The organism is Pseudomonas sp. Irchel 3A18 (genome assembly GCF_900187465.1).
Taxonomy (GTDB): Bacteria; Pseudomonadota; Gammaproteobacteria; order Pseudomonadales; family Pseudomonadaceae; genus Aquipseudomonas; species Aquipseudomonas cichorii.
The window spans coordinates 170,451-228,121 of the sequence record NZ_FYDI01000002.1 but is presented as its reverse complement, the minus strand read 5'-3'; the positions used below and the strand labels follow the sequence as shown (position 1 = coordinate 228,121).

Annotated in this window: 47 protein-coding genes (1 of these 47 only partly in view); 30 read left to right on the top strand and 17 right to left on the bottom strand. The window is 58.2% G+C overall.

Annotation, left to right across the window (positions count from 1 at the left end):
* Positions 1 to 314: 314 nt before the first annotated feature.
* The 4 genes from CKW23_RS04040 to CKW23_RS04025 form a co-directional block, all read right to left on the bottom strand.
* Complete coding sequence (locus tag CKW23_RS04040; RefSeq protein WP_256590397.1) at positions 315 to 1,691, bottom strand: RNA-directed DNA polymerase; 1,377 nt, start codon at positions 1,689 to 1,691, stop codon at positions 315 to 317.
* A complete protein-coding gene (locus CKW23_RS04035; protein WP_095067067.1) occupies positions 1,676 to 2,218 on the bottom strand; it encodes an SLATT domain-containing protein in 543 nt (180 codons plus the stop codon). Before CKW23_RS04035 ends, CKW23_RS04040 begins: the two co-directional genes overlap by 16 nt.
* Positions 2,219 to 2,815: 597 nt before the next feature.
* Entirely contained in the window at positions 2,816 to 4,762 is a 1,947-nt protein-coding gene (locus CKW23_RS04030; RefSeq protein WP_095067066.1) for a bifunctional diguanylate cyclase/phosphodiesterase, read from the bottom strand.
* A 341-nt stretch (positions 4,763 to 5,103) separates the two neighbouring features.
* A complete protein-coding gene (locus tag CKW23_RS04025; protein WP_025258861.1) occupies positions 5,104 to 5,481 on the bottom strand; it encodes a helix-turn-helix domain-containing protein in 378 nt (125 codons plus the stop codon).
* A gap of 101 nt (positions 5,482 to 5,582) precedes the next feature.
* Between CKW23_RS04025 and CKW23_RS04020 the strand changes: the two genes are divergently transcribed.
* Both CKW23_RS04020 and CKW23_RS04015 read left to right on the top strand, forming a co-directional pair.
* The gene (locus CKW23_RS04020; protein WP_025258862.1) at positions 5,583 to 6,707 is read left to right on the top strand and encodes an NADH:flavin oxidoreductase; all 1,125 of its coding nucleotides are present in this window, start codon (positions 5,583 to 5,585) and stop codon (positions 6,705 to 6,707) included.
* A gap of 195 nt (positions 6,708 to 6,902) precedes the next feature.
* The gene (locus CKW23_RS04015) at positions 6,903 to 8,723 is read left to right on the top strand and encodes an amidohydrolase (protein ID WP_025258863.1); all 1,821 of its coding nucleotides are present in this window, start codon (positions 6,903 to 6,905) and stop codon (positions 8,721 to 8,723) included.
* A gap of 71 nt (positions 8,724 to 8,794) precedes the next feature.
* Here the strand turns inward: CKW23_RS04015 and CKW23_RS04010 are convergent, their stop codons facing one another.
* The 4 genes from CKW23_RS04010 to CKW23_RS03995 all read right to left on the bottom strand — a co-directional run bounded on the left by CKW23_RS04010 (position 8,795) and on the right by CKW23_RS03995 (position 15,931).
* Positions 8,795 to 11,215 carry a TonB-dependent receptor gene (locus tag CKW23_RS04010; protein WP_095067065.1) on the bottom strand — a complete coding sequence of 807 codons (2,421 nt, stop codon included), beginning with the start codon at positions 11,213 to 11,215 and terminating at the stop codon, positions 8,795 to 8,797.
* A gap of 112 nt (positions 11,216 to 11,327) precedes the next feature.
* A complete protein-coding gene (locus CKW23_RS04005) occupies positions 11,328 to 12,293 on the bottom strand; it encodes a FecR domain-containing protein (protein ID WP_025258865.1) in 966 nt (321 codons plus the stop codon).
* A gap of 47 nt (positions 12,294 to 12,340) precedes the next feature.
* A complete protein-coding gene (locus CKW23_RS04000) occupies positions 12,341 to 12,838 on the bottom strand; it encodes an RNA polymerase sigma factor (protein ID WP_025258866.1) in 498 nt (165 codons plus the stop codon).
* 201 nt (positions 12,839 to 13,039) lie between these two features.
* Positions 13,040 to 15,931, bottom strand: a complete 2,892-nt coding sequence (locus CKW23_RS03995; RefSeq protein ID WP_143498886.1) for a membrane-targeted effector domain-containing toxin — start codon at positions 15,929 to 15,931, stop codon at positions 13,040 to 13,042.
* Between the two features lie 177 nt (positions 15,932 to 16,108).
* Here CKW23_RS03995 and CKW23_RS03990 point away from each other — a divergent pair, with 177 nt between their 5' ends.
* Both CKW23_RS03990 and tadA read left to right on the top strand, forming a co-directional pair.
* The gene (locus CKW23_RS03990) at positions 16,109 to 17,482 is read left to right on the top strand and encodes a multicopper oxidase family protein (RefSeq protein ID WP_025258868.1); all 1,374 of its coding nucleotides are present in this window, start codon (positions 16,109 to 16,111) and stop codon (positions 17,480 to 17,482) included.
* The gene (tadA, locus tag CKW23_RS03985; protein ID WP_025258869.1) at positions 17,482 to 17,970 is read left to right on the top strand and encodes a tRNA adenosine(34) deaminase TadA; all 489 of its coding nucleotides are present in this window, start codon (positions 17,482 to 17,484) and stop codon (positions 17,968 to 17,970) included. Before CKW23_RS03990 ends, tadA begins: the two co-directional genes overlap by 1 nt.
* A gap of 6 nt (positions 17,971 to 17,976) precedes the next feature.
* Here the strand turns inward: tadA and mltF are convergent, their stop codons facing one another.
* A complete protein-coding gene (gene mltF, locus CKW23_RS03980; protein WP_074569039.1) occupies positions 17,977 to 19,461 on the bottom strand; it encodes a membrane-bound lytic murein transglycosylase MltF in 1,485 nt (494 codons plus the stop codon).
* A gap of 213 nt (positions 19,462 to 19,674) precedes the next feature.
* Here mltF and purL point away from each other — a divergent pair, with 213 nt between their 5' ends.
* Both purL and CKW23_RS03970 read left to right on the top strand, forming a co-directional pair.
* On the top strand, positions 19,675 to 23,571 hold the full coding sequence (purL, locus tag CKW23_RS03975; RefSeq protein ID WP_095067063.1) for a phosphoribosylformylglycinamidine synthase: 3,897 nt from the start codon (positions 19,675 to 19,677) through the stop codon (positions 23,569 to 23,571).
* Between the two features lie 6 nt (positions 23,572 to 23,577).
* Positions 23,578 to 23,889 (top strand): YqfO family protein, encoded by a 312-nt coding sequence (locus CKW23_RS03970; RefSeq protein ID WP_095067062.1) that lies wholly within the window; start codon positions 23,578 to 23,580, stop codon positions 23,887 to 23,889.
* Positions 23,890 to 23,959: 70 nt separating this feature from the next.
* On the opposite strand, the gene CKW23_RS03965 is transcribed toward CKW23_RS03970, so the two are convergent.
* Together CKW23_RS03965 and CKW23_RS03960 are read right to left on the bottom strand one after the other, a co-directional pair.
* Entirely contained in the window at positions 23,960 to 24,523 is a 564-nt protein-coding gene (locus CKW23_RS03965) for a murein L,D-transpeptidase family protein (protein ID WP_025258873.1), read from the bottom strand.
* Positions 24,524 to 24,559: 36 nt separating this feature from the next.
* Positions 24,560 to 25,111 carry an NUDIX hydrolase gene (locus CKW23_RS03960; protein WP_025258874.1) on the bottom strand — a complete coding sequence of 184 codons (552 nt, stop codon included), beginning with the start codon at positions 25,109 to 25,111 and terminating at the stop codon, positions 24,560 to 24,562.
* Positions 25,112 to 25,261: 150 nt separating this feature from the next.
* Here CKW23_RS03960 and CKW23_RS03955 point away from each other — a divergent pair, with 150 nt between their 5' ends.
* The 5 genes from CKW23_RS03955 (at position 25,262) to purT (ending at position 28,512) form a co-directional block, all read left to right on the top strand.
* Positions 25,262 to 25,858, top strand: coding sequence for a CoA pyrophosphatase (locus CKW23_RS03955; RefSeq protein WP_095067061.1), 597 nt, complete (start codon positions 25,262 to 25,264; stop codon positions 25,856 to 25,858).
* Positions 25,859 to 25,915: 57 nt separating this feature from the next.
* On the top strand, positions 25,916 to 26,440 hold the full coding sequence (locus tag CKW23_RS03950; RefSeq protein WP_095067060.1) for a gamma carbonic anhydrase family protein: 525 nt from the start codon (positions 25,916 to 25,918) through the stop codon (positions 26,438 to 26,440).
* Complete coding sequence (locus CKW23_RS03945) at positions 26,440 to 26,655, top strand: DUF1289 domain-containing protein (protein ID WP_025258877.1); 216 nt, start codon at positions 26,440 to 26,442, stop codon at positions 26,653 to 26,655. Before CKW23_RS03950 ends, CKW23_RS03945 begins: the two co-directional genes overlap by 1 nt.
* Positions 26,656 to 26,760: 105 nt before the next feature.
* A complete protein-coding gene (locus CKW23_RS03940) occupies positions 26,761 to 27,228 on the top strand; it encodes a VUT family protein (protein ID WP_025258878.1) in 468 nt (155 codons plus the stop codon).
* Positions 27,229 to 27,330: 102 nt separating this feature from the next.
* Positions 27,331 to 28,512, top strand: a complete 1,182-nt coding sequence (purT, locus tag CKW23_RS03935) for a formate-dependent phosphoribosylglycinamide formyltransferase (RefSeq protein ID WP_095067059.1) — start codon at positions 27,331 to 27,333, stop codon at positions 28,510 to 28,512.
* A gap of 66 nt (positions 28,513 to 28,578) precedes the next feature.
* Here purT and CKW23_RS03930 read toward each other — a convergent pair whose 3' ends face one another.
* The 3 genes from CKW23_RS03930 to CKW23_RS03920 form a co-directional block, all read right to left on the bottom strand.
* Complete coding sequence (locus tag CKW23_RS03930) at positions 28,579 to 29,889, bottom strand: MFS transporter (protein WP_025258880.1); 1,311 nt, start codon at positions 29,887 to 29,889, stop codon at positions 28,579 to 28,581.
* A gap of 286 nt (positions 29,890 to 30,175) precedes the next feature.
* Positions 30,176 to 31,420 carry a transporter associated domain-containing protein gene (locus CKW23_RS03925; protein WP_025258881.1) on the bottom strand — a complete coding sequence of 415 codons (1,245 nt, stop codon included), beginning with the start codon at positions 31,418 to 31,420 and terminating at the stop codon, positions 30,176 to 30,178.
* 12 nt (positions 31,421 to 31,432) lie between these two features.
* Positions 31,433 to 32,245, bottom strand: a complete 813-nt coding sequence (locus tag CKW23_RS03920; protein ID WP_025258882.1) for an inner membrane protein YpjD — start codon at positions 32,243 to 32,245, stop codon at positions 31,433 to 31,435.
* 209 nt (positions 32,246 to 32,454) lie between these two features.
* Between CKW23_RS03920 and ffh the strand changes: the two genes are divergently transcribed.
* From ffh to CKW23_RS03865, 11 genes are all read left to right on the top strand, one after another.
* The gene (gene ffh, locus CKW23_RS03915) at positions 32,455 to 33,831 is read left to right on the top strand and encodes a signal recognition particle protein (protein WP_025258883.1); all 1,377 of its coding nucleotides are present in this window, start codon (positions 32,455 to 32,457) and stop codon (positions 33,829 to 33,831) included.
* Positions 33,832 to 34,079: 248 nt separating this feature from the next.
* On the top strand, positions 34,080 to 34,337 hold the full coding sequence (gene rpsP, locus CKW23_RS03910; RefSeq protein ID WP_095067058.1) for a 30S ribosomal protein S16: 258 nt from the start codon (positions 34,080 to 34,082) through the stop codon (positions 34,335 to 34,337).
* 5 nt (positions 34,338 to 34,342) lie between these two features.
* Complete coding sequence (rimM, locus tag CKW23_RS03905) at positions 34,343 to 34,882, top strand: ribosome maturation factor RimM (protein WP_025258885.1); 540 nt, start codon at positions 34,343 to 34,345, stop codon at positions 34,880 to 34,882.
* Positions 34,883 to 34,887: 5 nt separating this feature from the next.
* Positions 34,888 to 35,640: a tRNA (guanosine(37)-N1)-methyltransferase TrmD gene (gene trmD / locus CKW23_RS03900; protein WP_025258886.1), complete on the top strand. Its 753-nt coding sequence runs from the start codon at positions 34,888 to 34,890 to the stop codon at positions 35,638 to 35,640.
* A gap of 44 nt (positions 35,641 to 35,684) precedes the next feature.
* Entirely contained in the window at positions 35,685 to 36,035 is a 351-nt protein-coding gene (rplS, locus tag CKW23_RS03895; protein WP_025258887.1) for a 50S ribosomal protein L19, read from the top strand.
* 102 nt (positions 36,036 to 36,137) lie between these two features.
* Positions 36,138 to 37,034: a site-specific tyrosine recombinase XerD gene (gene xerD / locus CKW23_RS03890; RefSeq protein ID WP_025258888.1), complete on the top strand. Its 897-nt coding sequence runs from the start codon at positions 36,138 to 36,140 to the stop codon at positions 37,032 to 37,034.
* 132 nt (positions 37,035 to 37,166) lie between these two features.
* Complete coding sequence (gene dsbC / locus CKW23_RS03885; RefSeq protein ID WP_095067057.1) at positions 37,167 to 37,907, top strand: bifunctional protein-disulfide isomerase/oxidoreductase DsbC; 741 nt, start codon at positions 37,167 to 37,169, stop codon at positions 37,905 to 37,907.
* Positions 37,908 to 38,056: 149 nt separating this feature from the next.
* A complete protein-coding gene (locus CKW23_RS03880; protein ID WP_025258890.1) occupies positions 38,057 to 39,361 on the top strand; it encodes a homoserine dehydrogenase in 1,305 nt (434 codons plus the stop codon).
* A gap of 107 nt (positions 39,362 to 39,468) precedes the next feature.
* A complete protein-coding gene (gene thrC, locus CKW23_RS03875) occupies positions 39,469 to 40,878 on the top strand; it encodes a threonine synthase (RefSeq protein WP_025258891.1) in 1,410 nt (469 codons plus the stop codon).
* 210 nt (positions 40,879 to 41,088) lie between these two features.
* On the top strand, positions 41,089 to 44,613 hold the full coding sequence (locus tag CKW23_RS03870) for an ATP-binding protein (protein WP_256590409.1): 3,525 nt from the start codon (positions 41,089 to 41,091) through the stop codon (positions 44,611 to 44,613).
* A gap of 86 nt (positions 44,614 to 44,699) precedes the next feature.
* Positions 44,700 to 45,977 carry an EAL domain-containing protein gene (locus CKW23_RS03865; RefSeq protein ID WP_095067055.1) on the top strand — a complete coding sequence of 426 codons (1,278 nt, stop codon included), beginning with the start codon at positions 44,700 to 44,702 and terminating at the stop codon, positions 45,975 to 45,977.
* On the opposite strand, the gene CKW23_RS03860 is transcribed toward CKW23_RS03865, so the two are convergent.
* Positions 45,950 to 46,612, bottom strand: a complete 663-nt coding sequence (locus tag CKW23_RS03860; protein WP_025258894.1) for a response regulator transcription factor — start codon at positions 46,610 to 46,612, stop codon at positions 45,950 to 45,952. The genes CKW23_RS03865 and CKW23_RS03860 overlap by 28 nt on opposite strands.
* A gap of 283 nt (positions 46,613 to 46,895) precedes the next feature.
* Between CKW23_RS03860 and CKW23_RS03855 the strand changes: the two genes are divergently transcribed.
* Positions 46,896 to 47,174 carry a DUF3509 domain-containing protein gene (locus tag CKW23_RS03855; RefSeq protein ID WP_025258895.1) on the top strand — a complete coding sequence of 93 codons (279 nt, stop codon included), beginning with the start codon at positions 46,896 to 46,898 and terminating at the stop codon, positions 47,172 to 47,174.
* Positions 47,175 to 47,360: 186 nt separating this feature from the next.
* Here the strand turns inward: CKW23_RS03855 and CKW23_RS03850 are convergent, their stop codons facing one another.
* A complete protein-coding gene (locus CKW23_RS03850; RefSeq protein ID WP_025258896.1) occupies positions 47,361 to 48,197 on the bottom strand; it encodes a TIGR02285 family protein in 837 nt (278 codons plus the stop codon).
* Positions 48,198 to 48,493: 296 nt separating this feature from the next.
* Here CKW23_RS03850 and CKW23_RS03845 point away from each other — a divergent pair, with 296 nt between their 5' ends.
* The 3 genes from CKW23_RS03845 to CKW23_RS03835 all read left to right on the top strand — a co-directional run bounded on the left by CKW23_RS03845 (position 48,494) and on the right by CKW23_RS03835 (position 52,010).
* Positions 48,494 to 49,036 carry a YaeQ family protein gene (locus CKW23_RS03845; RefSeq protein WP_025258897.1) on the top strand — a complete coding sequence of 181 codons (543 nt, stop codon included), beginning with the start codon at positions 48,494 to 48,496 and terminating at the stop codon, positions 49,034 to 49,036.
* Positions 49,037 to 49,096: 60 nt separating this feature from the next.
* Positions 49,097 to 50,812, top strand: a complete 1,716-nt coding sequence (gene recJ / locus CKW23_RS03840; RefSeq protein ID WP_025258898.1) for a single-stranded-DNA-specific exonuclease RecJ — start codon at positions 49,097 to 49,099, stop codon at positions 50,810 to 50,812.
* Between the two features lie 91 nt (positions 50,813 to 50,903).
* On the top strand, positions 50,904 to 52,010 hold the full coding sequence (locus CKW23_RS03835; RefSeq protein ID WP_025258899.1) for an NADH:flavin oxidoreductase/NADH oxidase: 1,107 nt from the start codon (positions 50,904 to 50,906) through the stop codon (positions 52,008 to 52,010).
* Here the strand turns inward: CKW23_RS03835 and CKW23_RS03830 are convergent, their stop codons facing one another.
* Positions 52,011 to 54,128, bottom strand: a complete 2,118-nt coding sequence (locus CKW23_RS03830) for a PAS domain-containing sensor histidine kinase (RefSeq protein ID WP_025258900.1) — start codon at positions 54,126 to 54,128, stop codon at positions 52,011 to 52,013.
* 284 nt (positions 54,129 to 54,412) lie between these two features.
* Here CKW23_RS03830 and CKW23_RS03825 point away from each other — a divergent pair, with 284 nt between their 5' ends.
* From CKW23_RS03825 to CKW23_RS03810, 4 genes are all read left to right on the top strand, one after another.
* Positions 54,413 to 55,153: a tellurite resistance TerB family protein gene (locus tag CKW23_RS03825; RefSeq protein WP_025258901.1), complete on the top strand. Its 741-nt coding sequence runs from the start codon at positions 54,413 to 54,415 to the stop codon at positions 55,151 to 55,153.
* A gap of 259 nt (positions 55,154 to 55,412) precedes the next feature.
* A complete protein-coding gene (locus CKW23_RS03820) occupies positions 55,413 to 57,035 on the top strand; it encodes a methyl-accepting chemotaxis protein (RefSeq protein ID WP_095067053.1) in 1,623 nt (540 codons plus the stop codon).
* 9 nt (positions 57,036 to 57,044) lie between these two features.
* Positions 57,045 to 57,581, top strand: a complete 537-nt coding sequence (locus CKW23_RS03815) for a chemotaxis protein CheW (RefSeq protein WP_095067052.1) — start codon at positions 57,045 to 57,047, stop codon at positions 57,579 to 57,581.
* Positions 57,578 to 57,671 carry the beginning of a protein-glutamate O-methyltransferase CheR gene (locus tag CKW23_RS03810; protein WP_095067051.1) on the top strand. The gene runs 1,193 nt beyond the window's last position, so 94 of the gene's 1,287 nt are visible here — the first part of the coding sequence; it begins with the start codon at positions 57,578 to 57,580; its stop codon lies beyond the right edge, outside the window. Before CKW23_RS03815 ends, CKW23_RS03810 begins: the two co-directional genes overlap by 4 nt.

The window sequence follows — 57,671 nt, the reverse complement described above, 5'->3', positions numbered from 1 at the left end:
TGATTTTCATCTTAACCCATCCTTGAGCAATCCAGTTACTCCTTACAGCTCAACCGCCTCAATCTCCGGCGATTTCCTAAAGTACGGCTGAAGCCATTGGACCAACTGTCTCAAACCGAAGCCTGACTAGGTCAAATTGCAGACTACGCTGAATTCATATCAGAACGCCATATCTACTCCTTTTTTTGGCGACTAGCGGCTCGAGCGCGGCTTTTGCACATTGGCTGGAGGTCTTGCGAAAGGGGGCATCATCGGTTTTGCATCGTTTATAATCGTTCAAAAGGCGATCTCATACAGGGGCGGGACAGTCTGCGCTATGACGCATGGGCGATGTCTTCTTCAAGCTCCCGAATGGCCTTGGTTACTTTGATCACAAAAAGCCTCTCAACATGGTGGTCAGGAAGCTGCCAGGCTTCATCGCCGATCCAGATAGCCAAGAGCGCTCGCTTCTGGCCGATGTCACGATCATCTAGATTCGGGATATAGGTATGGCCGCCAGCGCTTCCACGTCTCAGCTCATAGAACGTCTTGATGAGCGACTTTGTCTGAATGTGACCCTCTAGGGCGAACCGCTGGGTGAGCTTGCGTATGGTGTGGTTGACTGACCGGAGCTGCGTCGTCGAGGTGATCTGGGAGAAATACGATGCCCAGCCTCTGCGTTTGTAACCGAAGTAGCACCCGGTGATTCGGAGATTTACCTTCCATTCACAGTACGCCCTGGCCCGCTGCAAGTCCCTGGGGGAATGTGCGGTCGCTACCCTGTGCCTGTAGGCGGTGAAGATCTTCGCGATAGAGGACTCAAATCGAAGAATGCTCTCGTGGCGAATGATGATCTCGCCGCCTTCTACCTGATACCCCAGAAAGCTGAAGGGCTCCGTGAGCGGTGCAACTTTGGACTTCGAGCCGGGGCCAAAGTCATGGGGGTTGAGCCCCAATTTCTTCAAGGCAGCGATCAGCTCATCTGCTACTGCTTTGGCTTGGCCCTCCGGTGCAAGGATCAGAATGTCATCGACGTAGCGTTTGTACCAAATGCCAGTGTGGGCCTTGAACACAGAGTCAATGTTCTGTAGAGCAATCTCGGCCAATAGGTTGGAGATCGCCAAGCCTTGAGGTACGCCGATTGTTGAGTCAGGTGTATCTTTTTTACCCTTGGATTCGGGGACGGTTGGTGTGGTTATCGCAGCCTCGATCAGGCTTCTGAGTTCTCGTTTTCTTACTTTCTTCCAGATAGTCGTTCTGATCAAAGAATGCGGGATCGAAGGATAGAAATTCTTCAGATCGATTTTCGCGTATTCCGCATATTTTCCTGATGCCACGCCCGCTCTTAAATCATTTATGACCTCCTGAGGCAATGAGAGCTTTGCCGAGGGGTAAACCTCGGCAAGGCAGTCACACAAAGCTCGCAGAACGATCCTGTCCCTGGCCGTCGGGATAGAGATCTGTCTTGGCTGGGAGGTCGCACCTTTAAGGATCAGCTTTTCCTTGTAGGCGGTGAAGCGGTAATTTCCTTGGTGAACCTTTCGGATGATTAGGTCAAGCTCCTCGTTCAACCGAGCATCCAGCTGTGCCGGCCGGGTACGATCAAGCCCAATCGCACCAGATGGCTTGATTTTGTCGGTATAGATCTGAAGCAAAGGCTTGCGAGCGAAGTGTTTCTTGAAGCCTCTAGCGGCGCTCACTTGATAGCCCAAGCATATAGTCCTACGGCCATTGGCAGTGCATAAAGCAAGCTAGTGAGCAAAAGGCGTAGACCGAGCCAGTAGATGGCAGAGATACTCTCGAACCTCGTTGGTTTTCTGCTGGAGAGGCCACCGGCAAAAACTCGAGCGATCCGATCATCGACCTCGTTATGGTTTTCGGACTCGGCCAAAAGATCGTCATATCGATTGGTCTGAACCGGAGTAGGTGGCGTGCTGGCAGATAGCTCGTTATACAACTTCTGCAGTTGCAGGTAGTTGCTGCGCATTGCCATGGCTCTCCCTCTGAAGTCGCGATTGGTCACGGCGAGGGAAACCCCGAGCAAGGCTACAGACAGGACTGTTGCCATCACGTCGGTATCGGGACCAAGAACATGCTCGTAGCGAACGGCAAGCACGGCAAGGATCGTGCTGAGAATGGCGTACCATACGAGTAGCATTTGTGAATGGAAGTCCAGCCACTCCAAGCGTTTATGCGCTTGGATTCGCGCCTTGTACGTAAACCAGACCTTGTCCTTCACTCACATTTCTCCATGAAAATTGGGGAAGAAGGCAGGGGGATTTGAGTACATTTGAACATCCCTAAGGGGATCGGTGAGCGTATGCCCAACGGTCGAAACCGTTCATTATCAGAACCACCCTCACTTGCGCGAGAGGAAAAACCTGCCTCTTCCTTAGTGATTCTACATTGACACTATTAGCCCTGGAAAGAAGAGTCTGTCTGAATAGCTTTAGCGGTCAACCAGATATCTGGTAGCTGGTATAGCTACGCCTGGCTTTAGGTCGTGATGTGCCGTAGAGGCTGCTCTGCCGACGATGGGGCTGCTGAAGCTGATTAGGCGATCAAGCTCGAACTTAGGGTCAGTAATCAGAATCTTGGAATGGTATTTCCCATGGTATAGTTATGTGGTTGTTATGTAAGTAACTGAATTATATGAATTTTTAATTCTGTATAATAATAGAGTGGGAATGATTGGATGTCCGGCATTGTCCGGCACGATCTAGCAAGAAATGCCCTGGAGCCCGCGTAATTGCGGGCTTTTGGTTTTTTGGGTCTGGCAAATTCGGGTAGCAGGGGGGAGGCACGAGCGCGAGTGGTGCCTTGCCCCATCAGCAAATTAAACCACCTGCACCCTGGCCAGTTGCTCGCCTTCAAGCCAGGCGCTGATGTCGCTGGCGCGCATGGGTTTGGAGAACAGGTAGCCTTGGGCCCAGGCGCAGCCGAGGTTTTTCAGGGCGTCGAGTTCTGCGGCGGTTTCCACGCCTTCGACGATGCATTCCAGCTGCATGTCCTGGCACAGGGCAATCAGTGACTTGACGATCTTGAAGCTGGCCGGGTCGAGGTTGATGTTGGTGACGAAGGTGCGGTCCACCTTCAGTTTGGTCAGCGACAGCGCGTGGATCTGGCTCAGGCTGGAATAGCCGGTGCCGAAGTCGTCGAGGGAAATGCCGCAGCCCAGTTCGCGAAACCGGCTGATCGCTCGCTGGGTCTGCGGCAGGTCCTGGATGACCGCGGTTTCGGTGATTTCCAGATCGAGACAGGCCGGGTCGAAACGGCTGCTTTTGATCAGCTCGACGATCTGCTGGGCGGCGTCCTCCGAACCACAGTCGTGGGCGGACAGGTTGAATGACAGGCGGATACCCTCAGGCCAGCTCGCGGCCGTGTCCAGCGCCTTGCTCAGCAACGGCACTGTGAGGCGATTGACCATGCCGACGCGCTCGGCAATCGGGATGAACTCACTGGGCGGTACGTTACCCAACTCCGGACTTTCCCAGCGTGCCAGGGCCTCGAACGCGACGGTTTGCTGGCTGTGAACATCCACGATGGGCTGGAACACCACGTGAAACTCATCATCCAGATCGGCCCTGCGCAGGGCTTGTTCGGTCAGCCCTTCGCGATTGAGCTGCTGGCGATGGGCTGCGCTGAACAGGCAGACCGTGCCGGGGCGGTGGCGCTTGCTCTGATACAGGGCATAGTCGGCGTATTCATACACTTGCGTGGCGTCGGATGCCTGATCCGGGAAGGTCGCGATGCCCAGTGACGCACTGATCTGGATAGGGATATCCACCAGCAGGAACGGCTCGCGCATGCTGGCGCAGATTTTCTCGCCAAACGTCCGCAACTGGTCGTCGCTCATGGCCTGAGTGATGATCAGGCCAAACTCGTCGCCTCCCAGCCGGGCCAAGTGTACATCTTCGTCGAGCAGCCCGGTCAGGCGCTGGCCAACCTGACAGAGCAGTTTGTCACCAATGCTATGGCCATAAAGATCGTTGACCGGCTTGAAGCCATCCAGGTCGATCAGTCCCACGGCCAGGCGAATCTCCTGCTCGCGGGCGCGGGACAGCAGCGTATCGAGGCGGGAAAAGAACTGCCGCCGATTGGCCAGTCCGGTCAGGCTGTCCTGATTGGCCAGATGAAGGTTTTCCTCGCTGAGTTTTGCCGTCTGCGCCTGCATGTTCACCAGCCGGGTGAAGTCGGCGTACTGCGCCTTGAGAATGATCAGCATGGCGATGGACACCAGCAGGACGTCAATCGCAGTGGCAATAAAAGTAATGATATTGGTGGACGCGAAGAACACCACGAACGCGGTGTTGACCACTGCTGTGGTGGCCAGGGCTGCTGGCAGCAGGTGCATCATGCAAAAAATGCAGCCAATGACGGTGATCGCCATATAAAAGGCGACATGCGCCTGGGCATAGCTGTCGCCATAGGGAAACAGCGCCAGCGACCAGGCGGTGAACGCTACGGCGACAAACGGCGCGAGCATATTGGTACGCTTCAGCGCCGCCAGCATCTGCTCCGGGGTGCGTGTCCGCCCGCGCGTGCGCATCCATTCCGCGGCACGAATCACTCCGAACAACGTCATGATCAACGGGCAATACACCACCAGCCAGCGCGGCGCGACCGCAAAGTGGGTGCCCGCCAGCATCAGGGTGTTGATCAGCAGGATGAAATACATCATGGGCAATTGGCGAGACAGCGCGATGTATTGCGCCTTGACCAGCCCAGGATTGTCCTTGGGCACAGACATCAACGCTCGCACGCCGAGCAGTGTTTTCTTCATCAGACGACGCTCTGAAAATACAACCAGATAAATAACCGAACGGATTATCCTTTCCAGACCGGATCGAGCAGGGCTAGAAACTGCTCTCATGGGATCGTGTCGGCCAATCCTCTGGTTTCTACAATTTTTACGACTAGTGGCACTTTGATTTCGTTCCGTCGAGCGGTCGTAATAGTTGTAAGCGAGGCAGGCACCGTCGAACGGCATCGACAATTAATGGCCAATGGGCTGTCATCCGCGACGATTGGCGCTTTTCCGGAGGTGAGACGGTTTTTTAACTTTTGGCTTAAGACGGTGTTTATAGGTCAAAAACTTCAATCTCAACAATACATGGGCCCCCCCTAAATCTCCCTCCCAGCCGCACTATCAAACTGTAACCTGGCCTCTTCAACCTCCGGCAATTTCACCAGTGTCCATTTGTGCAGCTCACGAAATGGCTGTTGCAGGCTTTGGCCCAGCGGGGTGATTTCGTATTGCACTGCCACGGGCGACAGCGAAATGACGTGCCGAGAGACCAGTCCATTGCGTTCCAGTCGTCTCAGGCATTGTGTCAGTGCCTTTTGTGTTACGCCTTCCAGTCGGCGTTTGATGGCATTGAAGCGGTGTGGCTCTTCATCCAGAACAGCCAGAACCATCATGGACCACTTGTCTGCGATCTGATCAAACAGTGCGCGGCTGGGGCAGTCCGACGAAAAACATTGTGGCTGTATTTCGAGCATCAGGTTTCCTCAGGTATACCTAGGCGATTCAAGGTGCCTAATTGACATTTAGTTTACAAAATATACTTATATGCCTTCCGAAATCAATGGATTCAACTTCGATGTCAAACCTTGATACCAGCGTTTTATTCCGTCCTTTTTCCATCGGCTCTCTGGAATTGAAAAACAGGATTGTCATGGCCCCGATGACGCGCCTCTTCGCTCCGGAGGGCATACCGGGTGAGGCGAGTGCTGCCTATTATCGCCGTCGGGTGGAGGGGGGCGTTGGGTTGGTTCTGTCGGAAGGCACGGTCATTGATCGCCCGGCGTCACGTAATGAGGCCAGCATTCCTTTTTTCCATGGTGACGCGGCGTTGGCCGGATGGAAGAACGTGATCGATTCGGTTCAAGGTGCTGGTGGTCGCATGGGGCCGCAACTCTGGCACACCGGTGCAGTACGTAGCGACAGGGGCTGGGAGCCGGATGCGCCCGTTGAAAGCCCGTCTGGCCTCAATACGCCAAGTGATCCGCGCGGTATAGCGATGAGCGAAGAGGATATTGCCGATACGGTGGCTGCGTATGCCAAGGCCGCTGCAAATGCCAAACGCCTGGGCTTCGACACCGTCGAGATTCATGGTGCCCATGGTTACCTGATCGACCAGTTCTTCTGGGCGGGCACCAATCAGCGCACCGACCGTTATGGCGGCCCGACTATCAAAGAGCGCTCACGCTTTGCCAGCGAGATCGTTGCTGCCGTTCGTGATGCGGTCGGCCCCGAATTCCCGATCATCATGCGCGTCAGCCAGTGGAAGCAGCAGGATTTTGGCGTGCGTGTCGCCGAGACACCGGCGTTGATGGAAGACTGGCTGCTTCCGCTGGTCGAGGCCGGTGTCGACGTTCTGCACTGTTCGCAACGCCGCTTCTGGGAGCCTGAGTTCCCCGAGATCGATGGCGAAAACGGATTGAACTGCGCGGGCTGGGCCAAGAAGGTGACCGGGGCCGCGAGCATCAGTGTGGGTTCGGTTGGTCTGGACAACGATGTAACCAATGCCTTTGCCGGCAAGGGTTCGGCCCCTGCGCTTGCGAGTCTGGACCGACTTGTCGAGCGCATGGAGCGCGACGAATTTGACCTGATCGCTGTAGGTCGCGTGCTGCTGAGTGACCCGGACTGGGCGTCGAAGGTAGAAAGTGGAGAACTCGCAACGTTGGGCGGATTCAACCCCGCTTCTTTAGCCGAGTTGGTTTAAGCGTCTTGTGATGCAGCTCCCGTGTTACGGGAGTTGCTCTGCAATCGTTCGATACTCGTGAATAGGAAATGTCGGCATGCTCAAGCTCGCTTGAATACGGGCTTTTTTTCACCCCGAATTATCTGGAAAGTCCCTGTGCTGGCACGTTAATCTCAGCCACCACCCTCACACAGTAATCCCCTGAAAGGAATCACCATGTCTGAACGCCTCCAGTTCGGTTGTGCATGTTGTACTCCCCATATGTTGCCGACTTATCAGCACGATCATGAAAAATGGCAAGCCTTGCTCGCGCAGCAGCAGGGGAGCAGAGAGTTGCCGCAGGCCGTAATTTTTCATGGTGGGCACATCTATCCGGACCCCCAAAATCCCGAGCGGTTAGTGGAGGCCATCGGCATTGCCCAAGGCAAGGTGATTGCAATTGGCAGTTATGCTTTTGTGTCCGCCGAAATGGCTCAGTACAGTCCTCTCGAACGGCTGCTCACGGCCGACGAGACCCTGCTGCCCGGTCTGATCGATCCGCATGCGCACCTTGTGTCGAGTGCGCTCATGACCACCTGGGCGGATTTATCGCCGTTTACCGGGCAGAACCTGAACACGGATTACGACAAGCAGTACATAGAGACTCAGCTTCGGGCTGCCATTGATAAGGTTCCGGCGGATGGATGGGTGACGGGGTACGGCGTCGATCCGTCGTTGATGACGGTCTGGGAGGATATTGGAGCCAGTTTCCTCGACCCTATCAGTACCAAGGTCAAGATTTTCCTGCTCAACGCATCCGGGCATATCAGTTATGCCAACACGCCTGCACTGAAAGCGGCCGGGCTCGACAAGGAATTCTCGGCAGGGGTTCTGACCGAGCAGCAATCCCAGCTTATGATCAAGGCCATGCCGAGATTCAACCAGGAGCAGATCCTTACCGGTCTGGCGAAAGTGTTCCGGCAAGCGAACGAGCGTGGTATCACGACCGTGTTTGATGCGAGCGTCGGGCTGATTGCGGGGACTATTGAAGTCGACATCATGAGAGGGCTGGCGCAGACCTCGGCTATGACTGTCCGAGTGGGTGGAGCCCTGTACGGCAACAGCAACGACCTGATGACCTGGATCAACTGTTACAAGCCCGAGTTGTCGAGCGATGGGGACAGCCTGTTCACCTTGCGTGCAATCAAGCTGATCGCCGATGGCTCAAACCAGGGTCTGACCGGGCTGCAGAGTCAGCCATACGAGTGTTGCGAAACGCATTCGGTGCCCGGTGTCGGCGCTTACGGTCTGTTCAACTACGATCCGGTACGAAAACTGGCGGAGGTAATGGCTACGGTGAGCAGCGCAGGCTGGCCGATTTTGACCCATGCCAACGGCGACGAAGGCATCGCCAACGTGCTGGCTGCCTATCAGATGGCTCTCAGCAAGGTGCCGCCTCCGCCAGTACCCAAGCGGCCTTTCCCGACTGAGCCGGCCTGGGCCGGGCAGCGCCACCGGATCGAACACGCTTCATTGCTTCACGATGATGCCATCGGCCTGATGAAGCGGATGGCGATCTCGCCAAGTTTTCTGATCGGTCACGTCGGCTACTGGGGCAAGGCGTTCAGGGACACGATTCTCGGTGCCGAGCGTGCGCTGCTGCTGGACCGCTGTGCCTCTGCGTTGAAAGCGGGTCTGCGGATCAGCCTGCATAGCGACCATTTTGTCACGCCACTTGGTCCTCTGCGCTGCATGGAGCAGGCTATCGGGCGCGTGATGGAGGCTTTGACGGATGAGCGGGACGAGGACAAAAGGGTTCTGAACAAGGATGAACGCCTTGACGTGAATCAGGCTCTACGCGCTGTGACTATCGACGCGGCCTGGCAATGCCATCTCGATCATCAGATCGGCTCGCTGCTAACGGGTAAGCAGGCCGACCTAGTGATCCTGGAGAAGAACCCATTGCAGTTGCCGGAATCTTACAGCGCCGGCATGCGCGACATTGAGGTGCGTGAAACCTGGGTGAACGGAATCAAGGTGTTTGCCGCCGGCCAGTAATGCCGTGGCGCCAATTACCGAGCGACCAAAAGAAAGCCCCTGAACTCAGGGGCTTTCCTGCATCTGGCAGATCAATACTTCCACGTCACCGAAGCCGTCAAATTCCGTGGTGCGCCATAGTTGGTAGACCCTGCCGACTGATACAGCGACAGCAAGTATTTACGGTCGGTGATGTTGTTCATGTTGAGCGATGTGTTCCAGTGTTCGTCGATGTCGTAGCTGGCCATCAGGTCCACCAGGGCGTAGGCCTCCTGGCTGACATTACTGTTGGTGTCCAGCTCGGTTGAGCTTTGCCATTGAAGGCGGGTGCCGACTTTGGCTTTGGGCAGGCCGGGCAGGCGATAAGTCAGGCTGCCGCGTAAGGTATGAGTGGGGATGTACTTGCGAGCTTCCTCGCCATCGTCGTCTTCGATCCGCACAAAGTTATAGCCGCCAGCCAGTTCGAGGCCGGTCAGCACTTCGCCGGAGGCTCCCAGTTCGATGCCCCTGCTTTTTACGTTGGTGCCGCGATAAACGTATTGGCCTCCCACGATTTCCCCGGTGAGTTCGGCGACGTTTTGCTGGTCTGTCTTGAATACTGCAGCGGTCACGGTCAGCCGTTCATCAAGCAGACGACCTTTCACACCGGCTTCCATGCTTTTGCCTTCAAGTGGCAGGATCACTCCACCGCTGGTGCTACGCACGTATTGGGGTTTGAAGATTTCTGTCCAACTGGTGTAAAGGCTCCACTGTGGCGTGAGGTCATACACCAGGCCGGTGTAGGGCGTGACCTTGCCGTGTACTCGTGTATTGTGCGGCGATCCGTAGCCCGCACCTTCACCGTCGGCGCTGAGCATGCGTGCCCCGGCGATCCAGTGCAGTTCATCGACAAGGCTGAATCGCGCCCCGGCGAACAGGCTTTTCTGGCGGTCGGTGAACCGTTGGGTATTGAGGTCGTCGGTGTAGTTCAGTGCCGGTTGCACCACGTTACCGGCCAATGCATCGGAGAGGCTGACAAGCTGGTTGCCCGATGCGTCTCTGTAGTGCCCGCGCTCGTCATGATGAGTGCGCCCGTAATTGGCACCCACGGTCAATTCGTGTTCCCGACCAAAGAGTTTGAAAGGGCCAGACAGTCGCGCTTCCCCCGTCACCTGATGTTCCGTGCTGGTGGTGCGGTTGATGTAGGCGTAGGCATCGGTGGCGGTTGCCGGGATGGCGTACAGCATTTTGGTATCGGAGTCCTGGCTCATCCCGGCCAGGGTCAGGGTGCTCTCCCAGCCGTTGTCGAAGGCGTGGGTCAGCTCGATGAAGGCCCGTTGGGTATGGACGTCCCAGTAGGTCCAGGGCTGGCCGACGCTGGAACTGCGGCTGCTGTAGTGAATACGGTTGCCCGCGTAATCGGCGATAGGCAAGGCTCCCCAGGTACTGCCATTGGAGTAGCTGTTCTGTTGGGTAAAGCCCACGGTCAGGGTGTCGGCATCGGACAGGTCAAATGCCAGCAAACCCGCTGCCACGTTGACTTCGTTGCTGTACTGATCGAGGTAGGAGTTGCCTTTGTCATGGGAGGTGATGAAGCGTCCACGAACCTTGCCGCTGTCGGTCAGAGGGCCAGACAGATCCACACCCAGTCGGCGGTTGTCCCATGAGCCGATGCTGCTGTCGACTCTGGCCTGAAACGTGTCGGTAGGCCGTTTGCGCACGAGGTTGACGGTGGCCGACGGATCACCGGTACCGCTCATGAGCCCGTTTGCGCCATGCAGCACGTCAACCTGCTCGAACTCGGTCATGTCCTGATCGCCCACCAGCACACCGCCCGAGAAGGGCAGGCTCATGCCGTCGTATTCGAAGTTTTCGATCTTGAAGCCGCGGGAGGTAAAGGCCGTGCGATCGGTTTCAAACTGTTCGACGGTGACTGACGGCGCATTGCGTAGCGCCTCTTTCACGCTGTTGAGTTTGAAGTCGTCCATTTGCTCGCGGGTGACCACGGTGATCGCCTGTGGCGTGTCCTTGTCGCTCAGGCCCAGGCGTGTAGTGCTGGAAACCGGCCTGCCTTGGTAGCCCTGGCTCAGGCCACCGTCTTGCATGGCCTGATACTGAATCCGGGTCGGGCCAAGGATGACTTCGTTGCCAGCGCTGTTACGGTCTGTCGGGACAAGGTAAACCGTGACCGCGTCAGTGCGAGAGAAGCTGTACCCACTGCCTTGCAGTAGTTTCACCAAGGCTTCTTCGGCTGAGTAACTGCCGATGACTGCACTGCTGCGCAGGCTGGCATCCAGGTCGCCATCGAGCAGCACGTTCTGCCCGGATTGTCGGCTGAAGCTCAGCAGGGCCTGACGCAGTTGTTGCGCAGGGATATTGAGCGACAGTTTTTCTACCGTGCTTGCAGCGGCCTGACCTGGAGCTCCATGAGCCTGAACGGTTCCGACGAGTAAGGTGCAGGCGAGCGCTGCACTCAGGGCATTACGCTGCCAGCGGGTATCGTTTTTCAGGCACGGGGTGGATTTTTTGGCCATTCAGGTCGCTTCCTGTGAAGTATGCGCGGATATGCGAGTAGCAATCAGTCCCGTTAAGACGGATGAGCAATTGCGATTCCTGACGGTGTCTTGAATTATTTATGCGCAAGTTTCAGGCGGGGTAGATCAGCGTGACCAGATCGGTATAGCGAGCCGTGCGCACCGACAGAGCCCTGGAAAGGACATCCAGCATCTGATCGGGTCGGTTCAGGTTGAGGATCAGGCTGACCCTGCGTGCAGCGAGGCGCTTGTCCATAATGAAGATTTTCCCTTCTCGCCATCGCTGCAACTCATCGACAACGGTGAACAGCGGGGTGTCGAAGAATGCCAGGCGACCATTGCGCCAGGCGAGAATCTGCTCCAGTTCCGCGTGCTGAATGGCACCGGTCTGGTTGGCACTGAAGCGCAGGGAAAGGCCTTCTTCAAGGTCCGTCTGCTGAGTGGCGGTGACGACGCGCACGGTTTTGCGACTGACAGCCACACGTGCGGTTGCCTGATCGCATGTCAGGCAGAATTCGCTGTCATTGGCGATCACCACGCCTTCTTCAGTGCTGACCCGGAACTCGCCGGCAGCGGCGGGCACCACGTTGAAAAACGCTTCGCCTTGAAGCAGCGTCACTGAGCGTCGGGTCGCGGAGAAGTCCAGGTTCAGGGCAGTGTTGCCAGCAAGGTCGACTGTCGATCCATCCGGCAGGCTCACCTTGCGCCGCTCGCCCACGGCAGTGCGCTCGTCGGCAAACGGTGATCCTGACCCCTTGAGCCAGAAGGACGTTGCGCCCGCCGTGACCGCCACGGCGCTGGCGGCGATCCCGAGCCCGACAAAACGGCGTCGCGATAGTTGAGGGCGAGCGGCGGGGCGCGCAGGTTGCAGCAGGAGTGCCGAGGCGTCCCACAGACTTTCCAGTTCGGCATAGGCCTGTGCATGCCGAGGGTCAGCCGCGATCCACCTGGCCAGATCCTCGCGCTCAGCCTCTGTCGGTGATCCTCCCTGTACCAAGGCAAACCAGGCGCTGGCCTGATGACTGATGTCATCATCCTGATGTACAGGCGAGTCGTGGATCGGCGGTTCGGGATTCATGGGGTAATCGATTCGGCTGGAATGAGTACTGGCGGGCGATTGTACATTCACCGGGACATGCCGAGCTTCAATAAATCCAGAGCCTTGACCATGCGGCTGTAGGCGGTCTTCGGGGAGATTCCGAGGCGTTCGCCAATCTCGGCATAGGTCATGCCTTCGACCCGCACCATCAGGAACACTTCGCGGCAAGGTTCAGGCATGCCTTGAATCACGTCGTTCAGGGTTGCCAGTTGCTGGTTGGCAATGGCCGCCTGTTCGAGCGTCGGGGTTCTTTGCCCCAGGCTGACCATCTCCTGCTGTTCCAGAGGCTCGCCTTTGCGGTGTTCCTGGCGACGGGTGTGATCGATAAACAGGTTGCGGGCGCTGGAAAACAGGTACGCACGGAAGTTTTCTATGCGCGTACGGCCCATCTGTTCTGAGAGGCGAATGAAGGTGTCTTGAGTCAGGTCCGCAGCGGTCTCTTTGCAACGCAAGCGGCGATCCAGGTATTCCTGGATTTCTGCGCGATGGGCGAGATAGAGCGCCTTGAGATCTGAACCGGACATAAAGCCACCTTGGCTGGCATGCAAGCGAGCGCGGGAAAATATCACAAACGAGAATCGTTTGTGTTGGGGCTTGGTGTCAAAGTGCACTTCTGGCCGATAGAGATGATGAGTGGCGATCAGGATTGAGTCATGGCAACTCCAAAAGAGCGGATGTAACCCTCAGCGTTCTATCCGCCCTTTGTGCATTTACCTCAGGGGCTTTCAGGTCACATCCTTCATCCCCATCAATTTCAGCGCATCGATCAGTTGCCCCAGGTTGTCAAAGCGGCGCCCACTGATTGCCTGCCATCTGGGGCGTTCGATAAAGAATTTGCCGCGGCTGGTCTTGATGGCCGTTCGCACGATAGCGCCATCGGAGGCGCGGTGAATCAATAGCGGGCTGCCTGTATTTCTATTGATGACAAACATTCCCGGAATGATCAGGCGACTTTCTATCGTTGGTTGTGGATACACCTTGTTGATTGCCATCTGCATTCTGAAATCGCTTTTGACGAAAGTGGGCAGTCTGCCGATCTCGCCATTCATGACCCGGCCCGGGTCAATCGAAAAGCCTTCAGGCTGACCCAGGCTGACGTCCTCGGCTCTTATGCCTATGACCCCTTCCAGTTCGCTGATGCCGGGCACCCCTTCATAGGTATTGGCGTGAGCATTGCCGACCAGCGCCAGCCATTTGCCTTTAGGGCCAAGGTTCGGTGCATCGGCCTGGAGGGTGGTGTGGGCGAAGTAGTTCATCATTTTGATACGCAGCAGCCCATCGGGATCATTCATGCCGACAAGTCGATAACTGGCCATGCAGTCGAGGGGCTGAATCCGTATGTGGTTTTCATTGGCGGCATTCACCAGTTCGAGAAAGGTGTACTGCCCCATGGGGTCTGTGTGATGACCTGTGTCCAGGTTTCGCAGGTAGGTTTTCAGATTGCCCGGCATGTTCCCCGATTCGGCAAACGTTTTCAGGTCCTGCAAATGGAAGTCGTTGAGCAGATGCTCCATATACAGCGTTCTGACATTAAGTTTTCTCAACAGGCGCATGTTATCGATCAGGAATTTCTTGCTGCCTAATTCGGCGTGGCTTTCCCCGATAACCAGGCCAGGGGCATTGGCCAGGATTTTCTGCAGTGTGGATTTGCAGGTGTCGGTGGCTTCAAGCCGTGGCATCTCAGGTCTTTGCGGCAATTTTGTCTGCTTGAAGAACTGGAATGCATCCGTACGCAATTGCTCTCTCAAGGCCCTGAAATCAATGTAAGGGTCTGTCCATGAATGAGGCCTGGCCCAATCCCCCTGCAAGACCTTGCGGTCTCCACCATTGGCTGCAACGACGAGCTCCTGCTTCATGCTTTCGGGGACGTCGTAGGCGCTGGCCCTGATTGGGTAATTGACTCGCGATGACTTCAGGCTTGATGCCATGGGGCCTCCGCCTCTAAGGCCATGGGGCTTGAGCGTTTCCCACTGGCCGGCCGCATTGATGCGTATCGGGACATTGCGGTAGAACGAGAAAGGAGTGTTCGGGTCGATAATGGCCCAGCCGTTCATCTCGTTAATGAAGCGAACGCGGTAAACCTCGCCCTTGATCGAAACGTAGGTGCTGCCGTCAATCAATTGATAAATACCCTGCATCCGGCCACTTTGTGCCACGGGAGAACCGACGAGTTTTACGGTGGTCTTGAAGTGCTCGGGCAGTTGCGAAGCCTCTTGCGGTATGACTTCTGAAGCCTCCGTGATCGCAGGACCAATGCCGGGCTCGACGTCAGACGTAACAGGCAGCGTTGTTTCGTGATCGATAACCGGAGGTTCTGCTTCTGGAAAGCCGCTGATCAGGAAGAGGCTATTGAACAGCACGTCCACGGCGCTGGTGATTGCCCCGATGACACCTGCCTTGCGCTCGGCAGTGGTGTGGCCGTTGACCGCCTGATCGATATTCAGCCCCATGTCCGCCAGCCCTGCACCGACCACAGCCAGCGCAACAGGCCAGTCAATAGCCGCCAGTGGGCCGATGACATGGGAGAACGCATTGAGATAGCCGATCCACATCTGCTTGCGCAGGTCCGCATTGGAGCGCATGGACAGATTGGCATCGGCATTCATGCGTTTTCGTGCGCTGTCCCGAAGCCAGGTGAAGGCATCCATGCCCAGATCACGGTCATTCTGGTTGATCAATGAGGCGTTGGCGGCGGGCAGCAGGTCCATCAGGTGATTGAGGCCCACGTCGTTGCTGATTTCATGGCGCATTGAAAGCGAAAAGTGCGAAAGGAATCGCGCCCGGTCGGCGACTTTCGCTGTTTCGCTGACGAGCCAGGCTTTCACCTGCTCCTGTGTATCGAAAGCACGAATCGGGGTGATTTCCCCGGGGATGTAGATGATTTGCCGGCCCTGGGGTGTCACGATGCGCAGGATATCGCTGGCTTCATGGCCGCCTATATCAAAGGCCGTGACGCGCATTCCGGCGGGTGCGCTGGTTGTCGCGGTCAGCATCGACAACTGAATCGGCGCATGAACATTGCTCGCAACCGCCTGAATGAGCGACTGAAAGTCCTGGGCGGACAAATGACCGCTGTGTCGATCCTCCAGTGCCTTGGACAGAAAGTTGGCTTTGCTGAGGGTGCGAAAATCCTCTGCGCACTGCTGCCAGAAGCTGGCAAGTCTTGTCTTGTACTGCGCGCTGAAATCTAAGGCCCACAAGTCGTTCATGACATCTGAAACGAGCATTTTCACTTCAGTGTGTTCATCGTAGGTACCGGCCTGCAGCCCGGCTGTGTAAAAGCCGCTCATTGTCTGCAGTTCATCTGCATAGTCCTGATCCTCGGCGTTGAATCGGTGAAGGATCAGTTGCGGCAGGGTCATTGACTCGATTGGCGAGCCATAATGCTGCCACCCATTGAAGGTGGTGTTGCTGCTCACCGCTGTGGGGAAGCGGTACCAGTAGACAGTGTCCGGAGAGAGCGTCAGGCCGGTGTGTTTGCGCAGGATATCCCTTGCTTTTTCCAGTGCCTGTTGCCGCATGTCGGGACAGCTTTCAGTCACACGCCGAGCGATGATTTTCAGTGTCATCTGGTCTTGGGAAAAGGGCGGCGCGGTTGTTGTGTGGTTCTGGCTCACAGGATTTACCTCGTGTGTGGAATCCCCCAAGCGTGTCGTTAATCCTCAGAGCGCAAGCACTAAATAGTTAGTGCGATCTTGCCGCCCTTATCTTTCCCCAAATGCAGGTGTATCGTATTCGCCCCTCGCATCTGCTCTCAGGTGCATCCCGCAGTCGTTCTTGAGGTGTTTGCCCTTATGTCCTTTACCCGTCGACAAATTCTCGGAGGTCTGGCCGGTCTTGCCGTAGTGGGTCTGGGCGCAGGTGGTGCATCGCGTTACTGGCTGGGGCGCAGCGGGCCGGGCGAAGGGCATGACTTCGAACTGATTGCTGCGCCGCTGGATGTCGAACTGGTGCCTGGTTACAAGACGCCGGCCTGGGCGTTCGGCGGCTCTGCGCCGGGCACCGAATTGCGGGTGCGTCAGGGCGAGTGGCTGCGGTTGCGCTTTATCAATCAGTTGCCGGTGGAAACCACCATTCACTGGCATGGCATCCGTTTGCCGCTGGAAATGGACGGCGTGCCTTACGTTTCGCAACTGCCGGTCAAGCCGGGCGAGTATTTCGACTACAAGTTTCGGGTCACCGACGCGGGCAGTTTCTGGTATCACCCCCATGTAAGCAGCAGTGAAGAACTGGGGCGCGGGCTGGTGGGGCCGCTGATTGTCGAAGAGCGTGAGCCGACGGGGTTTCTGCATGAACGTACGGTCAGCCTGAAAAGCTGGCATGTGGACGAGCAGGGCGCATTCACTGACTTCAGCGTGACCCGCGAGGCGGCCCGTGAAGGGACTGCCGGGCGGTTGCAGACCATCAATGGCGTTCCCCTGGGCGTGATCGATTTGCCTGCCGGGCAGATCACGCGGGTACGTTTGCTCAATCTGGACAACACCTGGACGTACCGCCTCAACCTGCCCGATGCCGAGGCGATGATCTATGCCCTGGATGGCAACCCGATAGAGCCGCGTCCGATGGGCGAGGATTACTGGCTCGGGCCGGGAATGCGGATCTGTCTGGCGATCAAGGCACCGCCTGCCGGTGAGGAAATCTCGCTGCGCAATGGGCCGGTGCGCCTGGGCACTTTCCGCTCGGTGGCGAATAACGACGCGCCGGGCCAATGGCCAGCCGCCTTGCCGCCCAACCCGATCCCCGAACCGGATCTGGAGAATGCCGAAAAGATCAATTTCAACTTCGAGTGGGTCGGCTCCATGTCGGTCAACACCGATAATGGCAAGCCGCCAAGCCTCTGGCAGATCAATGGCGAGGCCTGGGACATCACCGACAAGACCTGTGCAGACCGGCCCATCGCCAAATTGCAGTTGGGTAAGAGTTACATCTTCGAGCTGAAGAACATGACTCAGTACCAGCACCCGATCCATTTGCATGGCATGAGTTTCAAGGTGATCGGCTCCAATCGGCGCAAGATCATTCCGTATTTCACCGATACCTTTCTGCTGGGCCGAAATGAGCGGGCGCGGGTGGCGTTGGTCGCGGATAATCCCGGCGTGTGGATGTTCCACTGCCATGTGATCGATCACATGGAAACCGGGCTCATGGCAGCAATAGAGGTTTCTTGATGCGGCAGCCGCAAATCATCGATCGCAGTCGCGATCAGGACTTCATGCGCGAAGCGCTGGCACTGGCCGCACAGGGCGCGCTACTGGGCGAAGTGCCGGTGGGCGCTGTGCTGGTACAGGATGGCCAGATCATCGGTCGCGGTTACAACTGCCCGATCAGCGGCAGCGATCCGAGTGCCCATGCCGAAATGGTCGCCATTCGCGATGCGGCCAAAGCGGTGAGCAACTACCGTCTGCCGGGCAGTACGCTGTACGTGACGCTGGAGCCCTGCAGCATGTGTGCGGGCCTGATCGTGCATTCTCGTGTGGCTCGCGTGGTTTATGGCGCGCTGGAGCCCAAGGCCGGGATTGTGCAGAGCCAGGGGCAGTTTTTCACTCAGGGGTTTCTCAACCATCGCGTGCTGTTCGAGGGGGGAGTGCTGGGGGAGGAGTGCGGGACGATGTTGAGCGAATTCTTCAGGATGCGTCGGGCTGCCAGCAAGGCTTAAGCCTGTTCAGAGCGCCGGGTTCTCCTGGGGGGCATCCGGTTGTGGCGTTGAGGCGGGTTTGGTCTTGTCTACGGCAGGGACGTGCAGATTGCCTTCAGCCACCTGATTGCCTTCCAGCTGTGGCTGCGTCACCCACGTCAGAATGTCGTAGTAACGACGAATGTTGGCGACGAAGTGCACCGGCTCGCCGCCTCGGGCATAGCCATAGCGGGTCTTGCTGTACCACTTCTTCTGGGAGAGGCGGGGCAGCATCTTTTTCACGTCCAGCCACTTGTTGGGGTCCAGCCCCTCGTTTTCGGCCAGTTTGCGTGCATCTTCCAGGTGCCCGCTGCCGACGTTATAGGACGCCAGCGCCAGCCAGGTCCGATCCGGCTCTTGTATCTTCTCGTCCAGTTGATCCTTTACGTAGGCAAAGTACTTGGCTCCGCCCTGAATGCTTTGCTTGGCGTCGAGCCGGTTGGTAACGCCCATGGCTTGTGCGGTGTTCTGGGTCAGCATCATCAGGCCGCGAACCCCGGTCTTGGAGGTGACGGTGGGTTGCCACAGTGATTCCTGATAACCGATAGCGGCCAGCAGCCTCCAGTCGACCTGTTCCTTCTTGGCCGAGGCCTGGAAGTGTTTTTCGTATTTGGGCAGGCGTTCCTGCAGGTGCTGGGCAAAGGTGTAGGCACCCACATAGCCCAATACATCGACGTGGCCGTAGTAGCGGTCCTTGAGTCGTTGCAGGGTGCCGTTCTTTTCAACCTTGTCCAGGTAGGCGTTGATTTCGTTCAACAGGCTGTTGTCTTCACCCGGCGCCACGGCCCAGCGCTGTTCCCGGGCTTCACCCAGATCGAAGGCTACGCGTACGTTGGGGAAGTAGACCTGGTTCATGGCAAGTTCGTTGGAGTCCACCAGCGTCAGGTCGATCTGGCCTTCATCGACCATGCGAAGCAGGTCGACCACTTCCACCGCGTCCGATTCTTCATATTCGAGGCCGGGGTTCTGGGCCTTGAGGGCGGCCAGTTGTTCGGCATGGCTGCTGCCCTTGAGCACCATGATGCGCTTGCCCGTCAGATCGCCTGCGTCGGTCGGTCGTGACTGGCCGTTGCGGTAGACCACCTGGGGTGTGACTTCAAGGTACGGATGAGAGAAACGCGCCTGCTGCTTGCGCTCCTGGGTGTCGATCAGGCCGGCAGCCGCCAGAACCGGGCCCCCTGGCTTGTTGATCTGCTCGAACAGATCGTCGAGGTTATCGGCCGTTTCGATCTTGAGTTCTACCCCCAGATCCTCGGCAAAACGCTTGACCAGCTCGTACTCGAAGCCGGTTTCACCGTTGCGATCCTGGAAATAAGTGGCGGGGCTGTTACGGGTTACAACGCGCAGGACGCCATCCTCCTTGACTCGCTCCAGTGTGCTGGGTTTATCCACACAGGCGCTGAGCATCAGGAAGAGTCCGGTTGCGACGAGCCATTTGGCGCAACGAGGGCGGAAATCTGCTAGGGAGAACATCGGTGCAGTATACGCAAAGCACCGGTGCCGCCATATCTCGACAGCAAGGCCCGCGTCTGATAGGCGATGGCTTTTTGGCAAAAAAGAAGGTGTTTTCTGCAAAGAAACGACATTCGGGCGTATTCCTTGTCGCCGTTTTGGGTGCTCAAAGGGTCGGTTTAGGCTAGAATGCGTGGCCTCAAAGCACACCCCCTTCCCGAGGCTGTCCCGAAGATGTTGATCCTGCGCGGTGCTCCTGCCCTTTCTGCCTTCCGCCACAGCAAATTACTAGAACAACTGAAACAAAAAGTTTCAGCTGTCAGTGGCTTGTACGCTGAATTCGCTCACTTCGCTGAAATCACTGGCGCTCTGTCCAGTGAAGAGCAGCAGGTTCTCGACCGCCTTCTGAAATACGGCCCGAGTGTGCCGGTTCAAGAGCCGAACGGTCGTCTGTTCCTGGTGCTGCCACGTTTCGGCACGATTTCGCCGTGGTCGAGCAAGGCCAGCGATATTGCCCGTAATTGTGGCCTGGCAAAGATCCAGCGTCTGGAACGCGGTATCGCCTTCTATGTAGAGGGCCAGTTCAGCGATGTCGAGGCTCAGGCCATTGCCGACAGCCTGCATGACCGCATGACCCAACTGGTTCTGGGCAACCACGAGCAGGCCGCCGGTCTGTTCAGCCATGCCGAACCCAAGCCGCTGACTGCCGTGGATATACTCGGTGGCGGTCGCGCAGCACTGGAAAAAGCCAACGTCGACCTGGGCCTGGCCCTGGCTGAAGACGAAATCGATTATCTGGTCACCAGCTTCAACGGTCTGGGGCGCAACCCTCACGACATCGAACTGATGATGTTCGCCCAGGCCAACTCCGAGCACTGCCGTCACAAGATCTTCAACGCCAGTTGGGATATCGACGGCGAAAGCCAGGAAAAAAGCCTGTTCGGCATGATCAAGAACACCTACCAGATGCACAGCGAAGGCGTTCTGTCCGCTTACAAGGACAATGCTTCGGTGATCGTCGGTAATGTTGCCGGTCGTTTCTTCCCGGATCCTGAAACCCGTCAGTACGGTGCGGTGCAGGAGCCTGTTCACATTCTGATGAAGGTCGAGACTCACAACCACCCGACTGCGATTGCTCCGTTCCCTGGCGCATCGACCGGTTCCGGCGGCGAGATTCGCGACGAAGGTGCAACTGGCCGTGGTGCCAAGCCAAAGGCCGGCCTGACCGGTTTCACCGTATCGAACCTGCAGATCCCCGGTTTCGTGCAGCCATGGGAAGTGCCTTACGGCAAGCCCGAGCGCATCGTGACTGCGCTGGACATCATGATTGAAGGCCCGCTGGGTGGCGCGGCGTTCAACAACGAATTCGGTCGTCCGGCCCTGACCGGTTACTTCCGTACCTTCGAGCAGTCGATCACGACTCCCCACGGTGACGAAGTTCGCGGTTACCACAAGCCGATCATGCTGGCTGGCGGTATGGGCAACATCCGCGAAGATCACGTCCAGAAGGGCGAAATCACGGTCGGCGCCAAGCTGATCGTGCTGGGTGGCCCGGCCATGCTGATCGGCCTGGGTGGCGGCGCAGCTTCCTCCATGGCCACCGGCACCAGCTCCGCCGATCTGGATTTTGCTTCCGTTCAGCGTGAAAACCCTGAAATGGAGCGTCGTTGCCAGGAAGTCATCGACCGTTGCTGGCAACTGGGTGACAAGAACCCGATCAGCTTCATCCACGACGTGGGTGCCGGTGGTCTGTCCAACGCTTTCCCCGAGCTGGTCAACGATGGCGGTCGTGGCGGTCGTTTCGAACTGCGTAACGTGCCTAACGACGAGCCGGGCATGGCCCCGCTGGAAATCTGGAGCAACGAGTCTCAGGAACGTTACGTCCTGGCCGTTTCTGCCGAAGATTTCGAGCGTTTCAAGGCGATCTGTGAGCGCGAGCGTTGCCCGTTCGCGGTCGTGGGTGAAGCCACTGCCGAGCCTCAACTGACCGTTACCGACAGCCACTTCGGCAACAATCCTGTGGACATGCCGCTGGAAGTACTGTTGGGCAAGGCGCCGCGCATGCACCGTTCGGTCGAGCGCGAAGCTGAGCTGGGCGACGACTTCGATCCGAGCACGCTGAACATTGACGAAAGCGTGGAGCGTGTTCTGCGTCACCCGGCAGTAGCCAGCAAGAACTTCCTGATCACCATCGGCGACCGCAGCATCACCGGCCTGGTGGCTCGCGATCAGATGGTCGGCCCATGGCAAGTGCCAGTGGCTGACTGCGCCGTGACGGCAACCAGCTTCGACGTCAACACTGGCGAAGCCATGGCAATGGGCGAGCGCACTCCGCTGGCTCTGCTGGACGCTCCGGCTTCCGGTCGCATGGCCATTGGTGAAACCCTCACCAACATCGCCGCTTCGCGTATTGAAAAGCTGTCCGACATCAAACTGTCGGCCAACTGGATGTCGGCTGCTGGCCATCCGGGTGAAGACGCGCGTCTGTACGACACCGTCAAGGCGGTGGGCATGGAACTGTGTCCTGAGCTGGGCCTGACCATTCCGGTGGGCAAGGACTCCATGTCCATGAAAACCCGCTGGAGCGATGACGGCACCGAGAAGAGCGTGACCTCGCCGCTGTCGCTGATCGTGACCGGCTTCGCGCCTGTCAGCGATATCCGCAAGACCCTCACTCCAGAGCTGCGCATGGACAAGGGCGAAACCGACCTGATCCTGATCGACCTGGGTCGTGGCCAGAACCGTATGGGCGCTTCGATTCTTGCCCAGGTTTACGGCAAGCTCGGCAGCTCCGCGCCGGACGTCGATGACGCTGAAGACCTCAAGGCCTTCTTTGCCGTTATCCAGGGTCTGAATGCTGATGGCCACCTGTTGGCTTACCACGACCGTTCCGATGGTGGCCTGCTGACCACCGTGTTGGAAATGGCGTTCGCCGGTCATTGCGGTCTGAACCTGTACCTCGACAGCCTGGCTGAAACCTCGGCCGAACTGGCTTCGATCTTGTTCAACGAAGAGCTGGGTGCGGTCATCCAGGTTCGTCAGGATGCAACCCCGCTGGTGCTGGCCCAGTTCAGCGCTGCCGGCCTTGAAGACTGCGTTTCGGTCATCGGCAAGCCGGTGAACAACGATGAAGTGGTCATCAGCTTCGCGGGCGAGTCGGTATTCACTGGCCAGCGCCGTCTGCTGCAGCGTCAGTGGGCTGAAACCAGCTACCAGATCCAGCGTCTGCGTGATAACGCCGAATGCGCCGATCAGGAATTCGATGCACTGCTGGAAGAAGACAACCCTGGCCTGACCGTCAAGCTGGGCTTCGACGTCAACGATGACATCGCAGCGCCTTACATCAAGAAAGGTGTCCGTCCTCAGGTTGCGGTTCTGCGCGAGCAGGGCGTCAACGGTCAGGTCGAGATGGCGGCTGCGTTCGATCGCGCCGGTTTCAATGCCATCGACGTGCACATGAGCGACATCCTGGCCGGTCGTGTGGACTTGAACGACTTCAAGGGCATGGTTGCGTGCGGCGGCTTCTCCTACGGCGACGTACTGGGTGCCGGTGAAGGCTGGGCCAAGTCAGCGCTGTTCAACAGCCGTGCCCGCGATGCGTTCCAGGGTTTCTTCGAACGTACCGACAGCTTCACCCTGGGTGTGTGCAACGGTTGCCAGATGTTGTCCAACCTGCACGAGCTGATTCCGGGCAGCGAGTTCTGGCCGCACTTCGTGCGTAACCGTTCCGAGCAGTTCGAAGCGCGTGTCGCCATGGTCCAGATTCAGGAGTCGCCATCGATCTTCCTGCAGGGCATGGCCGGTTCACGTATGCCGATCGCCATCGCTCACGGTGAAGGTCATGCCGAGTTCGCCCACGACGACGCCCTGCTCGAAGCCGATATCTCCGGCACCGTTGCGCTGCGTTATGTGGACAACCATGGCAAGGTGACCGAAACCTATCCGGCCAACCCGAACGGCTCGCCGCGCGGTATTGGCGGCATGACCACCCGTGACGGTCGCGTCACCATCATGATGCCGCACCCTGAGCGTGTATTCCGTGCCGTGCAGAACTCCTGGCGTCCGGAAGAGTGGAACGAAGACGGCGCCTGGATGCGCATGTTCCGCAACGCTCGCGTCTGGGTTAACTAAACCCCGATGTACAAGCTTGCCTTCTTCGTGCCCGCAAGCCATGTGGAGCAGGTCAAGAACGCCGTATTCGCCGCTGGTGCAGGGCGAATCGGCGCTTACGATCACTGTTCATGGGAAGTGCTCGGCCAAGGCCAGTTCCGCCCGCTGGATGGCAGTCAGCCATTTATCGGGCAGGGTGGCATGGTCGAAACGGTCGAGGAATGGAAAGTCGAGATGGTCGTGGCTGATGAGTTCATTCATCAGGCAGTGATGGCTCTTAAGCAGAGCCATCCATACGAAACGCCAGCTTATGAAGTCTGGCGGCTGGAAGCGTTTTAGAAACACCCGTAAAAAGATTTTTTAAAATGCAGTGGGAGCGAATGAATTCGCTCCTGCCTCACCTGTAAGGCTACGGCCGAATCTCGATCATCGTGCCGTCCTTCACCAGATCCCAGACCTCGCGCATATCGTTGTTCTTCAGCGCGATGCAGCCATTGGTCCAGTCCAGGGTATGGAAATACCACTCCGGATATTCTTCGTCCACAGGCGTGCCATGCAGCATGATCATGCTGCCGGGCTTGACGCCTTCACGGCGTGCGCGTGCCGCATCTGAAATGTTCGGGTAGGAAATGTGCATCGACAGATTGTAATTGTTGCTGGGCTTGCGCCAGTCGATCCAGTAGAAACCTTCCGGCGTGCGCTGGTCACCTTCCTGCAGCTTGGTGCCCTTGGGGTTTCTGCCCAGGGAAATGCGATAGGTCTTTAGCGCTTCGCCGCCGCTGATCAATTGCAGCTGACGTGCGGATTTGAGCACCAGCACCTTGTCGATTTTCTTGTCAGCAAGGCTCTGGGTATTGATGACCTTGTGATCGATGATTTTCTGTTCGCTGCCCTTGGGCACGATGGTCTGGGTAAAGGCCGCCTGCGACAGCGGAACGAACGACATGCAGAAGAAAGCGAACAGCCAACGCATTGCGGTATCCCTGAAGGCACCTGAGTGCCGGATTGTTTATGTGTCCTGGATCGGGCGCGAAGCTGGCAGGGCGCTGGTGTGTACCGGGTAAACCTGCTGGCGTCTGTCCGCGAAGAAGTATTCTAGGGTACGCCTGACTGTCATGAAAGCCAGGTCCTGCCATGGAATGTCGGCTTCGTCGAATAATTGCACCTCAAGGCTTTCGACCCCGGCGGCGAATTCTGGAGTGGCCAGTTCGGCGCGGTAGAACACATGCACCTGATTGATGTGCGGCACGTCGATCAGCGCATACAGATGCAGGTCGGTCAGCGTGGCGCAGGCTTCCTCGATGGTTTCGCGTCGCGCCGCCTGCTCGATGGTTTCGCCGTTCTCCATGAAACCGGCCGGCAAGGTCCAGAAACCCAGGCGCGGTTCAATGGCGCGGCGGCACAGCAAGACCTTTTCACCTTGTGTCACAAGGCAGCCAGCCACGATATTCGGGTTCTGATAATGGATGGTGTGGCAATGCTCGCATACATGGCGCAGGCGGCTATCGCCTTCGGGAATGCGCAAGATGACCGGGTTACCGCACTGGCTGCAGAATTTCATGGGTTCGTTCGATCCGTTAAAGCAGACACTATCCTGGCTTGCGGCAGGGCGGATCTGCAAGTTTCGCGATTGTATGACCGTCCTGCAAGGGGTTGGGCAGTTCGTCGCTTTGGTGCATGATGCCAAGAGTGCAACAGATCGAGATTTCCCATGCTGGATGAGCTACTTCTGCGTGTCAGCAGTCATACGCCAGATATTCTTGAGTCGGATCGAAGTTTCCCCGAGGCGGCGGTGTTGGTGCCGGTCACGCGCAGTGACGAGCCCGAGTTGATCCTGACCTTGCGTGCCAGCGGGCTTTCCACCCACGGTGGGGAGGTGGCGTTTCCGGGCGGGCGACGCGATCCGGAAGATCCCGATCTGGTATTCACGGCCCTGCGCGAGGCGGAGGAAGAAATCGGCCTGCCGCCCGGCCTTGTCGAGATTGTCGGTCCTCTCAGCCCGCTGATCTCCAAACATGGGATCAAGGTCACGCCTTATGTCGGCGTGATTCCCGATTTTGTCGAATACCGCCCCAACGATGCCGAAATCGCTGCCGTATTCAGTGTGCCGTTGGAGTTCTTCCGCCAGGACACGCGTGAGCACACGCACCGGATCGATTATGACGGTCGCAGTTGGTACGTACCGAGCTATCGTTACGGCGGATACAAGATCTGGGGGCTGACGGCGATCATGATCGTCGAGCTGGTCAATGTGCTGTATGACGCGAAAATCAGCCTGCACCATCCGCCCGAGCGATCCACCACCTGAGCCGTCATTCATAACGAACTGCACCCGTGAGTGCGGTCATCAGCCTGAGGAAACACCATGAAATATCGCCTGGGAGACTCCCGTGTCCAGACCGATCCACACAGCTGGGTCGCGCCCAATGCGGTCCTGATCGGCAAGGTCAAGCTGGAGGCCGGCGCGAGCGTCTGGTTCAATGCCGTGCTGCGGGGCGATAACGAATTGATCCATATCGGCGAAAACAGCAACGTGCAGGATGGCACGGTGATGCACACCGACATGGGCTCGCCGCTGAACATCGGCAAAGGTGTCACCATTGGTCATAACGTCATGCTGCACGGTTGCAGCGTTGACGATTACAGCCTGATCGGCATCAACTCGGTGATTCTCAACGGCGCAAAGATCGGCAAATACTGCATCATCGGCGCCAACTCGCTGATCGGCGAAGGCAAGGTCATCCCCGATGGCTCTCTGGTGATGGGGTCGCCGGGCAAGGTGGTACGCGAGCTCACCGACGTGCAGAAGAAAATGCTTGAAGCCAGCGCCGCGCATTATGTCCACAATGCCCAGCGTTACGCCCGCGACCTGGCCGTGCAGGAAGATTGATGAGCACTGAATCCATTCCGGAAAAACCCGTCCGCTCGCCCTGCGTCAGCATCTGTGCGCTGGACGAAGATGATATCTGCACTGGCTGTCAGCGAACGGTCGCCGAGATCACTGGCTGGAGCCGCATGAGCAATGACGAGCGGCGGGCGGTGCTGGGCTTGTGCCATGAGCGGGCCAAGGCGAGCGGGGTGGTGTGGGCTGTTTTTCGCGAATGAATTCGCTTTTGTCAGCCCTGTCGCCGGCAAGCCGCCTCCCGCATGCGTAGCGAATTCCTCATTCTGCTACCATTGCAACCCCGTTTTTCCCAAGACACCTTTCCCATGCTGTTTCTGATCGCCTACATCAGCAGTGTCGTGCTGATCAACTTCGCCTTTTCCACGGCGCCACATCTGGACATCATCTGGTCAGCGTGGGGCGGGCTGGTGTTTGTGCTGCGCGATATGGTGCAGACCCGTTTCGGCCACGGCGCGATTCTGGCCATGCTGGTGGCATTGCTGCTGTCTTATGTCACCAGCGAGCCGGCCATCGCGCTGGCCAGCGCCACGGCGTTCGCGGTTTCCGAGTGCATCGACTGGCTGGTGTTCAGCATCACCAGGCGCCCGTTGCATGACCGGCTGTGGATCAGTTCGGCCCTGAGTATTCCGCTGGACACCTTTATCTTTTTCGGCCTGATCGATGCCTTGACGGCGCCGGTCATCCTGACAGCCCTGGGCTCCAAGTTCGCGGGCGTGACGGCTGTCTGGCTGATCATGGCCTGGCGTATCCGCAAGAACGCTTGTCCGGGTTGAGCCCCTATTTGCAGGGCTTCGTGGTAAATTGCGCGCCTTTCTTCAAAGCGGTCGCTCGCATACGGCGGGTTACCATCGATATCTGCTTCACGAGGACCTGAGATGACTCAAATCGGAACTCCACTGTCGCCTACCGCGAATCGCGTATTGTTCTGCGGCAGTGGCGAGCTGGGCAAGGAAGTAGTGATCGAGCTGCAACGCCTGGGCGTCGAAGTGATCGCTGTTGACCGTTATGCCGATGCGCCTGCCATGCAGGTCGCCCATCGCAGCCATGTGATCAACATGCTGGACGGTGCTGCGCTGCGTGCGGTGGTTGAGGCCGAGAAGCCGCACTTCATCGTTCCGGAAATCGAAGCCATCGCGACCGCTACCCTGGTCGAGCTTGAGTCCGAAGGTTTCACCGTCATCCCGACGGCCCGTGCTGCGCAACTGACCATGAACCGTGAAGGCATTCGTCGTCTGGCTGCCGAAGAACTCAAGCTGCCGACGTCGCCGTACCACTTTGCCGATACCTTCGAGGACTACAGCAACGCGGTCCTGGACCTGGGCTTCCCTTGCGTGGTCAAGCCGGTCATGAGTTCGTCGGGCAAGGGTCAGAGCCTGCTCAAGACCGCCGATGATATCCAGAAGGCCTGGGACTACGCGCAGGAAGGCGGTCGTGCCGGCAAGGGCCGCGTGATCGTGGAAGGTTTTATCGATTTCGATTACGAAATCACACTACTGACCGTACGCCATGTGGGCGGCACCACGTTCTGTGCGCCGGTTGGTCATCGCCAGGAGAAGGGCGACTATCAGGAGTCCTGGCAGCCACAGGCCATGAGCCCGGTTGCACTGGCCGAGTCCGAGCGCGTTGCCAAGGCGGTGACCGAGGCGTTGGGCGGTCGCGGTATCTTTGGTGTCGAGTTGTTCATCAAGGGTGATCAGGTATGGTTCAGCGAAGTGTCGCCGCGCCCGCATGACACTGGTCTGGTAACCCTGATTTCCCAGGACCTGTCTCAGTTCGCACTGCATGCCCGCGCTATTCTGGGCCTGCCTGTACCGTTGATCCGTCAGTTCGGGCCATCGGCTTCGTCGGTGATTCTGGTTGAAGGTCAGTCCACACAAACCGCTTTCGCCAACCTGGGTGCTGCACTGGCCGAGCCGGATACGGCTTTGCGTCTGTTTGGCAAGCCTGAAGTCAACGGCCAGCGACGCATGGGCGTAGCCCTGGCCCGTGATGAGTCCATCGAAGCCGCCCGCGCCAAGGCGACCCGTGCTTCGGCGGCGGTAAACGTCATCCTGTAACTGCTCTGTGTGGGAGCGAATTCATTCGCGAAGACTTCGCGAATAAATTCGCTCCTACTGCTTTCTTCAGAGTTCTCTGTCTCTCGTCTCTTTCAGGCACAGCACAGCCAGCAGGCTGATCAGTGCTGCTGCCGACACATACCCGCCAACCCAGCTCAAGCCGCCCATCGCCACCAGTTTCTGTGCAAAGAACGGGGCGACGGATGCGCCGACGATTCCGCCCAGGTTATAGGCTGCCGATGCGCCGGTGTAACGTACCTGGGTCGGGAACAGTTCCGGCAACAGTGCGCCCATGGGGGCGAAGGTCACGCCCATCAGGAACAGCTCGATACACAGGAACAGCGCAACACCCCAGGTCGTGCCGTGGGTGAGCAGCGGTTCCATGAGAAAGCCCGAGAGAATCGCCAGTACACCGCCGACAATCAGCACCGGCTTGCGCCCGAAGCGATCGCTTGCCCAGGCCGAAAGAGGCGTGGCCGCCGCCATGAACAGCACCGCAAAGCACAGCAGGCCCAGAAAGGTTTCCCGGCTATAGCCCAGGGTCGACACCCCATAACTCAGGGAGAAGACCGTCGAGATATAGAACAGCGCGTAGCACACGACCATTGAGGCGGCACCCAGCAGCATCGGTTTCCAGTGCTGGCTGAAGGTTTCCACGATCGGCATCTTGACCCGTTCATGGCGTGCGACGGCTTTGGCGAAGACCGGTGTTTCTTCCAGTTTCAGGCGTACATACAGGCCGACCATGACCAGCGCGGCGCTGAGCAGGAAGGGAATCCGCCAGCCCCACGAGCGGAATTGCTCGTCGCTGAGTGTCAGCGCCAGTGCCAGAAACAGGCCGTTGGCTGCCAGAAAACCAATGGATGGCCCCAGTTGCGGGAACATGCCGAACCAGGCTCGTTTGCCTTTGGGCGCATTTTCAGTCGCCAGCAGCGCGGCGCCACCCCATTCGCCGCCAAGCCCCAGGCCCTGGCCGAAGCGTAGCAGGCAGAGAATGATCGGTGCCCAGGCTCCGATGGTCGCGTAGCCGGGCAGCACGCCAATCAAGGTGGTGCAGACACCCATCAGCAGTAATGAGGCGACCAGCGTCGACTTGCGTCCGATACGGTCGCCGAAATGGCCGAACAGTGCCGACCCCAGCGGACGAGCGAGGAAGGCGATGCCGAAGGTCAGAAATGACGACAGCATCTGGGCGGTGCCGGAGGTCTGCGGAAAAAACACCGGGCCGATCACCAGTGCCGCAGCCGTGGCGTAGACGTAAAAGTCGTAGAACTCGATGGCGGTGCCAATGAAACTGGCGGTTGCAACGCGGGTTGGCGAGTTGGTGGGGGGTGTTTGGGTGTCGTCGTTTTCGCTGAGAGTAGCGGTGCTGGTCATGCGGATATCCCTGACAGTCATCTTGCCTGCGGTGCGTGGCGCGCAGCGGCAAATGTTCATTCTTGTGATTGTGGGCGCAGCGCTGATCAGATTGGCCCGGTTGGGCTGGAGGGCAATGGCAGCGCTCGTGGATGGGAGCGTGTCATGAAAGGTGCGAGTCGTTCAGGCTGAATGACTGGCCGTCTGCGCTGGGTGCGGGTAGCACGCGCTACGGCTGGCTGGGTAAGCGAAGCAATTATAGGAAGGGCTTCGCTTGCGAAACAAGTGGCAACATCTTGCGGGCTGTTTACTTGAAAACCAGGCTTGGAGCGTTTTGCCACATCAAGACCCGCTTCACGCGATTGTCCTCGGTTTCCAGGATTTCCAGCCGGTAAGGGCCGATTTTCAGGCAGACCGGACCTTCGGGGATGGTTTCCAGGGCTTCGGTGACCAGACCGTTCAGGGTCTTGGGGCCGTCGGAAGGCAGATGCCAGCCCAGGCTCTTGTTCAGTTCGCGAATCGACGCAGCGCCTTCCACTTCAAGGCGACCGTCCGCCTGACGGGTGACGTGGGGATTGTTGAGGCTTTGTTCGTTCTCGAATTCGCCGACGATCTCTTCGAGGATGTCTTCCAGGCTGACGATGCCGAGTACTTCGCCATACTCGTCCACCACCACACCGAGCCGACGCTGCTGCTTGTGGAAGTTCAGCAGTTGCAACTGCAGTGGCGTGCTTTCGGGCACGAAGTAAGGTTCGTAGCAGACAGCCAGTAATTGTTCCTTGGTCAGCTCGGCCTTGGGCAGCAGGTGGCTGATCTGGCGGGTGTTGAGGACGCCCTGCACCTGATTGATGTCATTGTGATAGACCGGCAGGCGAGTGTGTCGGGAAATGATCAGGCGTTCGATGATCTGTTCGATGGGGTCGTCGAGGTTGACGCCGTCCACTTCGTTGCGTGGTATCAGAATGTCATTGACCGTGATGCTGTCCAGGGCGTGGATGCCCGACAGCACATTGGCCCGTGGATGATGTTCCTGTACGCCGTCATGACCGGATTTCTGGGAGGTATCATCCAGATCATGATCCAGGCCTGTCACCTTGCGAACGCCGAAAAGGCGCAACAGGTATTTGGCAATCGTGCTGAAAACGCAGGCCAGCGGCCAGACGATCTTCATTGGAATGCGCAGTGTCCCGTTGCCCAGCAATAGCGTGGCGACAGGGTAGCGGGCAGCAAGACGACGCGGGATAAGTTCGGCAAAGACCAGCATGGCTGCGGCGGTGATGAGCCACGCGATAGTCGGGCCGTTATATAGCCAGCTATTGACGGCGACCAGTGTGGCGATGACGGTGATCAGGGTTTTGATCAGCGTATTGCTCAGGATCAGGCTGTTGAGCTCGAAAGCCAGTTCGGGAAAGGCCGCGGCTTCGTTGGGGCGCTTGCCGACGCGCAAGGTCTTGAGCAGATGATGAGCGGTCTCGACTGCGGTCAGCAGACCGGACCAGAGCATCAGCAGGGTCAGCACACCCAGAAGTGGGCCGAGGGGCAGATTATCCATGATCGACGCCCGTCAGATATGCAGAATGAATTCACGTACCAGCTTGCTGCCGAAATAGGCCAGCATCAGCAGGCAGAAGCCGCCCAGAGTCCAGCGAATGGCTTTGTGCCCGCGCCAGCCGAGACGGTTGCGCCCCCACAGCAGAACGCTGAACACCACCCAGGCCAGGCAGGCGAGCAGGGTCTTGTGTACCAGATGCTGGGCAAACAGGTTCTCAACGAACACCCAGCCGGAAATCAGCGACAGCGACAGCAGGGTCCAGCCGGCCCAGAGGAAGCCGAACAGCAGGCTTTCCATGGTTTGCAGTGGCGGGAAGTTCTTGATCAGCCCGGAAGGATGCTTGTTCTTGAGCTGGTGATCCTGCAGCAGCAACAGCAGCGCCTGGAAGACCGCGATGGTGAACATGCCGTACGCCAGGATGGAAAGCAGGATGTGGCTGAGAATGCCCGGCTCTTCAATGATCGGCTGTACGGTGCCGCTCGGGGCGTATTGGGCCAGCAGGGCGGTGATCATGCCCAGCGGGAACAGCAGCACCAGCAGGTTTTCCACGGGAATTCGCGTGGTGGCGATCAGGGTCAGGGCGATGACTGACACGGCGATCAGACTGGCTGAGTTGAAGAAGTCCAGCCCCAGGCCTGCCGGGCGCATCAGTTGGGAATAAAGGCCGATGGCATGGGCAATGACGGCCAGGGTGCCGAGCAGTACAAGCAGCCGCTTGTCGGGTTTGGCGGTCTGGTTCAGGCGTACGCCCTGATAGACGGTCGCAGCGGCATAGAGGCTGGCGGCGGCGAGGCTTGAAAGCAGACTGGGTGTTAGAGGGAACATAGATCCTGAAGGACGAGCCCGAAAGACGCTGAGTTTGGCATAGAACCGACATTTCACGAAAGACTACATAAGCAGTCAGCGTGGTGTCAGTTCCGCAGAGTCTTCGCTATAATCCGCGACCTGCTCAAGCCGAAGGCTCGCCGAGCGCCATTTTATTGCGGGCCGGGCCGCATCAACCGGGGTTCGACCAGAGCCTGAAAGGATCGCGCATGTTTGAAAACCTTACCGACCGCCTCTCGCAGACGCTGCGCCACGTAACTGGCAAGGCCAAGCTGACCGAGGACAACATCAAAGATACCCTGCGCGAAGTGCGCATGGCTTTGCTCGAAGCCGATGTCGCCCTGCCGGTGGTCAAGGACTTCGTCAATAGCGTCAAGGAGCGTGCCGTCGGCACCGAGGTGTCGCGCAGCCTGACACCGGGTCAGGCGTTCGTGAAGATCGTTCAGGCCGAACTCGAAAGCCTGATGGGTGCGGCCAACGAAGACCTGGTGCTTAACGTCACGCCTCCGGCGGTCGTGTTGATGGCCGGTTTGCAGGGGGCGGGTAAAACCACCACTGCTGGCAAACTTGCTCGCTTCCTTAAAGAGCGCAAGAAGAAAACCGTGATGGTCGTGTCGGTGGACGTCTATCGTCCTGCGGCCATCAAGCAGCTTGAAACCCTGGCCAATGATATCGGCGTGACTTTCTTCGCTTCCGATATCAGCCAGAAGCCTGTGGATATAGCTCAGGCTGCCATCCGCGAAGCCAGACTCAAGTTCATCGATGTCGTGATCGTCGACACCGCCGGTCGCCTGCACGTCGATGCCGAGATGATGACCGAGATCCAGGCGTTGCATGCCGAGGTGAAGCCGGCTGAAACCCTGTTCGTGGTCGATGCCATGACCGGTCAGGATGCGGCCAACACCGCCAAGGCGTTCGGCGATGCGCTGCCGCTGACCGGTGTGGTTCTTACCAAGGTCGATGGCGATGCTCGCGGCGGTGCTGCATTGTCGGTGCGTGCGATTACCGGCAAGCCGATCAAGTTCATCGGTATGGGGGAGAAGAGCGAAGCTCTGGAGCCGTTCCACCCGGATCGTATCGCGTCGCGAATTCTCGGCATGGGCGACGTCCTCAGCCTTATCGAGCAGGCCGAGCAGACTCTGGATAAAGAGAAAGCCGACAAACTGGCCAAGAAGCTCAAGAAGGGCAAGGGCTTCGACCTCGAAGATTTCCGCGATCAGTTGCAACAGATGAAGAGTATGGGCGGCCTTGGCGGCCTCATGGACAAACTGCCCAGTATCGGTGGCATGAACATTTCTCAGATGGGCAATGCCCAGGGCGTGGCCGAGAAGCAGTTCAAGCAGATGGAAGCCATCATCAACTCGATGACGCCGGCCGAGCGTCGTGACCCGGATCTGATCAGCGGTTCGCGCAAACGCCGTATCGCCATCGGTTCGGGTACTCAGGTTCAGGACATCGGGCGTCTGATCAAGCAGCACAAGCAGATGCAGAAGATGATGAAGAAATTCTCCGCCAAGGGCGGTATGGCAAAAATGATGCGCGGCATGGGTGGAATGTTCCCTGGCGGCGGCATGCCAAAAATGTGATTGCGTCGCGCGCAAGAGGCTTTGCGCGCATTCAATTCTGGAGGCCTGGCCTCCAGCAATCCCGCGTCATGCGGGACTCAACCTGCTGTCTCACGACAGTTTCATTGCAAATCTGGATGGCACGCCGGCCTGCGCCGGAAAAAGTCATTTGCAAAAGTCGGGATATTCCTTAGAATATGCGGCCTTTCGGGCACCCATGCCCGCTGTGCATCTTAGATTTGCAGCACCGACTACAGGAACGATGTTCAATGCTAACCATCCGTCTTGCCCTTGGCGGCTCCAAAAAGCGCCCGTTTTACCACCTGACCGTAACCGACAGCCGCAACGCTCGTGACGGTTCTCACAAAGAACAAATCGGTTTCTTCAACCCGATTGCTCGTGGTCAGGAAGTTCGTCTGTCCGTCAACGAAGAACGCCTGAACTACTGGCTGGGCGTTGGCGCTCAGACTTCCGAGCGCGTTGCCCAGTTGATCAAAGAGCACAACAAGGCTAAGGCCGTGGCCTGAAACCTATGAATGCGACGCCTGCATCTGCCGACGATCTGATCGTCATAGGCAAGATTTTCTCGGTTCATGGCGTTCGCGGCGAAGTGAAGGTTTATTCCTTTACGGATCCGATTGATAACCTGCTGGACTACACGACCTGGACGCTGCGGCGCGAAGGGCGGGTGGAAAAACAGGTCGAGCTGGTCAGCGGACGCTTGCAAGGCAAGTTCCTGGTCGCAAAGCTCAAGGGTCTCGATGATCGCGACGAAGCTCGTCTTCTGTCCGGTTGCGAAATCTGCGTGCAGCGTAGCCTGTTCCCTGATCTGGACGATGGCGAGTACTACTGGTACCAGCTTGAAGGCCTGAAGGTCATCGACACGCTCGGGCAATTGCTCGGCAAGATCGATCACCTGCTTGAAACCGGCTCGAACGATGTAATGGTGGTCAAGCCCTGCGCGGGCAGTCTGGATGATCGCGAGCGTCTGTTGCCCTATACGGAGCAATGCGTGCTGGCAATCGACCTTGACGCCGGCGAGATGAAGGTGGATTGGGATGCGGACTTCTGAATGCCATGGCTAGCCTACGCATAGAAGTCATCAGTTTGTTCCCGGAGATGTTTTCCGCCATCAGCGAATACGGCATTACCAGCCGTGCGGTGAAACAGGGGCTCTTGCAGCTCACTTGTTGGAATCCGCGGGACTACACCACTGATCGTCATCACACTGTGGATGATCGCCCATTTGGCGGTGGTCCGGGCATGGTGATGAAGATCAAGCCTCTTGAGGATGCTCTGGTTCAGGCCAGGCAGGCTGCAGGAGATGCGGCGAAGGTAATTTACCTGTCGCCACAAGGCCGCAAGCTGAATCAGTCTGCGGTGCGCGAACTGGCGCAGGAGGAAGCGATTATCCTCATCGCCGGTCGTTATGAAGGCATTGACGAGCGTTTTATTGATGCTCATGTCGATGAAGAGTGGTCGATTGGCGACTATGTATTGTCCGGTGGCGAGCTACCGGCAATGGTGCTGATCGACGCGGTTACGCGACTGCTGCCTGGAGCTTTAGGGCATGTGGACTCCGCGGAGGAAGATTCCTTCACGGACGGTCTGCTGGATTGCCCGCACTACACCCGACCTGAGGTGTATGCGGATCAGCGTGTTCCCGACGTGTTGCTAAGTGGCAATCACGCGCACATCCGGCGTTGGCGTTTACAGCAGTCCCTTGGGCGGACCTATGAACGACGCGCCGATCTTCTGGAAAGCCGCTCGCTTTCTGGAGAAGAGAAGAAGCTGCTGGCGGAATACATCCGCGAGCGGGACGATAGTTAACGTATCGATGGTCGATCCAGACGGATTACCTTAGGAGCACCAGCATGACTAACAAAATCATTCTTGCCCTCGAAGCAGAGCAGATGACCAAAGAAATCCCTACCTTTGCCCCAGGCGATACCATCGTCGTTCAGGTGAAAGTAAAGGAAGGCGATCGCGCGCGTCTGCAAGCGTTTGAAGGCGTTGTAATCGCCAAGCGTAACCGTGGCGTGAACAGTGCTTTCACTGTTCGTAAAATCTCCAACGGTGTTGGCGTTGAGCGTACTTTCCAGACCTACAGCCCGCAAATCGACAGCCTGGCTGTGAAACGTCGCGGCGACGTTCGCAAGGCCAAACTGTACTACCTGCGTGACCTGTCCGGTAAAGCAGCTCGCATCAAAGAAAAACTGTCCTGATACAGTCTTTCGATGCATAAAAAAGCAGCCTTCGGGCTGCTTTTTTGTTGTGTGTCGTTTAATCATGCAACTCATCTGTCGCCACACGGCTTACGAGTGAAAATGTCTGCTATCGACCACCCACTGATCGACCGTTTTCTGGATGCGCTCTGGCTGGAAAAAGGTTTGTCCGATAACACCCGTGACTCTTATCGCAGTGATCTGGCCCTGTTCAATGGCTGGCTGCAGGAGCGCAACGTTGATCTGATCGAAGCCGGGCGTGATGTGATTCTCGATCACCTGTCCTGGCGAATGGATCAGGGTTACAAGCCCCGTTCGACGGCCCGCTTTCTGTCCGGAGCCCGTGGTTTCTATCGCTACCTGCTGCGTGAGCGGCTGATCGCTGTCGATCCGACCTTGCTGATCGATATGCCGCAACTGGGCAAGCCACTGCCCAAATCCCTGTCCGAAGCCGATGTGGAAGCCCTGCTGGCGGCGCCTGATCTGAGCGAGCCGATCGGTGAGCGTGACCGGGCGATGCTGGAGGTGCTTTATGCCTGTGGCCTGCGGGTCACTGAGCTCATCAGCCTGACTCTGGAGCAGGTCAATCTGCGTCAGGGTGTCCTGAGAATCATGGGCAAGGGCAGTAAGGAAAGGTTGGTGCCCATGGGAGAAGAGGCTATTGTCTGGGTCGAACGGTACATGCGCGGTGCTCGTGACGAGCTGCTGGGCGGACGTCCCAGTGATGTTCTGTTTCCCAGCCTGCGTGGTGAGCAAATGACGCGGCAGACCTTCTGGCATCGCATCAAGCATCAGGCAGCGGTCGCGGGTATCAGCAAGTCACTGTCGCCCCATACCTTGCGTCATGCCTTTGCCACTCATTTGCTCAATCATGGTGCCGACTTGCGGGTCGTCCAGATGTTGCTGGGTCACAGTGATCTGTCCACGACACAGATTTATACCCATGTTGCCCGGGCTCGCTTGCAAGAGATGCATGCCAGGCACCATCCACGGGGCTGATCCTGATTTAAGTTGTGTTTGTCCGGGTCGGTGTTACAGGCCTTATGTGATAGGCTTTGGCGGTTTCACAGACTGAAGTCGGCGTCAGTGTTTTTCAGCGCCGCCGGTCTGTCCGCCGTTATAGGAGTTTTCATGCGCTTGCCTCATATTTTTGCTGCCGCCATTGTTGCCCTGGCCGGCTCTTTCAGTGCCTTTGCCGTGGCCGATGCAGTACCCGATCAAGCCATTCGCAAGACGCTGGAATCGCTTCAACTGGAGTTGCCTGTAGAAAGCATTGCAGCCAGCCCGCTCAATGGCCTCTATGAAGTCAAGCTCAAGGGCGGCCGCGTTCTTTATGCCAGTGCCGACGGCCAGTTCGTGGTGCAGGGTTACCTGTTCCAGATCCAGGACGGCAAGCCGGTCAACCTGACCGAGAAGACCGAGCGTCAGGCGATCTCGAAGACCATCAATGGCGTTCCAGCCGCCGAGATGGTGGTTTATCCGGCCATTGGCGAAACCAAGTCGCACATCACCGTTTTCACCGACACCACCTGCCCTTATTGCCACAAGCTGCATGAGGAAGTAGGGCAGTTGAACAAGATGGGGATCGAGGTTCGCTACCTGGCTTTCCCGCGTCAGGGTCTGGGCTCGCCGGGCGACCAGCAACTGCAGGCGGTCTGGTGCTCCAAGGATCGCAAGGAAGCCATGGACCGCATGGTCGATGGCAAGGACATCAAGGCGCCGAAGTGCGAGAACCCGGTGACCAAACAATTTGCAATGGGCCAGTCGATTGGCGTGAACGGTACGCCGGCCATTGTTCTGGCTGATGGCCAGCTGATTCCTGGTTATCAGCCGGCTGCCCAGATTGCCAAGCTGGCGCTGGGTGCCAAATAATCCTGCATCGTCACAGTCTGGTCAGGAAAGCCTCATGGGCATGGGGTGACGCCTTGGCGTCACCCCGCTAAAAAATTGGAGTCGCATGGTGACATGCGGCTGTTTTCCACGGCCGACTTCGGTGCGGCCGTTTTTCGGGGAGTTCATCAGTGAAACCGGTCAAAGTAGGCATCTGTGGGCTGGGTACTGTCGGTGGCGGTACCTTTAACGTACTTCAGCGTAACGCCGAGGAGATTGCCCGCCGTGCCGGGCGTGGAATCGAAGTTGCGCAAATTGCGGTTCGTACACCAAACCCCAACTGCCAGATTACCGGTACACCCACCACCAGCGACGTATTCGCCGTGGCGGAAAATCCTGAAATCGATATCGTCGTCGAGCTGATCGGTGGCTACACCGTCGCCCGTGAGCTGGTGCTCAAGGCCATCGAAAACGGCAAGCACGTGGTGACCGCCAACAAGGCGCTGATCGCGGTACATGGCAATGAAATCTTCGCCAAGGCCCGTGAAAAGGGCGTGATCGTGGCCTTCGAAGCCGCTGTTGCGGGCGGTATCCCGGTCATCAAGGCCATCCGTGAAGGCCTGTCGGCAAACCGTATCAACTGGGTTGCCGGGATCATCAACGGCACCGGTAACTTCATCCTCACCGAAATGCGCGAGAAAGGCCGTACTTTCCCGGACGTCCTGGCTGAAGCCCAGGCCCTGGGTTACGCCGAAGCCGATCCGACCTTCGACGTGGAAGGCATCGACGCAGCCCACAAGCTGACGATTCTGGCTTCCATTGCATTCGGTATCCCGTTGCAGTTCGACAAGGCCTACACCGAAGGCATCACCAAGCTGACCACTGCCGACGTGAACTACGCCGAAGCCCTGGGCTATCGCATCAAGCACCTGGGCGTTGCCCGCAGCACGGAGCAGGGTATCGAGCTGCGGGTTCACCCGACGCTGATCCCGGCCGATCGCCTGATTGCCAACGTCAATGGCGTGATGAACGCTGTCATGGTCAATGGCGATGCTTCGGGTTCGACCCTGTTCTACGGTGCTGGTGCCGGCATGGAGCCAACGGCTTCTTCCGTGGTGGCGGATCTGGTGGACGTCGTGCGTGCCATGACTTCCGACCCTGAAAATCGCGTACCTCACCTGGCGTTCCAGCCCGATTCGCTGTCCGCTCACCCGATCCTGCCGATCGAGGCGTGCGAAAGTGCCTATTATCTGCGCATCCAGGCCAAGGACCATCCGGGCGTGCTGGCGCAGGTTGCAAGCATCCTGTCCGAACGTGGCATCAATATTGAATCGATCATGCAGAAGGAAGTCGAAGAACAGGACGGCCTGGTTCCGATGATTCTGCTGACGCACCGCGTACGCGAGCAGCGCATGAACGATGCGATCACGGCGCTTGAAGCCTTGCAGGATGTGGTAGGCCCCGTTGTGCGGATTCGTGTCGAACATCTGAATTAATTGATAGCGGCAAGCGACAAGCTGCAAGCTGCAAGTCAGAAGCCCGTGTGCTCTTGCTTGAAGCGTGTAGCTTGAAACTTGCAGCTCAAACCAAAGGTTTGAAAAAAATGCGCTACATCAGTACCCGCGGCCAGGCGCCAGCGTTGAATTTTGAAGATGTGTTGCTTGCAGGTCTCGCCAGCGATGGCGGCCTGTACGTGCCGGAAAACCTGCCACGTTTCACTCAGGAAGAAATCGCTTCCTGGGCTGGCCTGCCGTATCACGAGCTGGCTTTCCGGGTCATGCGTCCTTTCGTGGATGGCTGCATCCCGGATGCCGACTTCAAGAAGATCCTCGAAGAAACCTACGGCGTATTCGCCCACAGTTCGGTTGCGCCGCTGCGCCAGCTGGGCGGCAACGAGTGGGTACTTGAGCTGTTCCACGGCCCGACCCTGGCGTTCAAGGACTTCGCCCTGCAATTGCTCGGCCGTCTGCTGGATTACGTGCTGGCCAAGCGTGGCGAGCGAGTGGTCATCATCGGTGCCACTTCCGGTGATACCGGCTCTGCGGCGATTGAAGGCTGCCGTCGTTGCGACAACGTCGATATCTTCATCCTGCACCCCAACAAGCGTGTTTCGGACGTTCAGCGCCGCCAGATGACCACCATCTTCGGCGACAACATCCACAACATCGCCATCGAAGGCAACTTCGACGACTGCCAGGAAATGGTCAAGGCCAGCTTCGCTGACCAGGGCTTCCTCAAGGGCACCCGTCTGGTAGCGGTCAACTCGATCAACTGGGCGCGGATCATGGCCCAGATCGTCTACTACTTCCACGCGGCCCTGCAGTTGGGCGGCCCGGCACGTTCGGTATCGTTCTCGGTGCCTACCGGCAACTTCGGCGACATCTTCGCCGGTTACCTGGCACGCAACATGGGGCTGCCGGTCAATCAACTGATCGTCGCGACCAACCGCAACGACATCCTGCACCGCTTCATGAGCGGCAATCAGTACGTCAAGGAAACCCTGCACGCCACGCTGTCGCCTTCGATGGACATCATGGTGTCGTCGAACTTCGAGCGTCTGCTGTTCGATATGCATGGTCGCAGTGGTGCAGCCATTGCCGGTCTGATGGACACCTTCAAGCAGGGTGGCGGTTTCAGTGTCGATGAAGATCGCTGGACCGAAACACGCAAGCTGTTCGACTCGCTGGCGGTCAGCGACGAACAGACCTGCGAAACCATCGCCGAAGTGTTTGCACGTACCGGTGAAGTGCTGGATCCGCACACCGCAATCGGCGTCAAGGCCGCACGCGATTGCCGTCGTAGCCTCGACACGCCAATGGTGATCCTGGGCACTGCCCATCCGGTCAAATTCCCTGAGGCAGTGGAGAAGGCAGGCGTAGGAAAAGCGCTTGAGCTGCCTGCACATTTGTCTGATTTGTTCGAGCGCGACGAGCGCTGCACTGTTTTGCCAAATGACCTCAAAGCCATGCAGGCCTTTGTCAGCCAGCACGGTAACCGCGGAAAACCGTTATAACCGAATCGTTGTGTAACAACTTAGGGCCCGCCACTTGGCGGGCCTTCTCGTTTTCCCGTGCCAAACTTTGGAGGTTTTCAAGTCTCTACGGATGAGTCAGTTGTTGTGAAACAGGCAAGTATGCAAAGTCGGGTCAGGGTGACCGGCAACCTGATCATTGAACGTGCAGGGCGCACGATTTTATTCCTGCTGTTGCTGTGTCTCGGCCAGATGGCGGGTGCAGCACAGAGTCTGCCTTTTGCGCTGAGCGCGCCTTTTGTGGTGCTGGAGGATCTGCATCTGGAGGATGCGGATCGTCAGTGGCTGGAGCAGCGCAAGGTTTTGCGGGTCGGTATTGCGATTGCCGACTACGAGCCGGTCGATATCACCAGCGACCGTAATCGCTATCAGGGCATCAGCGCCGATTACCTCAGCCTGATTGGCGACAAGCTGAACATGCCGATCCAGGTGACCGGTTTTGCCGAGCGCGATCATGCCATTGCCGCACTGCGCAGAGGCGCCATTGATATTGTTACCAGCGCCAACGGTTTCGAGCGCGGGGTGAAGGGCCTGGAGTTTTCCAGCGTCTACATGCCCGATCATTCGGTAGTGGTCACACGAGGCAGTGATCCGGTCCCGTCGCGCAGGCTGGAAGGTAAAAAAGTCGTATTGCTCGACGGATATGCCGACTCGAAAACCGTTCATGCCACCTATCCCGACAGCGAAATCATTATCGCTCCCAACCTCTACAGCGCCCTTGAGGCCTTGAGCCAGGGTGAGGTCGACGCCTTTATCGGCAATGAAGTGATCGTGCGTTCCTACAATGCCTTGCGGCCTTACCTGGGCTTGCAGGTCAAGTTTGAAAGCGCATTGCCGTCAGTGGGGTTTGCGTTTGCCGTACGCCAGGACGAACAGCGGCTATTGAGTCTGATAAACCGGGTATTGAGCAGTCTCGACCCCTCCGTGGGGCGTGAAGTGCTGGGGCGCTGGACCCAGGGGCTGGGAGCTGATGTGGTCGGGCAACGTATCACGCTCTCTGGAGCGGAAAGACGCTGGGTTGCCAAGCACCCCAGCGTAACGGTCTCGACCACCCAGCATCCGCCCTATATCTACAAGGACAACAACGGCAATTGGGTCGGCCTCAATGTCGATGTGCTGGCGCGGATCTCGCGCATGACCGGCCTGCAGTTCGTTCACAAGGAAGTGTCCTCAACCCAGGACAGCATCGAGGTGTTGAAGGCCGCAGAGGCTGAGATGAATACAACCCTGGCCGAAAATGCCGAGCGCAGGCAGTTTCTGGATTTCACCTATTCGTTCGGTGGCAATAGCTGGGTCTTTGTCGTGCGCTCCGACAGCTCTTCGCAAGTGTCCCTCAGCAGCCTGTCCGGACGAGTACTGGCATTGCCGGCCAGGCATGCGCTGGAGGAGGAGATCCAGCGCAACTTCCCGAACATCCAGCTTCGACTGGTCCCCACTTATGCCGAGGCACGCAAGCTGGTGGAAACCGGGCAGGCCGATGCCACGATCCAGAACGAAGCGGGCGCCTATCTCTTTCCGCCCGGCAGTTTGAAAGTGGCGCGCGGTGTCGACGGCAAATGGTCTCCCGATCAGTTTTCGGTGATCAAGTCGCAACCCGAACTGCTCAGCATCCTGAACAAGGCTCTGGAGGCGTTTCCGGTGGCCGAGATGCGCTCCATCCGCATGAAGTGGCTGGGCTCTGTCCTGCCTCAGCCGTCGATCTGGAGCCGGATTCCGCAATGGGTGTTCTGGTGGGTGATGCTTGCCTTGTTGCTCGGTGTGGTTTCTCTGGCGTGGAGCAGCCGTCTCAAGGTACAGATTCGTCAGAGGCTCAAGGCCGAGCGGCAGCTCAACGACCAGTTGGCCTTCAAGCATGCGCTGTTCGATGGCATCCCCAATCCCATTTATGTCCGCGACCTCAAGGGGCGGCTTATCTCCTGCAACCGCAGCTATGAAGAAAGCTTCGGGATCAGCTTCGAGCAAATGAACGGTCGCCGTCTGATCGATATCGACCTGATTCCGCGCTCGGTGTCCGAGCAGATGCATGCCGACTATCTCAGGCTTCTGGAAACCAGGTGCCCGATATTCGCCGACAGGACCATGGAGCTGTCTGGCAGACATGTCGATGCATGGCACTGGACCGTTCCTTTCTTTGGTGCCGATGGCCAGTTGCAGGGACTGCTGGGTGGCTGGGTCGATATCACCGAACGCAAACGGCTGGAGGCGAGGCTGGAGGAAGCGCTGCGCCACGCTGATCAGGCCAGTGAAGCCAAGAGTGCTTTTCTGGCCAGCATGAGTCACGAGATCCGTACACCCATGGGTGCCATCATCGGTCTGCTGGAGCTTGAGTGCGAACAGGCATTGCGCCGGAATGAAACGCCTTCGCAAGGGGTGCAGGTGGCGTGTCGGTCGGCCAGAGAGCTTGTCGCCCTGATTGGCGACAGCCTTGATCTGGCGAGGATCGAGGCGGGCGGGATGCAACTGTCGCAGTCCGTGACCGGGCTTTACTCTTTTTTTGAAGGCATTGTTCAACTGTTCTCGGCCCAGGCCGCGCAGAAAGGAATAGCGCTGAAACTGGAGTTTACAGAGCAGGCCCATGGCGACTACTGGCTCGACCCTTTACGTCTGCGCCAGGTGATGCATAACGTGCTCGGCAATGCCCTGAAGTTCACACAGCAGGGTTCGGTGGTGATTACCGTCGGTGTGCTTGAAGAACACGGCGAGTCGTCGCGAGTACACATCAGCGTCCAGGACAGCGGGACAGGTATCGATCCCCATCGCCAGGAGCAGATCTTCCAGCCATTCATTCAGGCCAGTGACGATATTGCAGCCCGCTACGGCGGCACCGGGCTGGGTTTGAGCATCTGCCGACGGCTTGTTGAACTGATGAATGGCGACATCAGCCTGTACAGTGAGCCGGGGCAAGGCACCCGGGTGACCGTCAATGTGCCACTTGCCAGAGTGAAATGCCTGACGAGCGTGCAGAGTGAACCCCGCCAGCAAGGCCGCAGTGTGGGTGAGCGGAGTCTGCATCTGCTGGTGGTAGATGATATGTCAGCCAATCGTCTGGTGCTGACCCAGCAACTGGAGTTTCTCGGTCATCAGGTCGTTCCCGCCGAAGGCGGTGCCCAGGCTCTGACTCTGTGGCGCGAGGGCGCATTCGATGCGGTCATCACAGACTGCAACATGCCGGGGATTAGCGGCTACGCACTGACTGAAGCTATTCGCACTATCGAAGGGCAGGAAAAGCGTGCACGTTGTCCGGTCATTGGCTGTACGGCCAATGCGATGACGGACGAAGGTGAGCGCTGCAAGCGCATCGGCATGGATGGGTTGCTGGTCAAGCCGCTGTCTCTGGAGCGATTGTCGATGAAGCTGGCAGAGGTTGTCCGCGAGCAGACATTCGATATCCATACCTTGCGGCGCATGACCCAGGCCAATGATGAGCAGATACAGCGCCTGCTGGGAGAATTATGGAAAAACCTGCGTCATGAGCGTGAGGTCATGCAGCCTGCGGTCGGTGCCCATGACTGGAAGACCCTGAGTGCTTCGCTTCATCGCCTGAAGGGCGCCGCCTGCCTTGTGGATGCCGTGCCGCTGGCCAAGGCCTGCGCCTCGCTCGACGTCAGTGTGAAGAGTGAGTCCGGTTCGACCTTGAGCGAACACTGGCCGGTGCTGGATGCTTCCATCGAAAACCTGCGAGCGGATATTGAATTGCAGTTGGTGCAGGTGCCCTGATTTTTTAGGACTTGTCTTATGGGGCATGCCCGATCGGCCCTCTAGAGTAAGGTCACTTTCACCTCGATGTGATCTGGAAAATGACCATGCGCGCTCTCAAAGTTCTGATCCTTGAAGACAACCCTTTCCAATTGATGGCCCTGCACCAGATGCTCAACGCCAATCAGGTGTTCCAGGTGTTGGCCGCAGACAGCGTCGAAGCGGCCCGGCAGTCGTTGCTCAATCGGGGAGGGGTCGATATCGCCATCTGTGATCTGCAGATGGATGGCGCGGATGGCCTGGATTTGATCGCTCATCTGGCTCGAAGTGGCCAGGCTCGGGCGCTGATCATTCTCAGCAGTGCTTCGAAGTCGGTGCTCGATGGCGTGGTTCAATTGGCCCGCAGTCAGGGGCTCGAGGTATTGGGGGGCTTGCAGAAGCCGGCTTCGGCAGCCCGGTTGTACGATTTGCTCCAGGCATATGGGCACTTGCCCCACGCTCCGGCTCAAAGCGTATCGAAGTCTCAACATGTTTTCTGTGCCGGGCAACTGCTTGGTCCACAGGCCGGTGAGATCAGCCTGGATATGCTGTCACTGGCCGAGCAATGGATCGCCCACTTTCAACCCAAGGTCAGTGTCGATGGTGAGGTACTGGGCGTCGAGGCGCTGGTCCGCTGGCAGCATCCCGTACATGGCCTGTTGGCACCCGGCAGTTTCATGTCGATGATTGAAAACGAAGGGTTGATCGTGCCGTTGACCTGGCGAGTGCTTGAGCTGGCTCTGCAATTGTCTGCCGACGTCAGGTTCCGGCAGGGCGAGGCGTTGCCTGTGGCCGTGAATATTGCACCGCAGGTGCTTGAGCAGACGGATTTTGCTACGCGAATCACGGGGCTTCTGGTCCTGTATGAACTACCGGCAAGCATCCTGACTCTGGAAGTGCTCGAGCATGACGCCCTGGAGCCTCAGTCCTGGCAACTTGAGGCGCTGCTGCGTTTGCGCATGCTGGGCTGCAAGTTGTCCATCGATGACTTCGGGATGGGAGCATCGAACATCCAGCGGCTGTTACAGCTACCGTTCTGCGAACTGAAAATCCCGACCGAGTTCGTGCGAGGCATGGCGGACGACGCTCGCAAGTCGGCGGTCGTCGCCGGGGCGATGTTCATGGCTCGCCGCCTGTCGATGGACGTGGTGGTGGAAGGTGTGGAAACCATCGATGACTTTCACAGCCTGATGGTGCTGGAGGCCCCTGCCATTCAGGGCTATTTCATTTCTCGGCCATTGAGTGCGGCAGACCTGCTGGTCTGGCTTGCCGAGCGCAAGAGGAACAAACCGCAGGCGGTATCCCGCAAGACGGCGGGTCAGGACAGCCCATGTTCCTGCAGGTAAATGAACAGTGCTGCTTCGTTGCCCAGGCCGAGCTTGCGCATGGCGCTGACTTTCTGGGCGCTGACGGTTTGCTTGCTGCGGTTCAGTTGTGTGGCGATTTCACCGACGGTGTTTCCGGCTGCGAGCAGGCGAACGACTTCCAGCTCCCTGGGTGACAACTGTTCAAGCGGCTTCGGTCTGTCAGTTCCATGATCCCCTGCCTTCAGCAGAACCCGGTGTACCGAGTCGGCCATGAACACTTCCTGTCGGCGGATGCTCCTGATGGCGGCAGGCAACTCGCTCGCCACGCTGGCCTTGCTCAGTAACCCTTTGACATTGAGCGCCAGCATCGCCTGGAACAGTCCCGGGTTGCTCAATGTTGTCACCACGATAACCGGCAGTTGCGGGAAGTCGCGATGAATGCGCTGCAGCAGGCGTAAACCATCGTTCTGCCGTTCGGCTGGCATCATGAAGTCCGTGACCAGCACATCGCACTCATGGTTCTTGAGCATCAGCAGCAGTTCGTTCGGGGTACAGGCCTGTGCCACGACATGGGCGGTGTTTTCCTGCTCGATCACCACGCGCAGACCGATCAGAAAAATCGGATGGTCATCGGCCAGGATGATGCGCAAGGGATGATCAGCGGAAGCGCTCAAGGTATTGCTCCATCGGATGGCGGCCAGAGTCATTGCATACGATGTTGCTGTTCGAGTATCGCCTTGATCTACAGGCGTTCCGTAGGATTATTGACGTAAGTTATGGTGAATTTTCCTATAGTTGTTGAGCCGATCTGAACTCTGGTTTTTTCCCTGTCATATTCCACAGGCATGCTCGGTCATCTGAGCCATCCAATGAACCTCGCAGGCGAAAGAACTTTCCGCGCTTGCCGATGGTCAGTGATAAGCACCTTTGCATTCAAACTGTTGAGTGGTGATCCAGATGGAAAATATCAGCTTACTGCTAAGCGAAGCGCTGGCTCCTTACCAGGTCAGCCTCAGCCCGGAGGGTCTGGTAACACTGAGGGATGCGGCAGGTGCCATTGTGATCGAGCGTCGTTTCAGCGCCGATCAACTGGGCGATAAACGCCAGCTCACAGATGTCGTGGATGGTCTGCACCGGGATTTGATGGTTGCCGAAGGCCGTATCGAACCTTGCATGATCGCCGCGACGCGTCACGCCGAACTGAGCCGTGGGTTCACCGCGCCGGCTTTTGCCTGAACGAGCCAGGAACCTTCCTCCTTGCGAGCGTTCACATAAATTGTGGCAGGTTCGATCATTGTGCTCCGGTGATCGAAAACCTCCCAGGTGTTTGCCCCGGGCAGTTCTCCCCTCTGCCCGGGGTTTCTTTTGTGTGAAATATATCTGCGTATCGGTTTACTGCGCTGAATACATTTCGTACAGCACCTAATTCGTCTCGAAGAATGCCTTGGCATCCTTTATGTACTGCTCACGCAGTTCTGGATCCAGCCAGTTTGCATAGAAATTCAACAGGCTGGTTTCGCGCAGCGTGCGCATTTCCCGGTTGATGATTTCCATGGCTTGCCTGCCTTGCGGGGTGTCGGAGCAGCCAATGTGGGTGAATTGGTATTTGGGCGTGTCCTTGACCGGCAGGAAGGCCAGTTCTTCAGGTCTTATCCCCTGGACCATGGCCAGGGCGCGGGCTTCGGGCCAATAGCTGATCAGAGCCTGCAGACGTCCCAGTCGCTCCATTTGCAGCAGGCTGCCGACGGCATCGTTGCCATAGTGCTCGTTCAATTCCTGTCTTGGGGTATGGCTGAGAACTTCGTCGATCACGCTCCCGTAACTGCGCTCGGCAACGACACCCAGCTTGATGCTCTTGCTGTCCAGCAGCGCCCGCAGGTCGACATGTCCGTCGGCGATGAACGGCGAGAACAGGTGCATATCATCTTTGCGTACCACCAGTCCGTTGCTGAACACGATATAAGTCGGAATCGAAAACACGATGGTCCTGGCCCGTTCCTCGGTCCACAGCAAGGTGGGATCGCAGGTCAGCTTCGGGTCGTTGAGCATCTGTGTGCCCCGTGCCCGGTTGACCCGCATCAGCACATGTTCATACTCGGGCATGCGGGCTGTGAGGACCGGCATGAACAGATCGATAGCGCCCTGGCCCTGATAAGGGCCGGAAAACATCGTCACGGGGGGCATGTCCCGCAGCAGCCAGATCAATGTCTCTTTGGCCTGACTGATGGAGGGCAATCCGGATACCACCAGGATCAGCAGCAGCCTGGTCAGGCGCGATCCTGCAGATGGCGAGGCGAGAAAAGACATTCTCTGGTTTCATCCCGAAAAATAAAATTCAAGTGAACGGACCGTGATTGGATCGCTATCGTCACGCTTACGTCACAAGTGCTTTGAATCCTGACATCAATGCCAACAGGGTCGCTTTTGCCGCGGGCTTAAGTTGCATCAATGCACGTCATCAGGCCAGTGTATTTTGCGTGCCGGGGCAATGAGGTCGTTCCACGGGCCGGTATCGGTTAGACTTGCGCCTTTTCCCCGACTCTAGAAGCCCGTTCATGGCCCAGCCGTCCACGACCTACAAATTCGAACTGAACCTCACCGATCTTGATCGTGGGGTCTATGAAAGCGTCAAGCAGACAATCGCCCGTCATCCGTCCGAGACTGAAGAACGCATGACCGTGCGTCTGCTTGCCTATGCCTTCTGGTACAACGAGCAATTATCTTTCGGTCGTGGCCTGTCTGAAGTAGACGAACCGGCGCTCTGGGAAAAAAGTCTCGATGACCGCGTCCTGCACTGGATCGAGGTCGGCCAGCCTGACGCCGATCGCCTGACCTGGTGTTCGCGTCGTACCGAGCGCACCAGCCTGCTGGCCTATGGCAGCCTGCGTGTCTGGGAAGGCAAGGTGGTTCCGGCGGTCAAGAACCTGAAGAACGTCAACATCGCGGCAGTGCCGCAGGAAGTCCTTGAGCAACTGGCCAAGGACATGCCACGGGTCATCAAGTGGGATGTGATGATCAGCGAAGGCACTGTGTTCGTGACCGATGATCGCGGTCAGCACGAAGTGCAGTTGCAGTGGCTGGCAGGTGAGCGCGGCTGACAGCCCGGCCTTGAACGACACGCCCCGATTGTTGAATACACAGAGAATCAGCTGAACCGCATGCGCATCGAACCCCGTCTGTTGCCCGATACACTGCCTTTTCTTGGCGACCTGCCGCCCTTGCTCACCCGGCTGTACGCCGCACGGGGCGTGACGTCCGAGGCTGAACTGGACAAAGGGCTGGCGCGGTTGATCCCGTATCAGCAGCTCAAGGGGATCGATGCGGCGGTAGAGTTGCTGGTGACGGCGCTGCAGGAGCGCCAGCGTATTCTGATCGTTGGGGACTTCGATGCCGACGGTGCGACGGCCAGTACCGTCGGGGTGCTGGGGCTGCGCCTGTTTGGTGCTGCGCATGTGGATTATCTGGTTCCCAATCGCTTCGAGTACGGCTACGGCCTGACCCCGGAAATCGTCGAAGTGGCCTTGCAGCGCGATCCTCAATTGCTGGTCACTGTGGATAACGGCATTTCCAGCGTCGAAGGCGTGGCGGCGGCCAAGGCGGCAGGGCTGAGCGTGCTGGTGACCGACCACCACTTGCCGGGCCATGAACTGCCGCAAGCTGACGCCATCGTCAACCCGAACCAGCCCGGCTGTACGTTCCCGAGCAAGTCACTGGCAGGCGTCGGGGTGATCTTCTACGTGCTGATGGCCCTGCGCGCCCGTCTGCGGGCCATCGACTGGTTCAACAGCCAGCAACGTGCCGAGCCCAATCTGGGCGATCTGCTTGATCTTGTGGCTTTGGGCAGCGTGGCCGATGTGGTGCCGCTGGACGCCAATAACCGCATTCTGGTGCATCAGGGGCTGATGCGGATTCGCGCTGGTCGTGCCCGGCCCGGGTTGCGGGCCATCCTTGAAGTGGCGCGGCGCGAGCCTTCGCGCATCACCTCCACCGACCTGGGCTTCATCCTTGGCCCACGGCTGAATGCGGCGGGTCGTCTGGACGACATGAGCCTGGGGATCGAATGCCTGCTCTGCGATGACCCGGTCCTGGCGCGGGAAATGGCGGTGCAACTGGATGAGCTGAATCAGGATCGCAAATCCATCGAGCAAGGCATGCAGCGCGAGGCACTGGCCCAGCTCAAGGACTTGCCGGTGGAGTCCATGCCGTTCGGGTTATGCCTGTTCGAGCCCGATTGGCACCAGGGCGTCATCGGTATCCTCGCCTCGCGCCTGAAAGAGCGTTACCACCGCCCGACCATTGCCTTCGCCAGTGCTGGGGAGGGCGTGTTGAAAGGCTCGGCTCGCTCGGTACAAGGTTTTCACATCCGCGATGCCCTGGACGCCGTTGCCGCTCGTCACCCGCAACTGATCAGCAAGTTCGGTGGGCACGCCATGGCCGCAGGCCTGTCCCTGCCGGAAGAGAACTTTCCGATGTTTGCCGAAGCCTTCGACCTGGAGGTGCGGCGTCAACTCAGCGAAGAAGACCTTACCGGGCGGTTGCTCTCGGACGGTACGCTGGCAGTCCAGGAGTTTCATCTGGAGCTGGCGCGTGCGCTGCGCAATGCCGGGCCATGGGGTCAGCATTTCCCCGAGCCGCTGTTTCATGGCGTTTTCCAACTGGTCGAGCAGCGTGTGGTCGGTGAGCGGCACTTGAAAATGGTGCTCAGGACCGAGTGCGGCTCGGTAAAGCTGGATGGCATCGCTTTCGGCGTTGATCGCGACATCTGGCCCAATCCCAACATCCGTTGGGTCGAACTGGCTTACAAACTGGACCTCAACGAGTTTCGCGGCAATGAAACGGTGCAGTTGATGGTGACCCATATAGCGCCCCGCTAATCAGCCGGAACCCGGCCACCTTTCACGTTGTCGACTAGTCTCTGTAGACACAAAACAGTCCAGCGCCTGATTTTCAACCTGAGAGGTCGCCATGAGCCTGCTGCTTGAACCCTACACCCTTCGCCAGCTCAAACTGCCCAACCGCATCGCTGTTTCCCCCATGTGCCAGTATTCCAGTGTCGATGGCCTGGCCAACGACTGGCATCTGGTTCACCTGGGCAGTCGTGCCGTGGGCGGTGCGGGGCTGGTGTTCAGTGAAGCCGTTGCTGTGACCGAAGATGGCCGCATCACGGCCCAGGATCTTGGCCTGTGGAACGATGAGCAGATCGAGCCCCTGCAACGCATTACCCGTTTCATCGAGTCCCAGGGCTCGGTGGCAGGTATTCAACTGGCCCACGCCGGACGCAAGGCCAGCACCTGGCGTCCCTGGCTGGGCAAGCATGGCAGCGTGCCCGAGAGTGAAGGTGGGTGGAAACCCTGGGGGCCATCGGCCATTGCCTTCGATCCGCAACACACGGCCCCGGTGCAACTGAGCGAAAGCCAGATCCAGGGTCTGATCCAGTCTTTTGTCGACGCCGCCCGTCGCTCCCTGGTCGCGGGCTTCAAGGTGGTCGAGATTCACGCCGCCCACGGCTATCTGCTGCATCAGTTCCTGTCGCCATTGAGCAATCAGCGCACTGACCAGTACGGCGGTTCGTTTGAAAACCGTATTCGCCTGACGCTGCAAGTGACTGAAGCCGTGAGGGATGTCTGGCCCCAAGAGTTGCCGCTGTTTGTCCGCGTATCGGCCACCGACTGGGTGGAAGACGGCTGGAACCCTGACGAAACGGTGGAGCTGGCGCGTCGCCTGAAAGCTCTGGGTGTCGACCTGATCGACGTTTCATCGGGAGGCACTTCGGCCAATGCTGAAATTCCGGTCGGCCCCGGTTACCAGACGCGCTTTGCCGAGCGCGTGCGCAAGGAGTCGGAGATTGCCACCGGTACGGTGGGCCTGATTACCGAACCTGCACAGGCCGAACATATCCTGCGCACCGGACAGGCCGACATCATCCTGCTGGCGCGTGAATTGTTGCGCGACCCGTACTGGCCGTTGCATGCCGATGACGATCTGGGCGGACGCAAGGCGGTCTGGCCTGCGCAGTATCAGCGTGCGACCCACCGTGACCAGCCGATTCATGAGTCCGACCTACGGGACTGATCACTCAGGCACAGGGGCCCAGTCAGGTTCCTGTGCAGTTCCATCCAGCAGTTCAGTGATACGGTTGCTCAGTGTGGTGATTGCAAACGGCTTGGTCAGCACATGCATTCCCGGTTCAAGAGTGTCCTGCTCCAGGGCGGCGTTCTCGGCGTAACCGGTCACGAACAGCACTTTCAGATCCGGACGCACCGTTCTGGCCGCATCGGCCACCTGGCGGCCATTCATACCGCCGGGCAAGCCGACATCAGTGATCAGCAAATCAATGGTTACCCTGGATTGCAGAATCACCAGGGCCGCAGCTCCATGCTCGGCTTCCAGAACGTTGTAGCCCTGTTCTTCGAGTACTTCGCTCATCAGCGCACGCACGGCCGGTTCGTCGTCCACCACCAGGATGGTTTCGCCGCCTGCGCTCTGTATGAGTGGAATATCGAGGCTGCTGTCATGTTCGACCGGCTCGCTGTCGCCAATGAGCTGCGGCAGAAGAATGCAGATCTTCGAGCCTTTCCCGGGCCGGGAATCGATTCTGACGCCACCGCCGGATTGCCGGGCAAAACCATAGATCATCGACAGGCCAAGACCTGTGCCCATGCCGATGGGCTTGGTTGTAAAGAACGGATCGAATGCCCTGGCGACCACTTCTTCAGTCATCCCGGTACCGTTATCGCTGACACAGAGTGCCACGTAATGCCCTGCGACCATCTCGTACCTGGCTGCTGTCGCATCATCCAGATAGCGATTGGCAGTTTCGATCTTCAGCGTGCCGCCGTCCGGCATGGCATCCCTGGCATTGATGCACAGGTTGAGCAGCGAGTTTTCCAGTTGATGGGGGTCGACCATGGTCGACCACAGGTCGTGGGTGCGCAGGACTTGCATGTCGATGGCCGGCCCGACGGTGCGGTTGATCAGTTCTTCCATGCCCGCGACCAGTTGATCGACATGGGTGGCTTTCGGCGCCAGGGTCTGGCGGCGGGAGAAGGCCAGCAGCCGATGGGTGAGGGCTGCGGCACGTCTCGAACCTTCAAGGGCGCTGGAGATATAGCGGCCCAGGTCTGTGCGGCCCTGATTCACCCGTGACTGGAGCAGTTCGATATTACCGGTGATTCCCATCAACAGGTTATTGAAGTCATGGGCCAGGCCACCGGTAAGTTGCCCGACAGCCTCCATTTTCTGTGACTGGCGCAGGGCCTCTTCGGCAATGCGCAGGGCTTCGGAGTGCAGTTTTTCATGGGTAATGTGCTTGCCCAAGGCGAAAACCAGGCCGTCGCCCGGCGCAGAGGTCCAGCCGATCCAGCGATAACTGCCGTCCTTGTGCATGTAGCGGTTTTCAAACAATGGCAGCACGTTGTCGATGGCGTGCCGCAGGGCGTCCTGGGTTCTGGATATATCGTCAGGATGAACCAGATCCAGAATCGAGTTCCCGATCAACTCCCGAGGCTCTCGTCCCAGCACTGCGCACCACGCCGGGTTTACCCGCAGGAAATGCCCATTGAAGTCGACCATCGCCAGCAGATCCGGGGAAATATCCCAAAAGGTATTCAGCTCGGCAGTCCGTTGTTCCAGCTTGGCGGTCTGCTGCTTTTCCAGTTCGATCAGGTCGTCGATCAGTTGCTGTCGTTTCTGCTCGCTGGATTCCAGTGCCTGTTTGTCCAGGACATAGCGGGTGGTTTCCTTGGTGATGCAGAACATGCCGACGATCACGCCCTGCTCATCGATCAGCGGAGAAAAGGAAAACGACCACCAGGTCTGTTCGGTCTCGCCATAGCGAGCCATGGTCAGTGGCATGTCCTTGCATTGATAGCTCTTGCCGGCAAGAGCGTCTTGCACCATGGGCGCCACCTGATCCCATACATCGGCCCACAGTTTCGTGGCGTGCTCGCCGATGGCATTGCCCTTGCGCGGCCCAAGAATCGGCGTGTAGGTGTCGTTATGGAAAAAGATCAGCTCCGGTCCCCAGAGCAGATACATCGACTCCGGTGAGTTCAGAATCAGATTCAGCGCGGTTTTCAGTGAGGCAGGCCACTGTTCTACCGGCCCCAGAGACGTCTGGCTCCAGTCCTTGTTTCTTATCGTCCGGGCCGTTTCGCTCATGCCCGCTGGAAAACCAATGCTTGTCGTCACTTCAGGCAAGCTCCGGTAAAGCAGCACGGATGGGATGGCGTATTCATGAGGTGTCTGGAATCTATTATCGATGCACCCGGATGGGCACGTGATGTCTCTGAGGGAATTGACCTTTGAAACTTGTCAGGGTTGCACAAGTTGCGGTTTAACTTTTTCAGGTATGAAGTGATTGACCGGGACGCATCATCTGCAACATTCAGATGCACACCTTAAATCACCCTTGTGAGACTTCCCATTAACCTGCGTGTCAATGAATCATCTGACTAGACCTGTGGAGGTTTCTCATGAATACGCGTGGTTTGCTTGACCAGTTGCTCAAGTCTGGACAAAACATGTTGCAAGACAAGGTAAGCGGCAAATCCGGCAAGCGTTCATCCGGCAGCGACGCGCTGGTAAACGGCCTGGGTAGCCTGCTTTCGGGTTCGAAATCCGGCGGCAAGAGCGGTGGGCTGGGGAGTTTGCTGTCCGGTGCGGGCGGCGGTGCGCTGGCGGCCGGGGCCATGAGCCTGCTCAAGGGCAAACGCTCCGGGATGGGCGGCAAAGTGTTGACCTATGGCGGTCTGGCTGCGTTGGGCGTGCTGGCCTACAAGGCTTACAACAACTGGCAGGCCAGTCAGGGCGTGACTGCCCAGCGTGAGCCCCAGACCATTGATCGCTTGCCCGAGTCTCAGGCCGAAGAACACAGCCAGGCCATCCTGCGGGCTCTGGTGGCGGCAGCCAAGGCTGACGGCCATGTCGACGAGCGTGAGCGCGAACTGATCGAAGGCGAGTTCAGCAAGCTGAGCAACGACCACGAATTGCGACACTGGCTGCACGCCGAACTGCACAAGCCGCTTGATCCTTCGGAAGTGGCACGTGCGGCGAAAACCCCGGAAATGGCGGCCGAGATGTATATCGCCAGCGTGATTCTGGTGGACCAGGAGCACTTCATGGAAAGGGCCTACCTTGACGAACTGGCACGTCAGTTGAAGCTGGCTCCGGGTCTCAAGTCCGAGCTGGAAGAGCAGGTGCGTCAGGCCCAATAAATGGCTGAACAGAGGCGAGGGCTATGTCACTGTCGATAGCCCTCCGGATGACAACGCTTACTTGATACCCGTAATAAACGCACATCTCCCGTCCGCCAGGTTTTCTGAACTAACCCGCCAATATCGCCACTTTCAATTTCCTTTCCTTGCAACACGCTAATACACAAAAGCCTGGGCTATACTCAGGCCGCTTGGACCGTCTGTCGGTCCGCTTCTTGAACACGGCCAGATGCCGTTGTTGAACTCTTGAGGACTGACTGTGAAGAACTGGACTCTGCGCCAAAGGATTTTGGCGAGTTTTGCCGTCATCATCGCGATCATGCTGTTGATGGTGGTTGTGTCTTACTCGCGCTTGTTGTCGATTGAGTCCAGCGAGGAACAGGTCCGCCTCGATGCGCTTCCAGGCGTCTATTACAGCACCCTGGTGCGCAGTTCCTGGGGCGAAAGCTACATTCGTACTCTGGAACTGATCGGTGAAGGCAAGGCTCGACCTCTGACCAAGCAGGAACAGGCCCAGTTCGAAGGGTTTGAAGATAATCTTCAGGTTCAGATCGACGGTTACAAGAAATCCATTTTCGACGACGCCGAGAGGGCCAACTTTGCCCTGTTCGAAAAGCGGCGCGAAATCTATAGCCGCATGCTCAAGGAAGTTCATGCTTCCTATGGAATGGGCGACTATGCCAAGGCGCGTGCCGAGTTCTACGAGCAGGTGAATCCGGTCTGGAGCGATGGCCGCAAACAGCTCAACGATATCATCGTCGCCAACAAGCTATTGGCCGACAAGGCGACCGAGAACATTGTCACTGCCGTTCTGGGTGCCAAGATCAGCATGGTCTTTTCCCTGCTGATCGCGCTCATTGCAGCGGCTTCGTGCGGTCTGCTGCTGATGCGCTCTATCACCGCGCCAATGCAGCTCATCGTGAAAATCCTCGACGTCATGCGTACCGGTGACCTGAGTTCGCGTCTGAATCTGGCGCGCAAGGATGAGTTCAACGCGGTGGAAACCGGCTTCAACGACATGATGACCGAACTGACCGCACTCGTTGCCCAGGCGCAACGTTCCTCGGTTCAGGTCACCACTTCCGTGACCGAAATTGCTGCCACTTCCCGCCAGCAACAGGCTACCGCCACTGAAACTGCAGCCACGACCACTGAAATCGGCGCCACCTCCCGTGAAATCGCCGCCACTTCCCGTGATCTGGTGCGCACCATGACGGAAGTGACCTCTGCCGCCGATCAGGCTTCGGTTCTGGCGGGCTCCGGCCAGCAAGGGCTGGCGCGCATGGAAGACACCATGCATCAGGTGATGGGCGCGGCCAATCTGGTCAACTCCAAGCTGGCGATCCTCAACGAGAAGGCCGGCAACATCAATCAGGTGGTGGTGACCATCGTCAAGGTCGCCGACCAGACCAACCTGTTGTCGCTCAATGCTGCCATCGAGGCCGAGAAAGCCGGTGAATATGGTCGCGGTTTCGCGGTGGTTGCCACTGAAGTGCGCCGTCTGGCCGACCAGACCGCCGTTGCGACCTACGACATCGAGCAGATGGTTCGCGAAATCCAGTCAGCGGTTTCCGCGGGCGTGATGGGTATGGACAAGTTCTCCGAAGAAGTGCGCCGCGGCATGTTCGAAGTCACTCAGGTGGGCGAGCAGCTTTCGCAGATCATTCATCAGGTCCAGGCCCTCGCACCGCGTGTGCTGATGGTCAACGAGGGAATGCAGGCCCAGGCCACGGGCGCGGAGCAGATCAATCAGGCCCTGGTGCAACTGGCCGATGCCAGCAGCCAGACTGTCGACTCATTGCGTCAAGCCAGCTTTGCCATCGACGAGTTGAGTCAGGTCGCGGTAGGGCTGCGCAGTGGCGTCTCGCGTTTCAAAGTCTGAGTCCGGGTCATGATGGATCTCTCACCCAAACGCCAGGGCCCTGCGCCGGTCGCGAACAAGCTGTTTCTGTTGTTCCGCATCGGCGAGGAGCGTTACGCGCTGGAGGCCATCGAGATCTCCGAAATCCTGCCGCGCGTGAAACTGAAGGCTATCGCTCACGTGCCCCATTGGGTGGCGGGGATCTTCGCCCACCGTGGCGAAATCGTGCCGGTCATCGACATCAGCGCCCTGAGTTCCGGGCAGGCGGCACCTGCACGCACCAGTACCCGCATGGTGCTGGTGCATTATCGTCATGACGATGCGCACCCGGCACAGTTGCTCGGGCTTATCCTGGAGCAGGCGACCGAGACCTTGCGTTGCCCGGCTTCGGAGTTCAAGGAGTACGGCCTGGAAAACCGTCTGGCACCTTATCTGGGGCCGGTTCGAGAGGACGAGCAGGGACTGTTGCAATGGATTCACGTTAAGGAGCTGTTGACCGAGCCCGTGCGTGAACTGCTGTACCCCATACCTCCGCTTGATCTGGAGCTTCTTGAGGATGCGCCATGAGTGATGACTCGCGCTTTTTCAGTTTTCTCAAGGATCGCATTGGCCTGGATGTCACCTCTGTGGGCGAGGCCATCATTGTGCGAGCGCTGC

Coding starts and splice junctions, on each gene's coding strand:
- CKW23_RS04030 (WP_095067066.1), bottom strand. CDS start 4,762: ATGAAGAAAACACTGCTCGGCGTGCGAGCGTTGATGTCTGTGCCCAAG.
- CKW23_RS04025 (WP_025258861.1), bottom strand. CDS start 5,481: ATGCTCGAAATACAGCCACAATGTTTTTCGTCGGACTGCCCCAGCCGC.
- CKW23_RS04020 (WP_025258862.1), top strand. CDS start 5,583: ATGTCAAACCTTGATACCAGCGTTTTATTCCGTCCTTTTTCCATCGGC.
- CKW23_RS04015 (WP_025258863.1), top strand. CDS start 6,903: ATGTCTGAACGCCTCCAGTTCGGTTGTGCATGTTGTACTCCCCATATG.
- CKW23_RS04010 (WP_095067065.1), bottom strand. CDS start 11,215: ATGGCCAAAAAATCCACCCCGTGCCTGAAAAACGATACCCGCTGGCAG.
- CKW23_RS04005 (WP_025258865.1), bottom strand. CDS start 12,293: ATGAATCCCGAACCGCCGATCCACGACTCGCCTGTACATCAGGATGAT.
- CKW23_RS04000 (WP_025258866.1), bottom strand. CDS start 12,838: ATGTCCGGTTCAGATCTCAAGGCGCTCTATCTCGCCCATCGCGCAGAA.
- CKW23_RS03990 (WP_025258868.1), top strand. CDS start 16,109: ATGTCCTTTACCCGTCGACAAATTCTCGGAGGTCTGGCCGGTCTTGCC.
- tadA (WP_025258869.1), top strand. CDS start 17,482: ATGCGGCAGCCGCAAATCATCGATCGCAGTCGCGATCAGGACTTCATG.
- mltF (WP_074569039.1), bottom strand. CDS start 19,461: ATGTTCTCCCTAGCAGATTTCCGCCCTCGTTGCGCCAAATGGCTCGTC.
- purL (WP_095067063.1), top strand. CDS start 19,675: ATGTTGATCCTGCGCGGTGCTCCTGCCCTTTCTGCCTTCCGCCACAGC.
- CKW23_RS03970 (WP_095067062.1), top strand. CDS start 23,578: ATGTACAAGCTTGCCTTCTTCGTGCCCGCAAGCCATGTGGAGCAGGTC.
- CKW23_RS03965 (WP_025258873.1), bottom strand. CDS start 24,523: ATGCGTTGGCTGTTCGCTTTCTTCTGCATGTCGTTCGTTCCGCTGTCG.
- CKW23_RS03960 (WP_025258874.1), bottom strand. CDS start 25,111: ATGAAATTCTGCAGCCAGTGCGGTAACCCGGTCATCTTGCGCATTCCC.
- CKW23_RS03955 (WP_095067061.1), top strand. CDS start 25,262: ATGCTGGATGAGCTACTTCTGCGTGTCAGCAGTCATACGCCAGATATT.
- CKW23_RS03950 (WP_095067060.1), top strand. CDS start 25,916: ATGAAATATCGCCTGGGAGACTCCCGTGTCCAGACCGATCCACACAGC.
- CKW23_RS03945 (WP_025258877.1), top strand. CDS start 26,440: ATGAGCACTGAATCCATTCCGGAAAAACCCGTCCGCTCGCCCTGCGTC.
- CKW23_RS03940 (WP_025258878.1), top strand. CDS start 26,761: ATGCTGTTTCTGATCGCCTACATCAGCAGTGTCGTGCTGATCAACTTC.
- purT (WP_095067059.1), top strand. CDS start 27,331: ATGACTCAAATCGGAACTCCACTGTCGCCTACCGCGAATCGCGTATTG.
- CKW23_RS03930 (WP_025258880.1), bottom strand. CDS start 29,889: ATGACCAGCACCGCTACTCTCAGCGAAAACGACGACACCCAAACACCC.
- CKW23_RS03925 (WP_025258881.1), bottom strand. CDS start 31,420: ATGGATAATCTGCCCCTCGGCCCACTTCTGGGTGTGCTGACCCTGCTG.
- CKW23_RS03920 (WP_025258882.1), bottom strand. CDS start 32,245: ATGTTCCCTCTAACACCCAGTCTGCTTTCAAGCCTCGCCGCCGCCAGC.
- ffh (WP_025258883.1), top strand. CDS start 32,455: ATGTTTGAAAACCTTACCGACCGCCTCTCGCAGACGCTGCGCCACGTA.
- rpsP (WP_095067058.1), top strand. CDS start 34,080: ATGCTAACCATCCGTCTTGCCCTTGGCGGCTCCAAAAAGCGCCCGTTT.
- rimM (WP_025258885.1), top strand. CDS start 34,343: ATGAATGCGACGCCTGCATCTGCCGACGATCTGATCGTCATAGGCAAG.
- trmD (WP_025258886.1), top strand. CDS start 34,888: ATGGCTAGCCTACGCATAGAAGTCATCAGTTTGTTCCCGGAGATGTTT.
- rplS (WP_025258887.1), top strand. CDS start 35,685: ATGACTAACAAAATCATTCTTGCCCTCGAAGCAGAGCAGATGACCAAA.
- xerD (WP_025258888.1), top strand. CDS start 36,138: ATGTCTGCTATCGACCACCCACTGATCGACCGTTTTCTGGATGCGCTC.
- dsbC (WP_095067057.1), top strand. CDS start 37,167: ATGCGCTTGCCTCATATTTTTGCTGCCGCCATTGTTGCCCTGGCCGGC.
- thrC (WP_025258891.1), top strand. CDS start 39,469: ATGCGCTACATCAGTACCCGCGGCCAGGCGCCAGCGTTGAATTTTGAA.
- CKW23_RS03870 (WP_256590409.1), top strand. CDS start 41,089: ATGGCGGGTGCAGCACAGAGTCTGCCTTTTGCGCTGAGCGCGCCTTTT.
- CKW23_RS03865 (WP_095067055.1), top strand. CDS start 44,700: ATGCGCGCTCTCAAAGTTCTGATCCTTGAAGACAACCCTTTCCAATTG.
- CKW23_RS03855 (WP_025258895.1), top strand. CDS start 46,896: ATGGAAAATATCAGCTTACTGCTAAGCGAAGCGCTGGCTCCTTACCAG.
- CKW23_RS03845 (WP_025258897.1), top strand. CDS start 48,494: ATGGCCCAGCCGTCCACGACCTACAAATTCGAACTGAACCTCACCGAT.
- recJ (WP_025258898.1), top strand. CDS start 49,097: ATGCGCATCGAACCCCGTCTGTTGCCCGATACACTGCCTTTTCTTGGC.
- CKW23_RS03835 (WP_025258899.1), top strand. CDS start 50,904: ATGAGCCTGCTGCTTGAACCCTACACCCTTCGCCAGCTCAAACTGCCC.
- CKW23_RS03825 (WP_025258901.1), top strand. CDS start 54,413: ATGAATACGCGTGGTTTGCTTGACCAGTTGCTCAAGTCTGGACAAAAC.
- CKW23_RS03815 (WP_095067052.1), top strand. CDS start 57,045: ATGATGGATCTCTCACCCAAACGCCAGGGCCCTGCGCCGGTCGCGAAC.